Origin of the sequence: Haloprofundus sp. MHR1, assembly GCF_005155585.1 — an archaeon.
In the GTDB taxonomy this organism is placed as follows: Archaea; Halobacteriota; Halobacteria; order Halobacteriales; family Haloferacaceae; genus Haloprofundus; species Haloprofundus halophilus.
The window spans coordinates 1112985-1168322 of sequence record NZ_CP039833.1 but is presented as its reverse complement, the minus strand read 5'-3'; the positions used below and the strand labels follow the sequence as shown (position 1 = coordinate 1168322).

General features: G+C 67.1%; 56 protein-coding genes (2 of these 56 running past the window's edge). 21 read left to right on the top strand and 35 right to left on the bottom strand.

Translation table 11 applies throughout. From position 1 onward, the window contains the following. Together FCF25_RS05900 and thyX are read right to left on the bottom strand one after the other, a co-directional pair. Window positions 1-19, bottom strand: partial view of a dihydrofolate reductase gene (locus FCF25_RS05900; protein ID WP_137047666.1) — the start only. The gene continues 476 nt to the left of window position 1, outside the view; only the first 19 of its 495 coding nucleotides appear in the window; the start codon lies at window positions 17-19; its stop codon lies beyond the left edge, outside the window. Between the two features lie 4 nt (window positions 20-23). Beyond that, window positions 24-767, bottom strand: a complete 744-nt coding sequence (gene thyX / locus FCF25_RS05895; RefSeq protein WP_137047664.1) for an FAD-dependent thymidylate synthase — start codon at window positions 765-767, stop codon at window positions 24-26. Window positions 768-874: 107 nt separating this feature from the next. Between thyX and FCF25_RS05890 the strand changes: the two genes are divergently transcribed. Next, window positions 875-1459, top strand: a complete 585-nt coding sequence (locus FCF25_RS05890; RefSeq protein WP_137047662.1) for an MBL fold metallo-hydrolase — start codon at window positions 875-877, stop codon at window positions 1457-1459. 2 nt (window positions 1460-1461) lie between these two features. On the opposite strand, the gene FCF25_RS05885 is transcribed toward FCF25_RS05890, so the two are convergent. Together FCF25_RS05885 and FCF25_RS05880 are read right to left on the bottom strand one after the other, a co-directional pair. After that, on the bottom strand, window positions 1462-2301 hold the full coding sequence (locus FCF25_RS05885) for an ATPase (protein WP_137047660.1): 840 nt from the start codon (window positions 2299-2301) through the stop codon (window positions 1462-1464). Window positions 2302-2304: 3 nt separating this feature from the next. Then, the gene (locus tag FCF25_RS05880) at window positions 2305-2580 is read right to left on the bottom strand and encodes a DUF5827 family protein (RefSeq protein WP_117595224.1); all 276 of its coding nucleotides are present in this window, start codon (window positions 2578-2580) and stop codon (window positions 2305-2307) included. Between the two features lie 232 nt (window positions 2581-2812). Here FCF25_RS05880 and FCF25_RS05875 point away from each other — a divergent pair, with 232 nt between their 5' ends. Continuing rightward, on the top strand, window positions 2813-3229 hold the full coding sequence (locus FCF25_RS05875) for a hypothetical protein (protein ID WP_137047658.1): 417 nt from the start codon (window positions 2813-2815) through the stop codon (window positions 3227-3229). An 84-nt stretch (window positions 3230-3313) separates the two neighbouring features. On the opposite strand, the gene sod is transcribed toward FCF25_RS05875, so the two are convergent. The 6 genes from sod to FCF25_RS05845 all read right to left on the bottom strand — a co-directional run bounded on the left by sod (window position 3314) and on the right by FCF25_RS05845 (window position 10695). Then, window positions 3314-3913, bottom strand: a complete 600-nt coding sequence (gene sod, locus FCF25_RS05870; protein ID WP_117595222.1) for a superoxide dismutase — start codon at window positions 3911-3913, stop codon at window positions 3314-3316. Between the two features lie 290 nt (window positions 3914-4203). Beyond that, window positions 4204-4821: a superoxide dismutase gene (locus tag FCF25_RS05865; RefSeq protein ID WP_137047656.1), complete on the bottom strand. Its 618-nt coding sequence runs from the start codon at window positions 4819-4821 to the stop codon at window positions 4204-4206. Window positions 4822-5084: 263 nt separating this feature from the next. Beyond that, the gene (locus FCF25_RS05860; protein ID WP_137047654.1) at window positions 5085-6839 is read right to left on the bottom strand and encodes a histidine kinase N-terminal 7TM domain-containing protein; all 1755 of its coding nucleotides are present in this window, start codon (window positions 6837-6839) and stop codon (window positions 5085-5087) included. Between the two features lie 105 nt (window positions 6840-6944). Beyond that, window positions 6945-7883 carry a UbiA family prenyltransferase gene (locus FCF25_RS05855; RefSeq protein ID WP_117595219.1) on the bottom strand — a complete coding sequence of 313 codons (939 nt, stop codon included), beginning with the start codon at window positions 7881-7883 and terminating at the stop codon, window positions 6945-6947. Window positions 7884-8097: 214 nt separating this feature from the next. Beyond that, window positions 8098-9516 (bottom strand): deoxyribodipyrimidine photo-lyase, encoded by a 1419-nt coding sequence (locus FCF25_RS05850; protein WP_137047652.1) that lies wholly within the window; start codon window positions 9514-9516, stop codon window positions 8098-8100. Window positions 9517-9633: 117 nt separating this feature from the next. Beyond that, window positions 9634-10695, bottom strand: coding sequence for a zinc-dependent alcohol dehydrogenase family protein (locus tag FCF25_RS05845; protein WP_137047651.1), 1062 nt, complete (start codon window positions 10693-10695; stop codon window positions 9634-9636). A 249-nt stretch (window positions 10696-10944) separates the two neighbouring features. Here FCF25_RS05845 and FCF25_RS05840 point away from each other — a divergent pair, with 249 nt between their 5' ends. Together FCF25_RS05840 and FCF25_RS05835 are read left to right on the top strand one after the other, a co-directional pair. Continuing rightward, the gene (locus FCF25_RS05840) at window positions 10945-11925 is read left to right on the top strand and encodes an NADPH:quinone oxidoreductase family protein (protein WP_137047650.1); all 981 of its coding nucleotides are present in this window, start codon (window positions 10945-10947) and stop codon (window positions 11923-11925) included. Between the two features lie 113 nt (window positions 11926-12038). Continuing rightward, complete coding sequence (locus FCF25_RS05835; RefSeq protein ID WP_137047648.1) at window positions 12039-12896, top strand: hypothetical protein; 858 nt, start codon at window positions 12039-12041, stop codon at window positions 12894-12896. Between the two features lie 227 nt (window positions 12897-13123). Here the strand turns inward: FCF25_RS05835 and FCF25_RS05830 are convergent, their stop codons facing one another. After that, a complete protein-coding gene (locus FCF25_RS05830; protein WP_117595214.1) occupies window positions 13124-13648 on the bottom strand; it encodes a hypothetical protein in 525 nt (174 codons plus the stop codon). A gap of 404 nt (window positions 13649-14052) precedes the next feature. Here FCF25_RS05830 and FCF25_RS05825 point away from each other — a divergent pair, with 404 nt between their 5' ends. The 3 genes from FCF25_RS05825 to FCF25_RS05815 are packed head-to-tail and all read left to right on the top strand — an operon-like array spanning window position 14053 to window position 16837. Continuing rightward, window positions 14053-15159, top strand: coding sequence for a hypothetical protein (locus FCF25_RS05825; protein ID WP_137047646.1), 1107 nt, complete (start codon window positions 14053-14055; stop codon window positions 15157-15159). Next, on the top strand, window positions 15156-16451 hold the full coding sequence (locus FCF25_RS15790; RefSeq protein ID WP_217353095.1) for a signal peptidase I: 1296 nt from the start codon (window positions 15156-15158) through the stop codon (window positions 16449-16451). Before FCF25_RS05825 ends, FCF25_RS15790 begins: the two co-directional genes overlap by 4 nt. Then, window positions 16448-16837: a hypothetical protein gene (locus FCF25_RS05815; RefSeq protein ID WP_137047644.1), complete on the top strand. Its 390-nt coding sequence runs from the start codon at window positions 16448-16450 to the stop codon at window positions 16835-16837. Before FCF25_RS15790 ends, FCF25_RS05815 begins: the two co-directional genes overlap by 4 nt. A 116-nt stretch (window positions 16838-16953) precedes the next feature. On the opposite strand, the gene FCF25_RS05810 is transcribed toward FCF25_RS05815, so the two are convergent. Together FCF25_RS05810 and folP are read right to left on the bottom strand one after the other, a co-directional pair. Then, window positions 16954-17667 (bottom strand): 6-hydroxymethylpterin diphosphokinase MptE-like protein, encoded by a 714-nt coding sequence (locus FCF25_RS05810; protein WP_137047642.1) that lies wholly within the window; start codon window positions 17665-17667, stop codon window positions 16954-16956. A gap of 240 nt (window positions 17668-17907) precedes the next feature. Beyond that, a complete protein-coding gene (gene folP, locus FCF25_RS05805) occupies window positions 17908-19077 on the bottom strand; it encodes a dihydropteroate synthase (protein WP_137047640.1) in 1170 nt (389 codons plus the stop codon). A 93-nt stretch (window positions 19078-19170) separates the two neighbouring features. Between folP and FCF25_RS05800 the strand changes: the two genes are divergently transcribed. The 3 genes from FCF25_RS05800 to FCF25_RS05790 all read left to right on the top strand — a co-directional run bounded on the left by FCF25_RS05800 (window position 19171) and on the right by FCF25_RS05790 (window position 21630). Then, entirely contained in the window at window positions 19171-20190 is a 1020-nt protein-coding gene (locus tag FCF25_RS05800) for a M48 family metalloprotease (protein WP_217353094.1), read from the top strand. A 70-nt stretch (window positions 20191-20260) separates the two neighbouring features. Beyond that, window positions 20261-20863: a hypothetical protein gene (locus FCF25_RS05795; protein WP_137047638.1), complete on the top strand. Its 603-nt coding sequence runs from the start codon at window positions 20261-20263 to the stop codon at window positions 20861-20863. After that, window positions 20860-21630, top strand: coding sequence for an RNA methyltransferase (locus FCF25_RS05790; protein WP_117595208.1), 771 nt, complete (start codon window positions 20860-20862; stop codon window positions 21628-21630). The genes FCF25_RS05795 and FCF25_RS05790 overlap by 4 nt, the downstream gene beginning before the upstream one ends. Window positions 21631-21636: 6 nt before the next feature. On the opposite strand, the gene FCF25_RS05785 is transcribed toward FCF25_RS05790, so the two are convergent. Continuing rightward, a complete protein-coding gene (locus tag FCF25_RS05785) occupies window positions 21637-22077 on the bottom strand; it encodes a MaoC family dehydratase (protein WP_117595207.1) in 441 nt (146 codons plus the stop codon). Between the two features lie 266 nt (window positions 22078-22343). On the opposite strand from FCF25_RS05785, the gene FCF25_RS05780 reads away from it, so the two are divergent. Beyond that, on the top strand, window positions 22344-23579 hold the full coding sequence (locus tag FCF25_RS05780) for an MFS transporter (protein ID WP_137049364.1): 1236 nt from the start codon (window positions 22344-22346) through the stop codon (window positions 23577-23579). A gap of 21 nt (window positions 23580-23600) precedes the next feature. On the opposite strand, the gene FCF25_RS05775 is transcribed toward FCF25_RS05780, so the two are convergent. Beyond that, entirely contained in the window at window positions 23601-24557 is a 957-nt protein-coding gene (locus FCF25_RS05775) for a DMT family transporter (protein WP_137047636.1), read from the bottom strand. Window positions 24558-24749: 192 nt separating this feature from the next. Between FCF25_RS05775 and FCF25_RS05770 the strand changes: the two genes are divergently transcribed. Further along, the gene (locus FCF25_RS05770; protein ID WP_117595205.1) at window positions 24750-25235 is read left to right on the top strand and encodes an Lrp/AsnC family transcriptional regulator; all 486 of its coding nucleotides are present in this window, start codon (window positions 24750-24752) and stop codon (window positions 25233-25235) included. A gap of 138 nt (window positions 25236-25373) precedes the next feature. Then, window positions 25374-25679, top strand: a complete 306-nt coding sequence (locus tag FCF25_RS05765) for a HalOD1 output domain-containing protein (protein WP_117595204.1) — start codon at window positions 25374-25376, stop codon at window positions 25677-25679. 72 nt (window positions 25680-25751) lie between these two features. On the opposite strand, the gene gatE is transcribed toward FCF25_RS05765, so the two are convergent. The 3 genes from gatE to FCF25_RS05750 all read right to left on the bottom strand — a co-directional run bounded on the left by gatE (window position 25752) and on the right by FCF25_RS05750 (window position 29560). After that, the gene (gene gatE, locus FCF25_RS05760) at window positions 25752-27620 is read right to left on the bottom strand and encodes a Glu-tRNA(Gln) amidotransferase subunit GatE (protein ID WP_137047634.1); all 1869 of its coding nucleotides are present in this window, start codon (window positions 27618-27620) and stop codon (window positions 25752-25754) included. Between the two features lie 201 nt (window positions 27621-27821). Continuing rightward, the gene (locus FCF25_RS15960) at window positions 27822-27950 is read right to left on the bottom strand and encodes an HVO_2901 family zinc finger protein (RefSeq protein WP_305794154.1); all 129 of its coding nucleotides are present in this window, start codon (window positions 27948-27950) and stop codon (window positions 27822-27824) included. A gap of 203 nt (window positions 27951-28153) precedes the next feature. Further along, window positions 28154-29560: an aspartate ammonia-lyase gene (locus tag FCF25_RS05750; RefSeq protein ID WP_137047632.1), complete on the bottom strand. Its 1407-nt coding sequence runs from the start codon at window positions 29558-29560 to the stop codon at window positions 28154-28156. Window positions 29561-29822: 262 nt separating this feature from the next. Here FCF25_RS05750 and FCF25_RS05745 point away from each other — a divergent pair, with 262 nt between their 5' ends. Genes FCF25_RS05745 through FCF25_RS05730 form a run of 4 tightly spaced genes read left to right on the top strand, consistent with a single transcriptional unit; the run spans window position 29823 to window position 34253 of the window. Further along, the gene (locus FCF25_RS05745) at window positions 29823-31178 is read left to right on the top strand and encodes an ABC transporter substrate-binding protein (protein ID WP_117595201.1); all 1356 of its coding nucleotides are present in this window, start codon (window positions 29823-29825) and stop codon (window positions 31176-31178) included. A 12-nt stretch (window positions 31179-31190) separates the two neighbouring features. Beyond that, entirely contained in the window at window positions 31191-32231 is a 1041-nt protein-coding gene (locus FCF25_RS05740) for a carbohydrate ABC transporter permease (RefSeq protein WP_137047630.1), read from the top strand. Beyond that, window positions 32228-33112, top strand: a complete 885-nt coding sequence (locus tag FCF25_RS05735; protein WP_137047628.1) for a carbohydrate ABC transporter permease — start codon at window positions 32228-32230, stop codon at window positions 33110-33112. Before FCF25_RS05740 ends, FCF25_RS05735 begins: the two co-directional genes overlap by 4 nt. 1 nt (window position 33113) lies before the next feature. Then, window positions 33114-34253, top strand: a complete 1140-nt coding sequence (locus FCF25_RS05730; RefSeq protein ID WP_137047626.1) for an ABC transporter ATP-binding protein — start codon at window positions 33114-33116, stop codon at window positions 34251-34253. 3 nt (window positions 34254-34256) lie between these two features. Here the strand turns inward: FCF25_RS05730 and FCF25_RS05725 are convergent, their stop codons facing one another. The 3 genes from FCF25_RS05725 to FCF25_RS05715 form a co-directional block, all read right to left on the bottom strand. Continuing rightward, window positions 34257-35486, bottom strand: a complete 1230-nt coding sequence (locus FCF25_RS05725) for an AGE family epimerase/isomerase (protein ID WP_137047624.1) — start codon at window positions 35484-35486, stop codon at window positions 34257-34259. 79 nt (window positions 35487-35565) lie between these two features. Further along, entirely contained in the window at window positions 35566-35823 is a 258-nt protein-coding gene (locus FCF25_RS05720; protein WP_117595196.1) for a BolA family protein, read from the bottom strand. 106 nt (window positions 35824-35929) lie between these two features. After that, window positions 35930-36535 (bottom strand): HdeD family acid-resistance protein, encoded by a 606-nt coding sequence (locus FCF25_RS05715; protein ID WP_217353093.1) that lies wholly within the window; start codon window positions 36533-36535, stop codon window positions 35930-35932. A gap of 149 nt (window positions 36536-36684) precedes the next feature. Between FCF25_RS05715 and FCF25_RS05710 the strand changes: the two genes are divergently transcribed. Continuing rightward, complete coding sequence (locus FCF25_RS05710) at window positions 36685-37158, top strand: hypothetical protein (protein WP_137047623.1); 474 nt, start codon at window positions 36685-36687, stop codon at window positions 37156-37158. On the opposite strand, the gene fen is transcribed toward FCF25_RS05710, so the two are convergent. Together fen and FCF25_RS05700 are read right to left on the bottom strand one after the other, a co-directional pair. Then, window positions 37159-38139 carry a flap endonuclease-1 gene (gene fen / locus FCF25_RS05705; protein WP_137047621.1) on the bottom strand — a complete coding sequence of 327 codons (981 nt, stop codon included), beginning with the start codon at window positions 38137-38139 and terminating at the stop codon, window positions 37159-37161. It lies immediately after the preceding gene. A gap of 25 nt (window positions 38140-38164) precedes the next feature. Next, complete coding sequence (locus FCF25_RS05700) at window positions 38165-38785, bottom strand: N-acetyltransferase (protein ID WP_137047619.1); 621 nt, start codon at window positions 38783-38785, stop codon at window positions 38165-38167. A 246-nt stretch (window positions 38786-39031) separates the two neighbouring features. Here FCF25_RS05700 and FCF25_RS05695 point away from each other — a divergent pair, with 246 nt between their 5' ends. Next, entirely contained in the window at window positions 39032-39451 is a 420-nt protein-coding gene (locus FCF25_RS05695; protein WP_137047617.1) for a DUF3054 domain-containing protein, read from the top strand. A 33-nt stretch (window positions 39452-39484) separates the two neighbouring features. Here the strand turns inward: FCF25_RS05695 and FCF25_RS05690 are convergent, their stop codons facing one another. Then, window positions 39485-40861: an MFS transporter gene (locus FCF25_RS05690; RefSeq protein WP_137047615.1), complete on the bottom strand. Its 1377-nt coding sequence runs from the start codon at window positions 40859-40861 to the stop codon at window positions 39485-39487. A 347-nt stretch (window positions 40862-41208) separates the two neighbouring features. Between FCF25_RS05690 and FCF25_RS05685 the strand changes: the two genes are divergently transcribed. Then, complete coding sequence (locus FCF25_RS05685; RefSeq protein WP_117595190.1) at window positions 41209-41433, top strand: hypothetical protein; 225 nt, start codon at window positions 41209-41211, stop codon at window positions 41431-41433. 159 nt (window positions 41434-41592) lie between these two features. Further along, entirely contained in the window at window positions 41593-42591 is a 999-nt protein-coding gene (locus FCF25_RS05680) for an ornithine cyclodeaminase family protein (RefSeq protein WP_137047614.1), read from the top strand. A 33-nt stretch (window positions 42592-42624) separates the two neighbouring features. On the opposite strand, the gene FCF25_RS05675 is transcribed toward FCF25_RS05680, so the two are convergent. The 11 genes from FCF25_RS05675 to FCF25_RS05625 form a co-directional block, all read right to left on the bottom strand. Then, entirely contained in the window at window positions 42625-43068 is a 444-nt protein-coding gene (locus tag FCF25_RS05675; RefSeq protein ID WP_137047612.1) for a hypothetical protein, read from the bottom strand. A 104-nt stretch (window positions 43069-43172) separates the two neighbouring features. Beyond that, window positions 43173-44240, bottom strand: coding sequence for an mRNA surveillance protein pelota (locus FCF25_RS05670; protein WP_117595188.1), 1068 nt, complete (start codon window positions 44238-44240; stop codon window positions 43173-43175). Between the two features lie 265 nt (window positions 44241-44505). Then, the gene (locus FCF25_RS05665) at window positions 44506-45210 is read right to left on the bottom strand and encodes a DUF4013 domain-containing protein (protein WP_137047610.1); all 705 of its coding nucleotides are present in this window, start codon (window positions 45208-45210) and stop codon (window positions 44506-44508) included. A 94-nt stretch (window positions 45211-45304) separates the two neighbouring features. After that, a complete protein-coding gene (locus FCF25_RS05660) occupies window positions 45305-46258 on the bottom strand; it encodes a DUF4013 domain-containing protein (protein WP_137047608.1) in 954 nt (317 codons plus the stop codon). A gap of 84 nt (window positions 46259-46342) precedes the next feature. Further along, on the bottom strand, window positions 46343-47053 hold the full coding sequence (locus tag FCF25_RS05655) for a DUF4013 domain-containing protein (RefSeq protein WP_117595185.1): 711 nt from the start codon (window positions 47051-47053) through the stop codon (window positions 46343-46345). Between the two features lie 156 nt (window positions 47054-47209). Beyond that, window positions 47210-49333: a ribosome rescue protein RqcH gene (rqcH, locus tag FCF25_RS05650; protein WP_137047606.1), complete on the bottom strand. Its 2124-nt coding sequence runs from the start codon at window positions 49331-49333 to the stop codon at window positions 47210-47212. A 60-nt stretch (window positions 49334-49393) separates the two neighbouring features. Continuing rightward, complete coding sequence (locus tag FCF25_RS05645) at window positions 49394-50218, bottom strand: DUF4397 domain-containing protein (RefSeq protein ID WP_137047604.1); 825 nt, start codon at window positions 50216-50218, stop codon at window positions 49394-49396. A 450-nt stretch (window positions 50219-50668) separates the two neighbouring features. Then, window positions 50669-52378 (bottom strand): tRNA uridine(34) 5-carboxymethylaminomethyl modification radical SAM/GNAT enzyme Elp3, encoded by a 1710-nt coding sequence (locus FCF25_RS05640; RefSeq protein ID WP_117595182.1) that lies wholly within the window; start codon window positions 52376-52378, stop codon window positions 50669-50671. Window positions 52379-52517: 139 nt separating this feature from the next. After that, entirely contained in the window at window positions 52518-53015 is a 498-nt protein-coding gene (locus tag FCF25_RS05635; protein ID WP_157972754.1) for a PaaI family thioesterase, read from the bottom strand. 1 nt (window position 53016) lies between these two features. Next, window positions 53017-54300 carry an MFS transporter gene (locus FCF25_RS05630; RefSeq protein ID WP_137047602.1) on the bottom strand — a complete coding sequence of 428 codons (1284 nt, stop codon included), beginning with the start codon at window positions 54298-54300 and terminating at the stop codon, window positions 53017-53019. A 1-nt stretch (window position 54301) separates the two neighbouring features. Beyond that, on the bottom strand, window positions 54302-55338 hold the 3' portion of the coding sequence (locus FCF25_RS05625; protein WP_137047600.1) for a trans-aconitate 2-methyltransferase. The gene runs 73 nt beyond the window's last position; the window shows 1037 of its 1110 coding nt (coding positions 74-1110); its start codon lies off the right edge, out of view; its stop codon occupies window positions 54302-54304.

The window sequence follows — 55338 nt, the reverse complement described above, 5'->3', positions numbered from 1 at the left end:
CGATGAGAGCGAGTTCCATCCGACTACGGCGCGAGGCGGTTCTTGCGGTTGCGCATCTTCTCGTTGTAGTACTCGAACGTGATGGGACACCACTCCTCGGCGAGTTCCAGCACCGACTCGGTGAGTTCTCGAATCTCCCACTGGGCGTCGGCGGCGGCGCGCATGTCGGCGACGTGCATCAGCATCCGGACGTTCATCGACATCACGATGTTGACCTCCGTGCCGATTGGGAGGACGAACCGGGCGTCCTCCGGCGGCATGCCGAGGTCCAAGAGCTCCTGATAGTCGGCGACCGACCGACTGACCGACTCGCGGAACAGTTCCTTGCGCTTCTCGACGGTCTCCTCGTCGACCGCCCCGGTCTTCTGGTTCCGGCCGACCCAGTCGGGGTCCGACGCCGACGGCGGCGTGACGACCATCTCGCCCGCGGCGACGTCTGCGGGGTCGACGTCGTCGAAGGCGACGTACCGCATCGACTGCACGTCGAAGCTGACGTGTCGGTGTCGCGTGATCTGCGCCATGCAGGAGCGACTGACGCCCTCGATGGCGAACGTCGCCTGCGGGTGTTCGAACGGCCCGAAGTGGCCGTGGCTCAGCAGGTGGCCGATGAGCGTCTCCATCTTCTCTCTCCCGGTGTCGCCGTCGACGGTCGCCATCGTCTCCTCGAACGACTGGCTGCCGACGAATTCCGCGGAGTAGTCGTTTCTCGCGCCCTTGCAGACGAGCTTCTCGGGGTTCGGCGTGGCTTCGAGTAGGCGTACGTCCATATCCGAGGGGAGGTGACTCAGGGCGCAAAAAGGGCACTCATTGTCGTCAGCGTCGACCGCCCGTCGCGGACCGATGGAGTAGAGTCCACCCCGACCGAATCGGTCGTGTGATTCAGAACCTCGCCGGAGGCGTCTCCGCCTTCACCAGCAACGCGTTTCTCGTCGAGGGCGACCGAACCGTCCTCGTCGACACCGGCGCGAACTTCGACCTCGTCTCCGAACTCCGCGACCGAGTCGGCGACGACGGCATCGACGCCGTCGTCCTCACCCACACTCACCCCGACCACGTCGGCAACGTGGACGCCGTCCGAGAGGCCTTCGACGCGGAGACGTGGGGATTCGACCCCGAGCAACCCGCGGTCGACCGCGCCATCGAGGACGAGTCGACGGTGCGACTCGGCGACGGGGAGTACGTCGCGCTCCACACGCCCGGACACAAGAACGACCACCTCTGCTTCTACGGCGAGGACGCGGGGACGCTGTTCGCCGGCGACCTCGTCTTCCAGAACGGCGGGTTCGGACGCACCGACCTGCCGGAGGGCGACCGCGAACTACTGGTACGGAGCATCGACCGCGTACGGTCCGTCGTCGACGACTCGCTCGCGGCGATGCACGTCGGGCACGGCCCGAGCGTCCTCGAACGGCCGTACGACCACGTCGAGATGGCCGCCCGCGCGGCGAGGTTGGGGTGAGTTCAGCGCCTCACCGGGTCGACCAGCGCGTCGTACGCGTCGGCGTAGGCGTCGGCAATTCGCTCCGGGTTCCCACGCGCCTCGCTCCCGAGCGCCGGTAACCCGACCGTCGACAGCGGTTGTATCAGCTCGACCACGCTGTCGACGTACTCTTCGAGCCGTCCCTCGCGTGGTCCGCCGCTCGCCGCTTCGCGGGCCTTGAGATATCGGTCCGCGTCGTAGATTCGCGCTCGTCCCGGTTCGACGACGGCGACCGCGTCGAACGACACGCCCGAGAGCGGGACCGCGATGTCGCCGTACGATTCGACGACGCTCGTCTCCGTCGCGGTGACCCGCCGTGCGAGACGCTCCGCGGCCGGGACGTGTCGGTCGCGCATCACCTCGTTGAACTCGGGAACCGTCCCGACGCGAGTCGCGTCGGCGAGCGGAAGCGACCGAACGGCTTCGTCGGGCAGGAGTCCGTCCGCCTCGGCGTCGGCGTTGACGACGAACTCGGGGCCGTCGCCGCCGGTCACCCTGTCGACCAGAAACGTCCGGCCGCTCTCCCCGAGTAACCCGGTTTTGCCGGGAGTGGGCCGCCAGAGGCGGTGGACGGGGTTGACGGTCTCGGGTTCGACGTCGCCCGCGCTCGTCGCCGCGAGTTTCTGGGCGTCCTTCCCGTACAGTCGCCCGGCGTCGACCGAGTTGCGGAAGTCGTCGTGGTCGAACCAGTAGTCGTTGCCCGCGCGTGGCTTGAACCCCACCGGCGCGTATCCGTCGCGTCGGAGCGACGCGAGCAAGCCGACCGAGAACGTCGTCTTCCCGGCGTCGACGCGGTCGCCGCCGGCGACGAGCAGCCGCATCCCTCAGTCGTCTCCGTCTTTCAGCCCGTAGTAGCCGGGTTCCTCGTCGTTCGGCGGTTCGGCGACGACCATCTCCTCGGAGTTGCGCATGATCCACGGAATCGCCCAGTCGAGCAGGATATCCTCGATACCCTCGTCGATCTCCGCGTCGGCGTCGAGCCCCTGCAGTAGTCGGGCGATCTCGTAGACGGTGTACATCTGGTCGGCGTCGAGCAGTTCCTCGGGGGTGTAGAAGTCGCACGGGAACAACTCCCCGAACTCGGATTTCGGTCGCGGCATACGCCAGGGTACGCCGCCCCCGTCGTAAACTCCTGCGGTCCCGCGCTGCCCCCTCCGGTTCGGAGCGCCGTCTCGAATCTCACTCCGCCGCACGCAACTTTATTGTACACAAAAGTAGTATTATATAATACGGGATTGACCAGTTGGAGAACCGTAATGCGTCCGACAACCGTCTGACACCTGTCCAATCTATCACAAAAATGGTTATGACACACCCACGAATGGAGAGAGTATGAGCGACGCGACGGAGCGACTTCTCGTGTCGATCCGACGGTTCGGCGGTGAGTCGCTCCGCGACGTATGGCTGTTCGACCAGTGGACCCACGAACAGCTGTACGTCCGGTCGGATGTCGCGAGCGACCTCTCGGCGCTCGACGTAGACGCGCTCATCGACAACGAGCGCTACGGCTACGTCACCCGCGATACCTACGAATCGCTGCTCGACGACGAGTACGCCTACACGGTTCGCGGGTTCGAGGAGACCGAACAGTTTCGGACGTTTCTCGCCGACTGTGACCACCGTATCGGCGTTCTCGCGGGGTTCGACCGCTCGGGCGGCGGTCACGACTTCGCACGGCTGCACGAGGATATCGTCTCCGCCGTCGAGGAGACGCCCGTCGAGGAGTTCGTGCCGAGCACCTGCGACTGAGCCGCCGACAGAGCCCGATTCTCCGTTCGATTCGGCCGTCGCTCGACGGCCGGTAGCGTCGAAAAAACTGTCGGGGTCGTCGCGTTACTCGAACAGCTCGACGGCCTGGTCGTAGCGGGTGCTGGGTTCGTCCCAGTCGACGACCTCGAAGAACGCGTCGATGAAGTCGCCGCGCGCCGGGCCGTAGTCGTAGTAGTACGAGTGCTCCCAGACGTCGAGTGCGAGAATCGGGTGGCCGCCCCAGATAGCGCCCTGGTCGTGCTTGTCGACGACGACGTTGCGAAGCTGATTCGAGAACGTGTCGTAGACGAGAAGCGCCCAGCCCGAGGCGTCCTTCGCGGCGGCTTCGAACTCGCCCTTCCAGGCGTCGTAGGAGCCGAAGTCCTCCTCGATGCGGTCGGCGAGGTCGCCCGACGGCTCGTCGCCGCCCTCCGGCGACATGTTCTGCCAGAACAGGTCGTGCAGAATGTGGCCCGAGGAGTTGTGCGTGACGCTACGCATCGCACCGCCCGAGGAGCCGAACTCTCCGGCTTCGCGGTTCTCGGCGAGCGTCTCTTCGGCCGAGTTCCAGCCGTTCACGTAGCCCTGGTGGTGGGTGTCGTGATGCCAGGTGAGAACCTGCTCGGAGATGTGGGGTTCGAGTGCGTCGTAGTCGTACGGGAGTGGGTCGAGTTCGTAGCTCATACTGAATCCTCCAGTTCGAATGATACTCTGCTGCGATGTTAAAGATTGAGGAGTCATACGATAGCACGTCTCACGAAGCGGTGGGCTACGCGTACGACGCCGCTTCGAGAGGGCAGCGGTCACCCACGGGCGCGGACGGCCGTCGACGGTGTCGCGGACGTGGACGGTCGTCGACGGTGTCGCGGACGTGGACGACCGTCGACGGTGTCGCGGACGTGGACGGTGTCGCGTTCGCTCGGTCGTCTCCGAGCGAAGGCGGGCCGCCGGGAACGACGAGCGGAACCGGTCGCTCACCCGGTGATGAGGCTCGCCGACTGCGCCTGGTCGTAGCGTTCGGCGACGTCGTCCCAGTCGACGACGTCCCAGAAGTTGTCGACGTACTCGCCGCGTCCGTTCTCGTACTGGAGGTAGTAGGCGTGCTCCCACACGTCGAGCACCAGAAGCGGCGTCGCGCCCTGTGGGGTCTGGTTCTGGTGGTTCTCGGCCATCGTCACGATGGGTTTGTCGGCGACGTGGTCGTAGGCGAGGAAGCCCCATCCGGAGCCTTCGACGCCCTTCGCGGCCGCCGAGAAGTGGTCTTTGAACTGGTCGAAACCGCCGAAGTGCTCGTCGAGGGCGTCGGCGAGTTCGCCGCCCGGTTCGCCGCCGCCGTCGGGCGACATGTTCTCCCAGAAGACGGTGTGGTTGACGTGCCCCGAGAGGTTGAACGCGAGGTTGCGTTCGACGCCTTTGATGTCGCCGTAGTCGCCGTCGCTCCGCATCTGTTCCAGTTTGTCGAGCGCCGAGTTCGCACCGTCGACGTACCCCTGGTGGTGTTTGTCGTGGTGGAGTTCCATGATGCGCGCGTCGATGGACGGTTCGAGTGCGTCGTAGTCGTACGGGAGGTCCGGAAGTTCGTATGTTGCCATTCCGTAGGGGTACTCAACGAAGAAACGATTAAACGTACTGTCAGCGGTTAGCTGTGCTGACTTTCAACAGAAACTGTCTCTCTGTATCGGCAGTCTCTCGGCGTCGACAGACCTCCGCGCCGGCAGTCTCTCGGCGCCGACAGACGCTCTACGCCGTCGGCCTCGGGACGGCGTCTCGCGTCGCTCGTACTCCAGTTCGCCGTCGTCGTCGAACCAACTACGTGGGCCGTGTAACTGGTTTATCGCCAGCAGTGTTCGTCCGTTCACTCGCTTACAGTCGGAGATTCGCTCGTCTCTGCCCGACTCGGAGCGGTCTCTGGCTCTCCTCGATTCTCACTGTCCGCCGAGACGACCGGCACCTCGACGGTGACCACCGACCCCGTCGGGTCGTTCTCCTCGAACTCGACGGTACCGTCGGCGATGCCGACCGCCCACGCGACCAGCCAGAGACCGAGGCCGCTGCCGTGTTCGAGCGCGGTCTCCGTGCCGCGTTCGAGAACCGCCTGTTCGTAGACGTCGATGCCCGGCCCGTCGTCGGCGACGACGAGCCGAACGCGACCGTCGTCGACGGTGGCGCTCACCTCGACGGTCGGGGTCGAACCGGTGTTGTGTTCGACCGCGTTCTCGAGGAGGTTCGAGAGCGCCGGGCCGAGCACCGCGTTCACGTGCGCGTCCGCCGGCAGCGCCTCGACGCGAATCTCCGCGTTCGGATACCGGTCGGCGACGTCGGCGCTCCGTTCGGTCACGAGGTCCGAGACCGGGACCGCCCGCGAGTCCCGGCGGACCTGCTCGAAGATGTCGACGATCTGCCTGGCTTTCTCGCCCATGTCGGCGATGGCTATCGCCCGCTCCTTGATTATCTCCGCACGGTCGCTCTGGGGACCGCCCTCGTCGGCGACGAGGTCGGCGTAGCCGTAGATGACGTTCGTCTCGTTGCGGATGTTGTGTCGAAGCACCCGATTGAGCACTTCGAGACGTTGCTGGTGGCGCAGGTGCTCGTCGACGTTGTGATAGGCGATGACGCGGCCGACGTACCGGCCGTGGAAGTCGCTGATCTCCGTGACCGTCACGTCGTAGTGCCGCCGCCCGTTTCGGCCGTCGACGGTGACGTGCTCGGACGTCGTTCCGACGCTCGGAACGCGGTCGTACTTCGGGAGCACCTCCCCGGCCGGTCGGCCGAGCGCCGCGCGGGCCGTCGTCCCGAGCATCTCCGTTGCACTCTCGTTCATATCGACGATGTACTCGTGGCTGTCGACGACGACGGCGGCGTCCTGCATGCGCTCGAAGACGAGTCGCCGCGCCCGGCGGTTCGGAGCGGGACTGGTTCCGAGCAGTCGAAACTTGGTGAGCGCACCGAGGTACGCGACGCCGGAGATAGCGAACGCGACCGGCGTCGGGTCGAGTCCCGGAACCGGGACCGCGCCGTACAGAAAGAGGATGTTGCTCACCCACGGCGCGATAGTCCCGATCAGCAGTGCGACGCTCTGCCCGCGGAACTGTGAGGTCTCGCTTCGGACGTAACCGAGGAGCGGAACCGACCCGACCAGCCCGAGAACGTACGTGTAACTGGCGGTCACCCAGTACCACGGACCGCCTTCGCGGCGCAAGGTAGTGACGTCGTCCCGCACGACGAGTTCCGACCCGGTGTAGAGGAGGTCGTGGTAGTCGCCGGTCGCCGCCAGCGCCACCGTAACGACGGGAACGACGGACAGAAGCGCGATGTACTTGGACCGGACGTACTGGTCGCGACCGGTGTACTCCATCGCGAACAGCACCCACGCGACGGGGATGACGACGACGCCCACCCACTGGACGTCGGACCAGAACGCCTTGGCGGCGAGCGTCGTCGCTTGTAGTTCGAACGCGAAGAAGACCGACCACCAACTCTGCCCGGCCAGCATCGCAACCAGCGGCGTCGCTCCGGGTTCGGGCCGCTCGCGCCAGGCGAGCAGCGTCGCGGTCAGCCCGATGCCGACGGTGGCGAGTACGACCACGTACAGTTGGCTCAGTGCGCTCACAGGCGTACTCTCCGATGTGACTGCTCACGTATTAACTTCCCGACGAAAGTCAGTACCGCAGACGCGTCGCGTTCGGCGGCGTCTCCGGGGCCGTCCACCTCGCTTTCAGACGAGGACGACGGTTGCGAGCGTCGCACCGACGAGCAGGTACTCGCACTCGGACGCGAGCGTGAGGAGTTCGTAGTCCTCCGTCCGCCCGATTCGGGAGACGACCGACGACGAGTACGCGATTCCGACGCCGAGCGCCGTGGCGACACCCGACGGGAGGAGGCCCGTACCGGCCGCGTAGACGACTAACGCGAGCGAAACGAGGTCGAGCCCGTACAGCGCGTACCGCGTCCCCCGGACGCCGAGGACCAGTGGCAGCGTCGAGACGTCGGACGCTCGGTCGCTCTCGACGTCACCGACGTTCGGTAGCTCCGTGTCGACGAACGAGCGAAGGAAGAAGTAACAGAAAACGACGCCGGCGGCGGGCGTGAACGCCCGCCCGGCGAACGCAAGCGGCAGGAACGTCAAGGTGACCGCCCACGCGAACGCCACGACGGCCGTGTTGACGACGAGTATCTCTTTGAACCGGGCGAACCGAACGCCGACGTCGGGCATCCAGTCGGAGGCGTACAGGACGCCGAACATCCCCGGTAAGAGGGTGATACCCAGCGCGTACGGGCCGCCGAGCACCGACAGCGCGACGGCGAGCCCGTAACAGACCGACGCCATCAGGTACAGTACGTCGCGGTGACGTCTGACGAAGGCGGCCTGACGCGGGTTCGACACCTCGTCGCTCTCGACGTCGACGAGTCGGTCGTAGGCGTAGACGGCGAACGTCACGAACGCCACGACGACCGGCGCAGGGTTCGCTTCGATGCCCAGAAGCATCATCACGATGGCGAGTTCCACCGCCGCGATGACCGCGAGGTACGCCGAACTGTACATCAGGGCGTCGCCCGCCCGCTCGCCGTACTTCGTCGTTCGGTCGACGATTCGTTCCCACCACGCCGCCGTACTCTCCGCCTCTACCGTCTGATGTGAACTTCCGTGTGTCATTGGTTGCCCGCTTCGACGGGGAGGGCGTTCGGAGAGCCCGAATCCGTCGTCTCGTTCCGGGCGAACACCTACTACACTATAATTAAGAGCTGTCTAACTGTAATCTGACTTCGACAGAGGTAGAACAAACGCGCTCAGTCCGCTCCAGAACCGGCTCTGGCTGTACCAGATGGGAGCCGTACGGCGCTCTTTCTCGGCTCCGACCCGGTCGATGCTACTCGTCGGTCTCGCCGCGAGCGCGCTCGAACATCGCGACGGCTTCCTCGCGCCGTTCGTCGTGGTCGACGATGGGCGCCGGATAGTCGGGAGCGGCGTCCTCCCGGTCGTCCGCGGACAGTTCGTGCCACGAGTGAACCGCGGCGGCGTCAGCGTCCGCCAGTTCGGGGACGTACCGCTTGATGTACTCGGCGTCGGGGTCGTAGCGCTCACCCTGCGTCATCGGGTTGAACACCCGAAAGTACGGCTGGGCGTCGGTGCCCGTCGAGGCCGCCCACTGCCACCCCCCGTTGTCGTTGCCCGTGTCGTGGTCGGCGAGCAGTTCGCGGAAGTGGTCGTACCCCTCGCGCCAGTCGACGAGGAGGTCCTTCGTCAGGAACGAGGCGACGACCATCCGCAGGCGGTTGTGCATGTACGCCTCCTCCCGCAGTTGGCGCATCCCCGCGTCGACGATGGGGTAGCCCGTCTCGCCGTCCTTCCACGCCTGCAACCCCTCCTCGTCGTTTCGCCACTCGATTTCGTTCGTGTACTCCTTGTAGTTCTCCGAGACGACGCGCTGGTTGAAGTAGAGGACTTGGGCGTAGAACTCGCGCCACGCCAACTGCGACTGGAACTCCTCGACCGACTCGGTTTCGTCGCCCTCGGCCGCCGATTTCGCCGCCTCGGTCGCTTCGTACATCTCCCGAATCCCGATGGTCCCCCACTTGAGGTCCGCCGACAGGCGAGAGGTCGCCTCCCGCGTCGGATAGTCGCGGTCCTCGGCGTACCGGAAGATAGCGTCGTCGCAGAACGCCGCGAGTCGCTCGCGCGCGGCGTCGGTGCCGGCGGTCTGGACCTCGGCGGCGGGTTCTCCGAAGCCCAACTCGTCGACGGTCGGCAGTTCGTCGTCTTCGGCTATCGACGCCAGTTCGGACGCCTCGGGTTCGCGGTACGGCTCCGCCTTCTCGCGGTCGCGCCACTTCTTCCAGAAGTAGGTGAACACCGAGTAGGGGTCTCCCGCGTTCGTCCGAATCTCGCCGGGTTCGTGGTGCACCTGGTCGCAGAACGACTCGTGTTCGACTCCCGCCTCGGAGAGCGCGGCCCGAACCGCCCCGTCGCGCTCCTCGGCGAGTCCGGAGTAGTCGTCGTTCCAGACGACTCGCTCGGCTCCGAACTCCTCGGCGAGGTCCACGAGCAGCGTCGAGGGGTCGCCGCGGACGGCGACGAGGTCGCTGCCGCGGTCGCGGTATCGTTCCCGAAGCTCCGCGAGCGAGTCGAGCATGTACCGGACCCTCGGCGCGGCGGCGTGTTCGAGAATCAGGTCGTCGAAGGCGAACACGGGGACGACCTCGCCGCGACGCTCGGCTTCGTCGGCCGCCGCCGCGAGCGCGCGGTTGTCCGACACCCGCAGGTCGCGTCGGTGCCAGTGCAGTTGCATGCGGTCGAAAAGGACGCAGTTTCCGTTAACCTACCGACGGAATCGGAGGGGTCGACCGGCCTCGCGTTGACCGGCTGTTCGGCCTCGCATCGACCCGAGAGGGTCGCGTCGGCCCCTTCAGAACTCGTCGATGACGGGGATTCCGACCGTCTCGTAGTCGGTCATCGCGTCGAGCTTCTCGGGTACGTCGTCGAGACCGACCGTCTCGGAGACGACGGCGCTCGGGTCGAGCTTCCCGCTGGCGACGAGGCGGAAAATCTCGTCGTAGCGCGTCGGCGGCATGCCGAGCGAGCCGATGAACTCTATCTCCTGCATCACCATCGCGTCGGTCGGCAGCGACACCATCCCCTGTTCGTCCTGCGTCGTCAGCCCGATCTGGACGTGTTGCCCGCGGTTGCCGAGGCTCAGAACCGAGTTCTGACACGTCGTCTCGATGCCGAGCGCGTCGACCGACACCTGCGTCCCCCCGCCGGCGAGCGCCTTCACCGCGTCCGGAACGTCGTCGGTGTCGGAGGCGTCGACGGTCTCCACCGCGCCGAGCGACTTCGCTTTCTCCAGTTTCTCCTCCTGGAGGTCGACGGCGACGACGTTCGCACCGAGCGCGTCGGCGATGTGGACCGCCGAGAGACCCACGCCGCCGCAACCGTGGACGGCGACCCAGTCGCCGGCACCGACGTCGGCGCGGTGTGCGAGCGCGTGGAACGACGTCATGAACCGGCAGCCGAGGCCGGCCATGTCGGTCGACGAGACGCCGTCGGGGAGGTGCACCGCGTTGTGGTCGGCGACGGGGACGTGGAGCTCCTCGGCGAACGCGCCCGGAGCCTGTTCGACGAAGCCGAGCGGCATCACGTTCTCGCAGGTGTTCGAGTGCCCCCGGCGACACTCCGGACAGCTCCCGTCGCCGAGGTTGAACGGGACGGCGACGTGGTCGCCCTCGGCGACGTTCTCGACGTTCTCGCCGACTTCGACGACTCGTCCGGCGGGCTCGTGGCCGAGTACCTGCCCGGGCTGTGCCTCCAGCCCGAGCCACCCCCAGTCGCCCTGCCAGGCGTGCCAGTCGCTCCGACAGATACCGCACGCCTCCGTCTCGATGACGACGCCGTCGGGGTCGGCTGTCGGTCGGTCGATGTCGGTGATCTCCAGCGGTTCTCCGTGCGCTTCGAGTACTGCTGCTCGCATTACGTGTGACACTCGGAAACAATACGCATAAACGTCAGTACACTCTCGACTGAACGTCTCACGAACTGACCAAATTCGTCCGCGACGGACGGGAGACATCGCCGTCTCGTCCCGCGTGGGCGGACGCTGCCGTCTCGTCCCGCGTGGGCGGACGCCGCCGTTCGTCACCGGCCGTTCGGGTTCGACAACGGCGTACAACCGGCACCCCGTTCACCGAGGCTTATCGGCGGTCGCCCCGTAGTGGTCGTTATGCGCGCGATTCGTGTCACCGAGTTCGGAGGAACTGACGCGCTCGAACCCGTCGATGTCGAGGAGCCGAATCCCGGACCGGGCGAGGTCCGGATCGACGTGGAGGCCGCCGGCATCAACTTCGCCGACATCATGCAGCGGCGCGGCCACTACCGCGGCGGTCCGGAACCGCCGTACGTTCCGGGGATGGAAGCCGCCGGAACCGTCGACGCCGTCGGCGAGGGCGTCGACCGCGAGGTCGGCGACCGAGTCGTGGCCATGACCGGCGGCGGCGCGTACGCCGAGAAGGTCGTCACGCCCGCCGACGGCCTCTTCGACGTGCCGCCCGGGATGGAGTTCGCCGAGGCCGCCGGCTTCCCGGTGCAGTTTCTCACGGCGCACTGCTGTCTCCACGAGTGGGGCGGCCTCGACGGCGACGAGTCGGACGAGCGCGTCCTGATTCAGGCCGCCGCGGGCGGTGTCGGCACTGCGGCCGTCCAGTTGGCCGACGCCGCGGGCGCGGAGTCGTTCGGGACCGCGAGCAGCCGGGAGAAACTCGACCTCGCGGAGCGTCTCGGTCTCGACCACCCCATCGACTACACCGAAGACGCGTTCGAGGAGGTCGTCGAAGACGAGACCGACGGCGAGGGCGTCGACCTCGTCCTCGACGGCGTCGGCGGCGACGTGTTCGACGCCAGCCTCGACGCGCTGAACTACCGCGGCCGACTCGTCACCTACGGTGTCGCCAGCGGCGACCCCGCGCAGGCGGACACGACGCGTCTGCTGTTCGAGAACAAGTCAGTGGTCGGCTTCCACCTCGGTCGCGCGATGCAGCGCGACCCCCAGTCGGTGCTGAAGGCGGTGCCCGAACTGACCGAACTCCTGGCCGAAGGCGAACTCGAAGTCGTCGTGGGCGAGCGGTTTTCGCTCGCTGCGGCCGCCGACGCCCACGAGTACATCGAGAACCGGGAGTCGACCGGCAAGGTCGTGCTCGAACCGTAGGGCGACCGAATCTCGGCGACCGGATTCGCTCCGAGTGAAGACGACCCACACACCTATACTACCGGAGGCGAACGACCCAGTATCGTCCACGGGACGGACGGTGGGTCGATCCGATGATACCATCACTGCTCGAACGTGTCCGAAACCCCGAGTACGTCGGCGAGAACCGCTGTCTCCCTTGTACGGCGGTCAACCTCGCCATCGCGGGCGTCGTCACGCTGCCGGTGGTCGTTCTCTCGCCACCGGTCGGAGTCGCGGCTTTCGCCGCCTCGCTCGCGCTCATCTATCTCCGGGGGTATCTCGTCCCGGGAACGCCGTCGCTCACGAAGCGGTACTTCCCCGACTGGCTCCTGCGGCGGTTCGACAAGGCCGAACGCACGGGGTCGGTTCGACACGTCTTGGAACCCTCCGACCGGGAGTCCGGCGAACTCGACGCGGCGGCGTTCGACACCGAGACGTTCCTCGTCGAAGTCGGCGCACTCCGGGCCGACGACGCCGGTGCCGACGTCGTCCTCGACGCGTCGTTCGAGCGGGCGTGGTTCCACCGAATCGATGCTGTCCGCGGCGGCGACGGCGGCGTCGGTCAACTCGCTCGAACCGTCGGCGTCGACGCCGAACGGGTGTCGCTGAGCGACCACGGCAGCGCCGTCGCCGCGTGGCTCGACGACGACTGGTTGGGCCAGTGGGAGTCCCGAGAAGCGTTCGCCGCCGACATGGCCGCGAGCGCGGAACTCGACGACAGAACCGACGTCTGGTCGCGGCTCCCCGTCGACGTTCGCGGTCAGGTGCTCGGCGGTCTCCGCGCGTGTATGGCGCACTGCCCGGCCTGCGGCGGCACCGTCGACCTCGGAACGCACGCCGTTGAGTCGTGCTGTCGGAGTTACGACGTCATCGCGGCGTCCTGCGGACACTGCGAGGTGCGGTACTTCGAAGCCGAGTACGACGCCACCGACGGCGCGTTCGTCGACTGACCTCGAAGCGCGCCGCTGACGGCGAAGTGATCAGAGAGAAGAGATTGTCGATGCGCGTGAAACCTGGAGGGTTCCACCACCTTCACGTGTGCTGTATGGCTGCTCAGACCGTCAGCACCGACAATCGGTTTCCGATACAGAGTCGTCGCTGATAACTATTTTGATACGAGATTGGTCTCGAAACTTACTGACCGGCGCTCTTTCGCCGCGAGCGACGTCGTTCGGGGCTATCTCAACGCTCTGAACACCTGCCACCGTCTGGCCCACAGTTGGTACAGCGTCGAACAGGCGAAGAGGGCGAGAAACGCGCTCGCCCACAGAACCGGAGCGGCGAGCGAGAGTCCGGGGACGCCGATACTCGCCGCGACGACGGTCAGAAGCGAGAGGACGCCCAGTCCTCGATAGTACTCGCCCCACGTGATGCCGTGTTTCGTCACGACCTCCATGTACAGGTCGACGTCGCGCGCGCCTTCGAGCAGTCGAATCTCCTTCCGCTCGCGGTCGTAGTCGACGACCCCGAGGTCGTGAAGCTTCGGGAGGTGCGTCTGGTGGAGCGAGATGTACACCGACTCGCGGACGTTCCGCGGCGGCGGCGACTCGCCTGTTTCGGCGGTGGCGACCACCTCCGAGAGTTCGCGGACGGTCGTTCGCCCCGGCCCTGACCCGAGGTGTTCTAAGGCGACCCGACGGCGCTGGTTCGATAAGACGGTGTGAATCTCGTACTCCGGGACGGTTCGTTGTCGTAGTTGCATTACTCGTACTCCCCCGTCCGTCCCGGCCGGCGGGCGCGGACGTACGACGACTGGACGGACTACGGCATATGTATGGGGCTAATACGGGGTCGACCGGCGGTGCGTACCGGTCCGTCTCCGGTCGCCTGTGGATTCGGTTCGGTGTGCCTACCGTCCTCACGGTTCGTCTTCGACGGGCCAAACTATCGGTTAAAGCCGCCGAACCGACCGTTAGCCCGTATCCGGCGGCTCGTACCTATACCGGTTCGCCGCGACGCGATATCCGTGCTCCGTGCCACCGCTCGGAGACCAACCCCACAGCGGTAACGCGACGGTTCGACTCCGTCGGTGGGACTCCCCCGGGGGAACACTATGACGAAGGACGCACGACGACTCGGGAGCGCTTCCCGGACAGGAGCGACGAGATGACCGACGAGCCGGAGGTGAGTCGCCGCCGCCTGCTCGCGGCGCTGACGGCGGTCGGCGCAGCGGGCGGACTCGTCGGGGCGGGAACCGGCGCGGTGCTCGGCGACGGCGAATCCGCGCCGACGACGCTGCTTCGCGGCGGCGAACTCGCGCTGACGACAGGCACGGAGAGCGCCACTCGGCTCTCGTTCGAGAATCTCCGCGACGACGGCCGCGTCAGCGAGCGAACAGTCTGTCTGTCGGTCTCGTCGAACCCGGCGTGGCTCTGGCTTCGGGCGTGTCCGACCACCGACCCGCTGGCGTCGGCGCTCGACGCGACCCTGACGCTCGCAGACGACGAGTTCACGGGGACGCTCGCGGACGTCCTCGAAGCGATCGCCGACGGCGTCCTGGCGACTCGATCACCCGCCCGCCCCGACGAAGAGGTCTGTCTCACCCTCGCCGTCTCGCTGCCCCCTGACCGCAACGGTGTCTCTCCCGGACAAGTTCGCGGTCGGACGCTCGACCTGACGCTCCAGCTCTACGCCGAACAAGCGCGTCACGTCGACTCGACGACGAGTCCGTGGTCCGAACGCTGCGGCGAGACGTCGACTCCGACGCCCGAACCGCCGACCGACCAGAAGGCCATCAGCTTCGTCGCGTTCTGTAGCGACTCCGGCGAGGTCTCGGACGACGCGGTCACCCTCTCGAACTTCGTCGAGAAAGAGCCCGGCGAGGTCGTCGCGCTCACGTGGGAGTCGACCGACCCCGTGAGGTACGTCGTCCTCAAAGCCGGTCAGCGAATCGAGTACTTCGAGTACTCCCCGGCGACGACCGGTCCCGAGTACGTCGAAGTCGGCACCGGAACGCCGGATTCGTCGCTCACCGCCTCACGGCCCTGCCCCGCCGGCTCCAGCGGCGTCAAGTTCGAGTGGAGTGGCGACGAGTTCGTCGCCGAAGGCGGCAACAACGGGGGCGGTGGCAACGGAGGTGGTGGCGGTGGCAATGGTGGCGACGGAAACGGTGGTGGCGACGGAAACGGTGATGGCAGCGGCAACGACGGAGAAGGCAATGGGAGCAGCAGCGGCGACGGGAACAGAGGACGGGGCGACGGAGGCGGCGAATGAACCTCCTCGATGGCCGCTCCCGAAAAGTGCTCAACGTACTCGCGGCGCTCCTCCTCGTCGGCGCAGTCGCCCCGTTCGTCGTCTACGCGGTGCCGCAGGTCGTCGGCGCGGACCAGAGTTACGTCGTCCTCTCGGCCAGCATGTCGCCCGACATCCAACCCGGCGACGCCGTCGTCGTCGGGAGCGTCGCCCCCGAACGGATCGCGGAGGGCGACGTCATCACGTTCCATCGCTCCGAGACGAGCGACACGCCGGTCACCCACCGCGTCGTGGATGTCGAACGGAACGGGGCGGAGCGCCGGTTCGTCACGAAAGGCGACGCCAACGAGGACGTCGACCCGGCTCCGGTCGCTGCCGACGCCGTCATCGGCCGAGTCGTCCTGACGCTGCCGTACGTCGGCTACGTCTCCACGTTCGCCGACACCCCCGTCGGCTTCGTCGCGCTCGTGCTCGTCCCATTCGGATTCCTCGCGACAACCGAACTCCGGGGCTTTCTCCACGCTCGCCGCGGCGACCACGCGGAGACTCGCGCGCCCGAGGACAAAGTGACGAGCGAACGCACTGGCGTCGACGCTGCTTCCGCCGCGTCGTCCGACGACGACTCACCGACCGACGCAACCGAACCCACACCCATGAACGTATCCGATACAGAGACGACTCCGGCCGACCGACCCGACCCGTCCGACCGACTCGACTCGTCCGACCGACCCGACTCGTCCGACTCCGGTATCACGCTGACGCGAGCAGACCTCACCCTCTCTCCGGTGCTGTTAGCCGTTCTCGGCGTGTACGCCGGCTACGTCGGCGTGACCGGCGAGGACCCGCTCTCGGTCACCGTCGCCGCCGGCGCACTCACCGCAGCGCTGCTGTTGCTCCTGGCCCGTCGGTTCGGTCTCGGTGACGCGTCCTCGTCGAGCGAGGGTGGCGGCAACTCGGGCGATTCGGGCGATTCGGGCGACTCGACCGGCGCTGGCGAACTGTCCCTCGCCGGGAGTTCGGAACGCCCCACGGGTACCGATTCCACCGTCGCCCTCGCCAGGGTCCGGCTCTCGTCCGGGGTCGCCGACCTGCCGCGAATCGAGGTCAGCGAGCGCCACGAGCTCTCCGCTATCGCCGCCACCGTCGGCCGACCGCTCGTCGCCGACGAGCACGACGGCACGCTCCTCGTCGTCGACGGCGACGTGCTGTACGCCCACGCGGTGGCCGACGCAGAGCCCGATTCGAGCCTCCATGCGGTCTACGCCGGTGTAGACGCTCCGACCGACGACGCTGCTGCGGAGGTGACGCGGTGAACCGCCCCGGTGGTCGTGTCGTCGCATTCGCCGTGCTGTGTTGCGTGTTCCTCTCGGCGTTCGGTGGCGGAGTCACCTACGCGCTCTACACCGACCGTGCCGACATCGACGTCGCCATCAGCGTCGCCGAGGACGCCGGAACCGACACGCCCGGGCAACAGAGCGGAGCGAGCCTCCCGCCGTCGACTTCGGACGCGACCACTCCCGACGAGGCGAACGCGACGGCCTCCACCGACGAAACAGACGCGGCAACGCCCGACGAGACGAACGCGACGGCACCTAACGGAACCTCCGGAAACGGGGATACCGAGTCGTTCACCGTCGCGGACGCCGATTCGGTCCGGTCGACACCGCTCGCCCGAGGACCGGTCAGCGATTCGCCGTGAAACTCGCCCCGCGAGCGGCCGGCGGACGCCGGACGAACCCGCCCAAACGGTCACCTCGCGGTTCGACTCCGTGCCGACGCTCCGAAGCGCGACGCCTGCTCGTGCTCCGGTATCTGTTACTGCTGGCTCTCGTCGTCGACTTCGCTCTCTGAGGTGAGCGGGTCGAGCGACGGCCGGCGGCCGTCGAGAACCGAAAACCGCTCGCCGCGGCGTCGCTCCAACCAGCCGAGCAGCCGCTCGGCCCACGCGAGCTTCCTCGCTTTCGCCTCGTCGACCGTCGGGTCGTCGAACTGCCAGCCGACGAACGTCAACTCCTCGGCTCCGAACTCGTCGGCCAGAAACGCCGCCCGGTCGCCGTCGGTGAACCCGCCGTAGTCGACGACCGGTCCGACGGGGGCCGCCTGCGTCGTCGCCAGCACGTGCTCCGAGTCGAACCGGGGCACCCACTCGCGTATCGCCGGCCGGTTGTCGCCGTGGGCGTGCGCGGTCACAGCGACGCCTTCTCGGGTCAACTCGCGGGCCGTCTCGGGGTTCTTGTCGAGGTCGGTCACCATTAGGTCGACGGCGACACCGCGGTCGCGAAGAACGTCGGCGGCCGTCGAGGCGGCGAAGACGTAGTCGGCGTCGGCTGCGCGGTCGACCTCGCCGGGAAGCGACGGCGCGGCACCGACGACGGCGACGGTCGCCCCGTCGACGACGCGGAGACGCGACTCGTCGAACGGTTCGGCGAACCTCGCCAGGTCGTCTCGGGCGCGTTCGTCGGCGCTGCGGTCGAAGCCGAAGTCGGCGAGAATCCGCTCGTAGACGGGTTCCCACGTCTCGAAGTTCACGGCTCGCTCCGTCGCGCTCGGGGGCGCCGCTCGTCGGCCGTCGCTGTCGGCGGCGTCACGACTGCGCGGTTTCGGCGGGAGCGGTCGCGGCGTAGGTGGTCGCGGCGTAGGTGGTCGCGGCGTGGGTGGTCGCGGCGTGGGCGCTCACGGCGCGAGCGCTCGGCAATAATAATACGGTATGGGCCGGAGTGGCACCAAGTACCCCTACCCGCGTGCCGTTCCGGCGTCCACTTCTCCGGTTCAGGCGCGTTCGGCATAAGTTTTCTCGTACGTGAATGTCTCCGCTATCTCGGCCAACACCGCGTCGAGCGCCTCCGAGACGCCCGATGCGGCGACCGACGTCCGGACGAGAGCCCCCGGCGTCCCCACGAGCAGCGTCCGACCGCTTTCGCCGCCGACGAGCATCGCCCCCGACTCCTTCGTCGCCGCGACGAGCGCGCCGCGCTGCTCCGGCGACAACGACGCGAACTCGAACACGTTCGAGACGGCATCGGGTGCGGCCCGGGGGTCGCCGCCGACGCGCTCGATGTGGCGGGCGGCCTCCCGCGGCGTCGTCACGTCGAGTTCTTCGACCTCGACTGCGCCCGCCTCGCGGACGCGTTCGCGTTTGAACGCCGCGCCGACGAGCGCCGCGTCGCGCGTCTCCGCGACGTCGTGGGTCCGAATCACGTGTGCGCCGCGTTCGACGGCCATCGACGTGGCCGCGAGGCTGACCGGCAGCGCCTCCTCGGTGGACCGACCGGCGAGTTCGCGCAGGAAGTTCTTGCGGTTGATGGAGACTAAGATGGGTTGACCGAGGCCGCGGAACTCCCGGAGGCGGCGGAACGTCTCGCGGTCGTCCTCTAGTGTTTTCGCCTCGGACCACCCGCCGAACGCCGGGTCGACGATGGTCTTGTCCGTCAGGCCGTTCTGCTTCAGCGCCTCGTAGATGTCGTCGACCTCCTCGACCGCGCCGGGGCGTTCGAGGTCCGGCGGACTCGCCATCTTCGCGACGGCGACATCGTGGGCTTCGCACACCTCGGGCATCTTCGGGTCCGCGAAGCCGCAGATGTCGTTCACCATGTCGAACCCGCGCGAGAGCGCCTCGTCGGCGACTTCGTGGTACCGCGTCTCGATGGAGAACACCGCGTCGCCGGAGACGTGGTCGAGCACCTCGACGGCGGTGTCGAGGCGGTCAAGTTCCTGTTCGGCGGAGAGCACCTCGAAGCGCTTGTTCGCGGATTCGAGGCCGACGTCGACGATGTCCGCGCCCTCGTCGATGAGCGCGGTGTCGACGTAGTCGGCGGCTTCGGCGGCGTCGTCGAAGACGCTCGGCTCGTACGGCGACTCCTCGGAGACGTTGAGCACGCCCATGATTCGTGGCGGATAGTCGTCGCCGATGCCGAGACCGGCGGCGTCCACGTTTCGCATGTCTCCCCCGTAGAACGCCTCCGTGATAGGCAGTCCGGTGTCGGTAGTCGTGGTCGACGACGGAGTTATGATACCGGAATGACCAGTAGACGTATGGACCGGTCCCTCCTCGTTCGCATGGCGCTCGCCACCGTCCTCCTCGGCGTCGTCTCCCTCGCGTTCGCCGCCGCCCTCGTCGCCGGGTTCGCCGGACTTGCGGCGTTCTTCGGTTGGCCGATGGTCGTCGCGCCCGTCGGCGCTGCAGTCGTCCTCCTCGGGTTCGGCGCGCTCGAACTCACGCAGGGCGCACGCGTCGTCCGCGAGGCCGACGCCTACGAAGTCGACGCCGAAACCGCGCCGCGCCTCCACCGCGTCGTCCGCAGCGTCGCCCAGCAGGCCGACCTCCCGATGCCCGCCATCGCCGTCTCCGACGACGATGCACCCGAAGCGTTCGTCACGGGCTACACGGCCGGTGGCGCGACACTCGTCGTCTCGCCCGGGATGCTCCGCGCACTCGACGACGCGGAGCTCCGGGCAGTCGTCGCCCACGAACTCGCGCACGTGAAAAATCGCGACGTTGCGCTGATGACCGCGATTTCGGTGCCGACGGCCGTCGCCAGCCGGTTGCACGAACTGTCGAGCGCGACCAGCGAGCGACTCACCAGCGGTAGCGGCGGTGCAGTCAGAGGTCGCGGCCTCGTCTTCGTCGTCGCGTTTCTCTCGGCCATCGTCGCGCTCGTCGCCGGCCTGTTCTCCTTCGTGGGCCGGTCGCTCATCGCGTCGTTCTCCCGCGTGCGCGAACTCGCCGCCGACCGCGGGGCCGTCGCCATCACCGGCGACCCGGCGTCGCTTGCGAGCGCGCTCGCGTCCATCGAAACGGAACTCGGGAAACACCCGGTCGAAGACCTCCGCAGCGCCCAGAGCGTCGCCGCGTTCACCGTCGTCTCCCCCGAACAGGTCGAACCGGACGACCCCATCATGCTCGGCGCGGAGGGCGACCAACCGGCGACACTGACGTACTACTCGGACCGATACGAGGCGTTCGTCTACCGGACGTTCCTGCGGACCCACCCGTCCGTAAGCGACCGGGTGTCGCGGCTTCAGCAGGCCGAGCGCGAGGTTCAGTCGCAATAGCTCGTGCTCTCGCTCCCCCGAACCGCCGAAGTCACGTGCTTTTTATCCGGCGACCGGCTACCACCGCGTAATGGCGAAAGTCAGCGTCGGACTCCGCGGCTGGCGGTTCGAGGAGTCCGAAATCTTCACCGAGGAGGGAGAGTTCAAACCGCTCGACGAGATTCCGGAGGACCCCCGACAGCGACTCCTCCGCCTGAGTCTGCTCGTCGAGAAACCGTGCCAGGCCTGCTACCTGGTCCACGGAGAGGAGAACGTCGAGCGCTGCCGACAGGCGACGATCGTCTACGGCGAACCGCTGAACGAAGTCGTCCTCTGCGACGAGCACGAGGCGGACCTCCTCTACTGGTTCCGCGAGGCCGGCGGCCGCGAGTTCGTCGGCGACGAGCTGTTCCGCGACGAGTTCCAGGAGTGGTTCGCCGACGGCGGCCGCGCGCCCGACGGCTACGGCGGGATGGAACACGTCGACACCGACCCCGACGACCTGCCGAGTCCCCCCGACGCGAACGAACTCCACCAACGAATCAACGAGGAGTTCGAGGGCGAGCGAATCGACCTGCGCGAGTACGGTCCCGACGCGGACGAAGGCGACGACAACGACGAGGAAGGCGACGACGAACCCGAGGAGATGGACTTCGACGGCGTGGACCTCGGCCAGCAGTACCCGAAGAAATGAGCGGGCGGAAACCGGTCGTCGTCGTCGTCGACCCGAAGACGCCCGGCAACGTCGGCACCATCGCGCGGGCGATGAAGAACTTCGGGCTCTCGGAACTGAAGCTCGTCGACCCCCCGGAACTGCACCGCGACGGCGACGCCTACGGGTTCGCCGGCCACGCCCGCGAGGACATCCTGCCGAACGCCGAGACGGTCGAGTTCGACGATATCGTCGAAAATTACCACACCGTCGCCACGACGGCCATCACGAACGAGGACAGCCGCCGCCACGTCCGCTACCCGTTCAAGACGCCGGTCGAACTCCGCGAGAGCCTGAAAGAGGTCGAGACGCGCACCGCGCTCGTCTTCGGTCGCGAGGGGACCGGCCTCGACAACGGGGAACTGGAGCGGATGGACGAGATCTGTTCGATTCCCGCGAGCGAGGAGTACCCCGTGCTCAACCTCGGACAGGCCGCCACCGTGCTCATGTACGAACTTCGGGAACTGACCGTCGAGGAGACGCAGTTGCCTGACGTGGAGCTGTCGCGCGCGCCCGAGGAGGACATCGAACGCTTCTACGACCTCTTCGGCGACCTGCTCGACGCGACGGGCTACGACGAGCACAAACGCGACAAGACGACGCGGCTGATGCGCCGATTGGTCGGCCGAGCGCACCCGACCGACCGCGAGATTTCGACACTTCTGGGCCTCTTTCGGCGGACGAACCGCCAACTCCGACACCGACGCCAGTTGCTCGAAAAGCACGACGAACCCGACCGCTGGCGATAGCTCGACCTACTCCGGTTTTCGACCGAACATCACCAGTCCGACCATCGAGAACACCTCCTCGCCGTCGCCGTTCAGCGTCGTCGTCCGCACGTGCGCGAGGCCGCGCTCGTCGCTCTCGACGGTCTTCTCCAGCACTTCGTTTCGCAGCGTCAGCACGTCGCCCGGCCGCACCGGGCGGTACCACCGGAGTTCGTCGACGCCCTTCGCGCCCATCGAGGCGGCGTTCGAGAGGAAGCCGTCGACGAGCATCCGCATCGTCATCGACGCCGTGTGCCACCCCGAGGCGATGAGGCCGCCGTACATCGTCTCCGCGGCGCGCTCGGGGTCGACGTGGAAGAACTGCGGGTCGTAGCGCTCGGCGAACTCGATTATCTCGTCTTCGGTCACTTCGTACTCGCCGAACTCGGTCGTCGCTCCGACCTCCAAATCCTCGAAGTAGATGGGCATGTCCGTCCAGACACGCGAGCGGTCCAAATAGTTTTGCGGCGTCCCGTCCCCGACGACGCGGCGTAACCGCCCGGACGGTCGCTTTCGGAGCCGCTGTGGTCGCCGGCGCTCGCTCAGATAGGTGCACTCGCCGACCGCCGCTTCCACAACCGTATTGGGCTGATGCCTCTAACCGTGTGTATGAGTGTGACAGCCTCGGTGAGGTCCGAGTGACCTCGAACCGGTTGGGAGTCGACCCGCAGGTGCTGGCGCTGGCGCTGGCGCGGATGACCGAGTCGGTCGGCAACTCGTTTCTCATCGTCGTGCTCCCGCTTTTCATCGGGAGCGAGTTCGTCACCGGCAACACGTTCGGGCTGACCGAAGTCGCCATCACCGGTATCGTCCTCTCGCTGTTCGGCCTCGTCAACAGCCCGCTGCAGCCCTTTACCGGGCGGCTCTCCGACCGCACCGGCAGGCGCAAAATATTCGTCCTCGTCGGTTTGCTGCTCATCGGCGTCGCCAGTTTCTCGTACTCGCTGGCGTCGTCGTACTGGCATCTCGTCGGCTTGCGCGTGCTCCAGGGAGTCGCCGGCGCGCTCATCATCCCGACCACCGTCGCGCTCGTCAACGACCTGGCCTCGGAGACGAACCGCGGCGGCAACATGGGGACGTACAACACGTTCAGACTCGTCGGCTTCGGCGTCGGCCCCATCGCGGCCGGTGCCGTCGTCTCCGCAGGTCCGTACGCGGTCGGCGCGGGCGGGACGCAGCTTCAGTTCAGCGGCTTCGACGCCGCGTTCTACTTCGCGACGCTGACCGCGAGCCTCAGTTTCTTCCTGATTCTCTGGTTGATCCGCGACCCCGAGAACGTCACCGCGGACGCGTCGCCCGGCGAGGACGGGGGCGCGCTGGACAGCTTCTCCGTGTTCGACCGTAGCGGCCGAGGCGTGCTCGACCCGGTGTTCACGCTCGGCGTCGTCTCCTTCTTCATGGCGGTCGGTATCGCGCTGTTCGCCACGCTGGGCGACATCATCAACACGCGGCTCGACCAGGGGCCGACGCTGTTCGGGCTCCAGTTCGCGGCGTTCGTGTTGGCCCAGATATTCCTCCAGGTGCCGATCGGCCGGGCGACCGACTTCTACGGTCGGCGGATATTCATCCTGGTCGGGATGGTGCTGTTGATTCCGACGACGCTCGTCCAGGGCGTGCTGTACGATCCGTGGCTGATGTTCGCCGCCCGCTTCGGGCAGGGTGTCGCCGGTGCGATGGTGTTCGCGCCGGCGCTCGCACTCGCGGGCGACCTCGCGCCTGACGGCAAGTCGGGGACGACGCTCTCGGTGTTGACGATGGCGTTCGGTTTCGGCGTCGCGTTCGGCCCGCTGTCGGCGGGCTTTCTCGTCTCGTTCGGGTTCGCCGTTCCGTTCGCTTTCGGGGCGGCGCTGGCGGCCGTCGGCGCGGTGTTGGTCTGGACGCAGGTCGAAGAGACCGTGACGACCCGACGGTCGCCGTTTTCGGCCGATTGAGCGGAGCCCCACCGGAGACGGCTAGTCCGCGTCCGGGTACACGTCGCTGGTTGCCGGCACGTCCCGCGTGACGAACTCCCGAAGCGCGTCGCGTTTCAACACGGCGAAGCCGGCGAAGATAGCGACGAAACCGACGACTGCGCTCGTCTCGACGACGTGCCCGACGAGCGCCGCGCTCGCCAGCGTCGCGACGACCGGTTCGGCGTAGCCGACGAGATTTATCTCGGTCGGGCCGGTCCGGTCGAGCAGTTCGAAGTAGAGCAGGAAACCGACGACGCCGGAGACGAACGTCAGGTAGAGAAAGGACGCAACGGCGACCGGGGTGACGTGAACCGCCGACAGCGATTCGCCGCGGAGCGCACCGCCGACGAAAAGCGACCCAGCGCCGAGTAGCATCGCCCACGCCTCCATCGAGACGAGCGGGAGGTCGGAGTCGAACGGCCGGGTCAGAACCGCGCCGAGCGCGAACGAGACGGCGCTGAGGAACACGAGCGCGACGCCGAGCGCCGACCCGAGTTCGAACGCCGTCGGGTCGGGGGCGACGAGCACGACGACGCCGACGAGACCGAGCCCGAGACCGGCGAGTTCGGCGGTGCCGAGGTCGTTCGAGGGGAGGAGCGCGCTCGCGCAGACGGCCGTGAGGATGGGCGTGAGGCTGATGACGACGGCGGCGACGGGACCGGAGATGCGGAGCTCACCGAGGTACAGCAGCCCGTGGTACGCGCCGATGAGGAACAGTCCGGCGATGCTCACGACGAGCCACTCGTCGCGTCCCGAGGGGAGCCACCGGTCGGCCTTCGCGTACGCGTACGCGAAGACGACCGCGCCCGCGACGGCGTACCGCGCGCCCGCGAAGTACAGCGGCGGGACGTAGTGGAGACCGACTTCGATGGCGACGAAGGAGGTGCCCCAGAACGCGGCGAGGAAGGCGAACAACACTGCGGTCGAATGTTGGCGATAGAGCCGGCGAAGAGACATGGATTCGTATCACGTTCGTAATTTACGCTCCTTATTAAATCTGACTACAACAAAATCCCATCCGATAGAACGTGAGGGTTACTGCCGTCGCGGTCGCTGTAGATACCTGCCCCGTGGACCACAATCGTTGGAGAATCGTCCAACTCGCCCCCGTCGGTGGCTACATAGGGTCGACGGTCGAATCGGTTCGCAATGGACGAACGCGACATCACGCTTCTGAAGGCCATCTCCGACCTCGGGACCGGTAGCCCCGAGCGCCTCCACGAAGCGACGGGTATCCCGGTGTCGACGATTCACTACCGGCTGAACAACCTGAAGGAAGACGGCATCATCGAGAACGACCTCTACGACGTCGACCTGGAGAAGTTCGGACTCGGCGTCACCGTCATCGTCGAGGTCCTGGCCGACTACAGCGGGTCGTACGAGGACGTCGGCGAGAAGCTGATGGCGGTCGAAGGAGTCACGCAGACGTACTTCACGATGGGCGAGACGGACTTCATCGTCATCGCTCGGCTGACCGGCAGCGAGATGGTCGAGCGACTCATCTCGGAGTTCGAGTCGATCGAGGAAGTCGACCGGACGAACTCGACGTACGTCATCTCGACGCTGCGCGACAGCCAACGGGTGTTACAGAGTTACAGCGTCGAAACGCTCGTCGAGGAACTCGGCGAGGAGTGACCGCTCCGTTTCCTCGTTTCGCCGTCTCGGCGTTCGGTCGACGTATCGGTTCGCCGAGACGACTCTCTCGAACGAGTGGAAGCAGCCAAATTTGGGGGGATACGCCGGGTTATTTGCCTCGGTTCCGTAACCCGTCTGATGTCGGCACAGAACTACGTGAGCGGTGCTTCGATTCCGAGCGACTACTGTACGCTGTTCAACCCGTGCGTCGACTCCGTCGTCGAAGAGCTCGTCCGGACGGTTTCGGCGCTACGCAACAGCTCTCCCACCGAAATCACCCCGCTGTACACGGCCGTCGACCCCGATGCGCTCGAAACGCTGTTCGGCGAGTCGGCCACGGGAGCGCGACCGAACGGACGAGTCGTCACGTTCGACTACGAGGGGTTCGAGGTAACGGTTCGGAGCCCCGGCTGTATAACCCTCTCCCCCGTCGAGACGGCGTAGCGGACGCGAGCCGACGGACCGGTGAATCGCGGTCGGAACCAAAACAACCGACAGAATCGGGGCGCTCGCGACTCAGGCGCGCTTTTGAATCTCTTCGCGGAGTACGCTGCTCACCACTTCGCCGTCGGCGCGGCCGCGGAGCGCGCCCATCGCTTCGCCCATCAGTCCCGAGAAGGCGGCCATTCCCTCCTCCTCGACCTGTGCTTCGTTACGCTCGACGACGCCGACGACAGCGTCCCGCACCTCGTCCTCGCTCACGCCCGAGAGGCCCGCCTCCTCGACGGCCTCCTCGGCGGACAGTTGCGGGTTCTCCGCCAAGAGGGTCAGCACTTCGTTGACGCCCTCTTTGGCGAGGTCGCCGTCGGTGACGAGTTCGACGACCGCCAGGAGGTGGCCGTCGTCGAGGTTCTCGACGGCTACGTCGTCGCGTCGCAGTTCGGTCACGGTGCTCTCGACCAACCCGGCGACGAACGTCGGGTCCGCGCCGTCGTCGACGGCTCGCTCGAACAGCGGCATCCGGCGGCCGTACGCCACCTGTTCGGCGAGTCCCGCGTCGAGACCGAACTCCGACTGGTAGCGGTCGACCTTCTCGGTGAGCAGTTCGGGCGTCTCGACCTCCGAGGGGTCCGGTTCGACCGGCGGCACGTCCGTCTCGGGGTACATCCGCGCCGCGCCCGGCAGCGGCCGGAGGTAGCGCGTCGTGCCGTCGTCGTTCGCGCCGCGCGTCTCCTCGGGGACACCCTCGATGGCGGCCTCCGCACGCGCCGCGGCGGCGTCGATGGCGAGGTCCGCGGTCTGAGCGTCGGCGGCGACGATGGCCACCGCGTCGTCGGGCTCGGCTCCCACGGCTTCGCGGAGCGCTTCGACCTCCTCCTCGGTGACGCCGTAGGCGGGCAGTTCGTCGGTGTGGAAGATGCCGCCCGCGCCGTGGCGCTTGGCGTGGTCCGACAGTTCGGTGCCGAGGCGGCGGTCCGGCTGGAGTTCGCGCCCGACGAGGCCGTCGAAGCCGGCGAGTCGAACCCCTGTGACCTTTCCTCCAGAATCGAGCGCGCCGCGAATGACCCCGGAATCGCTGTCGGCGAACACGTCGGTCACGTCCTGCGGGTCGCCGACGCGGGCGTCTCGCTCCTGTAACTCGTCGCGAATGGCGAGCAGTTCGACCTGTCGGCCGACCTCGTTTCGGACGATGTCGTCGATGTCGTCGAGGCTCTGGACGCCCTTCATCTCCACGCGCGCGCCGTCGGCGATGGAGACGTTGACGTCCTGTCGAATCGTGCCGAGCCCGCGCTTGACTTTGCCCGTCGACCGGAGCAGCATCCCGATGGTCTCGGCGGCTTCCCGCGCCTGCTCGGGCGAGGCGATGTCCGGTTTGGTGCCGATTTCGACCAGCGGGATGCCGAGGCGGTCGAGGCCGTAGAGCACGCCGTCGTCGCGCTCTTCGATGCGCTGGGCGGACTCCTCTTCGAGCATCAGGTCCTCGATGCCCACCGCGTCCTCGCTCGTCTCGATTTCGCCGTCCTGGGCGACGAGCGACGAGCGCTGAAACCCCGAGGTGTTCGACCCGTCGACGACGATTTTGCGCATCACGTGAACCTGGTCGACGACCGACATCTCCATCAGTTCCGCGATCTGCATCACCACGTCGAGCGCTTCGCCGTCGAGTTCCGCCGGCGGTTCGTCGTCCTCCTCGACGAGACAGGTGGTGTCGTAGGCGAGATACTCGAACTCGCGGTCGACGCGGCTCTCCTCCAGCGCCGCCTCGTCCATCTCGCCGAGTTCGCTCCGCGTGGGGTGGAGATAGCGCGTGAACGTTCGCGTCGCCTCCTCGGGTTCGCGGCGCACCGTCGGCGAGTCGCAGAACAGCTTCGTCGCGGTGTCGAGCTGCTGGTGAATCTCCAGCCCCGCGACGAGGCCGAGCTCCTCGTAGTCGTACTCCGTCATTGTCTCTCCCTGTGCGCGGGGGGCGTAAAAATGGTTCAGTCTCCCGTCCGCGGAGCGTCGTCGGAGGCGCCCTCTCGGTGGTGAGGAGACGGGGAGAACGTGAGTGATGAGAGCGTCCGGCACGGGCGGGGTCGCCCGCTGCCGACGTTTCGAAGGGCCGCAGTGGGGCGTTCTCGTGGCGATGCGGTTTGCGAGGCGCGCTCAGGCGCGCCGAAGTCCCTCGCCGAGTCCTTCGGCGTCGCAGTCGTCCTCCGGGCATCGATAGTGCCAACCGTCTCGGGTGGCCTGACCCTCCGGGAACTCGGCTCCGCACTTTCGGCACAGCAACATGTCGCGGCCCTTCGACTCGCGTAGGACGTTCATCCCGACCATGACGGGAAAATCACGCGCACACCCCATCAAGATGTCGCTTTTCGCCGGTTTCGTGACCCGTCGGCGCGTCGTGTCGCCGTCTGCTGATTTCGCCTCGGCGACACTGTGTCACGCGCAGTCAGCTGTCGTTCACTAACGAGAACCGAGCCCGTTTCGCTCGTTCAGTCGTCGCCGAGGATGCCTCGGTGGGTCATCCTCTCGGGGTCGAGCACCTCGTCGGCCTCCTCCTCGGTGAGGTACCCCTCGTCGACGGCGACTTCGCGGACCGTCTTGTTCTCCGCGAGCGCTTTCTTGGCGACTTTCGACGCCTTGTCGTAGCCGATGGCGGGGTTGAGCGCCGTCGCCAGCGCCATGCTCCGCTCGACCTGTTCGGCGGCGTACTCCTCGTTGGCTTCGAGTTTGCGGACGAACCGGTCGGCGAACACGGTCGCCGAGTTCGACAGCAGCGACGCCGATTCGAGGAAGTTGTGGGCCAGTACGGGTTTGTAGAGGTTGAGGTCTATCTGGCCCTCCGCCGCACCCGCGGCGACGGCGGCGTCGTTGCCGACGACCTGCTTGTGGACCTGGTTGACGGCCTCGGCGACGACCGGGTTGATTTTACCGGGCATGATGGAACTGCCGGGCTGGTTCTCGGGCTGCTCTATCTCGCCGAGGCCGTTTCGCGGACCCGACGCGAGCAGGCGGAGGTCGTTCGCTATCTTGTTCATCGAGCCGGCGACCGTCCGAAGCGCGCCGTGGGCCTCGCCCATCGCGTCGTGGGCGGCCTGCGCCTCGAAGTGGTCGTCGGCCTCGCGGAACTCGACGCCCGTCTCCTCGGCGATGTACGCCGCGGCTTTCTCCGGGAACTCGGGGTGCGTGTTGAGACCCGTCCCGACGGCCGTACCGCCGAGCGCCAGCTCCGAGAGGTGTTCGCGGGTGTGTTCGACGCGGCGGATTCCCTTCTCTATCTGGGTACGGTAGCCGCCGAACTCCTGGCCGAGGCGGACCGGCGTCGCGTCCTGCAGGTGCGTTCGACCGGTCTTGACGACGCCGTCGAACTCCTCCTCTTTCTCGCCGAGCGCCGTGGCGAGCTCCTCTAGCGCCGGAAGCAGGTCCTTCTCGACGGCTTCGAGCGCCGAGACGTGCATCGCCGTCGGGATGACGTCGTTGGAGGACTGTCCGTAGTTGACGTGGTCATTCGGGTGGACCTCCCGAGAGCCGATCTCCGCGCCGACGAGTTCGGCGGCGCGGTTGGCGATGACCTCGTTGGCGTTCATGTTCGACGACGTGCCGGAGCCGGTCTGGAACACGTCGACGGGGAACTGGTCGTCGTGGTCGCCGGCGATGACCTCGTCGGCGGCCTCGACGATGGCGTCGGCTTTCTCCTCGGGAATCAGTCCGAGGTCGCGGTTCGCCTGCGCGGCCGCCTTCTTCACGACCCCGAGCGCGCGGACGAATCGTCGCCCGAAGGTGATGCCCGAGATGGGGAAGTTCTCCACGGCGCGCTGGGTCTGTGCGCCCCAGTAGGCGTCGGCCGGTACCTGCATCTCGCCGAGGCTGTCCCGCTCCGTGCGGTAGTCGTCGCTCATGGTCGCCCCCACGTAGACTGAGGCGTAAAAGCCACCGGTACCGGACGACACGCGCGCGAACCGATAGAGCCGTTCTCCGACCATCTCGCGGGTCTCGACGCCCGACGCCTGCCGGTCTGCGAGACGCTCGGACACCGTTACAGGTTCGCTAGACGGTCAGTTATCACACGTGATAACAATTCACTCGTTACTGAAGAAACCTAGGACAATACTTAACTATCGATAGGGGACATATATCCGCGTAACTCGTTGAGGATACACCATGACCGATAACGACACACCCGTCTCTCGACGCTCGTATCTGAAGTTGACCGGCCTCGCAGGCACCGCGGGCGTCACCGCCCTCGCCGGTTGTTCGCAGGGAAGCGACGGCGACGACGGCGGCAACCAGAGCGGTAACGACAGCGGCAATCAGAGCGGCGGCGGTGACGGCGACGGCGGTAGCGGCAACCAGGAACTCGAAATCGTCCACTGGTGGACCGCCGGCGGCGAGCAGGACGCGCTGAACGCGTTGCTCGAAGGGTTCCAGGAGGAGTATCCGGACGCGAGCGTGAACAACAACCCCGCCCCCGGCGGCGCGGGGAGCGCGCTCGACACCGTCATCCGGAACCGCGTGCTCAACGAGAATCCGCCGAGTACGTTCCAAATCTGGCCGGGACAGGCGCTGACGCCGTACACCGAGAGCGACATGCTCGAAGACATCAGCGACATCTGGTCCGGCGACATGGAGGACGCGTACCTCCAGGGCGTCCGCGACGCCGCGCAGTCCGACGGAAGCTACGTCGCCGTCCCCATCAACATCCACCGGCTGAACAACCTGTTCTACAACGTCTCGGTGGTCGAGGAGGCCGGCGTCGACATGCAGAGCGTCGACAGCCCACAGGCGCTGCTCGACGCGATGGAGACCATCTCGAACAACACCGACGCCGTGCCGATGGCCCACCAGACGCAGTCGCCGTGGTCGTCGCTCCAGCTCTGGGAGGCCATCTTCCAGGCCGAACAGGGCATCGACGCCTACCTGGACTTCACGCAGGGTAACGTCTCGAACCACGAGCAGGGCGTCAAGGACGCGCTCTCGCGGCTGAGTTCCTACAGCGACCACTTCAACGAGGACGCGGGCTCCATCACGTGGGACCAGGGTAACAGCAAAGTCATCAACGGCGACGCCGCCATGATTCACCAGGGCGACTGGGCGGCCGGCCAGTACGACGGCGCCGACGACTTCAACTACGGCGAGCAGTGGGAGCACGTCCCGTTCCCGGGGACGAGCGGCCTCTACGCCGTCGTCACGGACTCGTTCGTCATGCCGACGAACAACCCGTCGCCGGAGACGACCCGCCAGTTCCTCACCTACTGCGGCTCCGTCGACGCACAGGAGCGGTTCAACCCCATCAAGGGGTCGATTCCGCCGCGGACCGACGTGCCGAACGAACCGTTCGGGCCGTTCCTCCAGCAGCAGCGCCAGGACTTCGAGAACTCCGACGCGCAGCCGCCGACCATCGCGCACGGCACCGCCGTCTCGCCGGACGTCAAGAGTAGCCTCGAGGAAGCGTTCGCGGCGTTCAACGAGAACTGGGACGTCGACGGCGCGTACGACCGCATCGCGAACTCGTTCTAACCGGAGCGAGTGATGCGAGAGTTTATTTTTCGACTGTTCGGACGTGGCCGCCGCCCTCCCGACAGCGACGGCGACGCGCGGACCGAGGGTGGAGTCGGGACCGACGGCCAAGCACGGACGGACGGCGGAACGGTGACGAAAGAACAGACCGCCGGTCGCTCGCGCGTACAAGAGGCCCTCGACAGCGACCTGGTCGGGTCGTTGCCGTTCTGGCTCCCGCCGGCGCTGCTCATCGGTCTGTTCGTCTACGGCGCTATCGGCTGGAACGTCCTCATCTCGTTGACCGATTGGAGCGGCCTCGGCCAACCCGACTACGACTCTCTGAGCTTCGCGATGTACGAGGAGATGCTGTCGGACCCGACGTTCTGGACGGCGACGCAGAACACGTTCGTCCTGCTCATCGTCTTCACCGCGGTCACCCTGCTGTTGGGGCTGTTGCTGGCGATTCTCGTCGACCAGAAGATACGGTTCGAGAACACGTTCCGGACCATCTACCTGCTGCCGATGAGCCTCTCGTTCGTCGTGACGGCTATCTTCTGGTCGTGGATGTACAACCCCGAGATCGGGCTGATAAACGTCGGCCTCCGGTCGCTCGGTCTCGACTTCCTCGCGTACGCGTGGCTGTCGGACCCGCGCTTCTCGCTCGGGGCGGTCATCTTCGCGCTGATGTGGCAGTTCTCCGGCTACTGCATGGTCGTCTACCTCGCCGGACTGCGGGCGATACCGACAGAACAGTACGAGGCGGCCCGTACCGACGGCGCGAGCACGCTCCGCATGTACCGCCGCGTCATCATCCCGCAACTGCGCGCCTCGACGACGAGCGCCGCGGTCGTGCTGATGGTGTTCGCGCTGAAAGCGTTCGACTTCCTGTTCGTCCTGTTCGGGCCGACGCCCGGCCCCTCGACGGACATCCTCTCGGTGATGATGTTCCGCGAGGCGTTCCGCGCGACGAACTGGGCGTACGGGTCGGCTATCGCCACCGTCCTCTTCGTGATGGCGCTCGGCGTTATCGGGCCGTACCTCTACCTCCAGTACAGCCGAGGTGACCTATGAGTTCACAGACAGCGAACGATTCGACGAGCGGTATCGACTTCCAGCGAATCGGACTGTACGCGGTGCTCGCCGCGATGGCCGCGTTCTATCTCTCGCCGCTCGAAAGCGGTCTGATGACGGCGTTCAAATCCCAGGAGGCGTTCATCGGGTCGACGCCGTTCGTCCCGCCGCCGCCGTCTGGCTTTACGGTCGAACCGTGGTTCGAGGCGTGGAGTCGCCTCCAGTTGGGCGTGTTCAACAGCCTCCTGTTGGCGATTCCCGCCACCGCGCTGTCGGCGGTTTTCGGCTCGCTCGCGGCGTACGGCCTGACGAACGTGAACTGGCGCGGACAGGTCGCGGTCATCGTGCTGTTCGTCGCCGGCATCTTCGTCCCCTACCAGTCGGTACTCGTCCCCTTGACGCAGTTCTGGACGATGGTCGGACTCGACGAGATTCTGGCGGCCGTCCCGATGCTCGCGGAGCGTTCGGGTCTCATCGAACTCATCATCACCCACACCGCCTACGGCATCCCCATCTGCACCATCCTCTTTCGGTCGTACTACGCGACCATCGACCCGGAGATGCTGGAGGCGGCTCGGCTCGACGGCGCGACGGTGGCACGCATCTACTGGAAGATCATCCTGCCGCTGTCGGTGCCCATCTTCGCGGTGACGCTCATCTACCAGTTCACCCAGATTTGGAACGACCTCCTGTTCGCGCTGGTGCTTCTCACCAGCCCGGGCAACCAGGTCGTCACCCTCTCTCTGAACCAGTTACAGGGCTCGATGGTCCAACAGTACAACCTACAGATGGCGGGCGCGTTCGTCGCGGCGCTTCCGACGCTCGTCGTCTACGTGCTGTTCGGCGAACAGTTCGCGGAAGGCGTCGCGGGAGAAACCTAACATGGCACAACTCACACTGGACCACGTCACGAAAGTGTTCGACGACAACGGAACCGACATCGTCGCCGTCGACGACGTGAACATCGACCTCGCCGACGGCGAGTTCCTCGTTCTCGTCGGACCCTCCGGCTGCGGCAAGTCGACGACGCTGCGGATGGTCGCCGGCCTGGAGTCGGTGACCAGCGGCGACATCCGCCTCGGCGACCGCGTCATCAACGACGCGTCGCCGCGCGACCGGGACATCGCGATGGTGTTTCAGTCGTACGCGCTGTACCCGCACATGACCGTCCGCGAGAACATGTCGTTCGGGCTCGAGGAGTCGACCGACCTCTCGAACGACGAGATATCGCGGAAAGTGACCGAGACCGCGGAGATGCTCGACATCGGCGAGTTGCTCGACCGCAAACCCCGAGAGCTCTCCGGCGGCCAGCGCCAGCGAGTCGCGCTCGGCCGCGCCATCGTCCGCGACCCGGAGGTGTTCCTGATGGACGAACCGCTGTCGAATCTGGACGCCAAACTCCGGTCGGGGATGCGGACGGAGCTCCAGCGCCTCCAGGAGAACCTCGGCGTGACGACGATGTACGTCACGCACGACCAGACGGAGGCGATGACGATGGGCGACCGCATCGCCATCCTCGACGACGGCAAGCTCCAGCAGGTGGCGACGCCGCTGGAGGCGTACCACCAGCCCGCAAACCAGTTCGTCGCCGGCTTCATCGGCGACCCGTCGATGAACTTCTTTCGGATGGAGGTGCGGGACGACAGACTCGTCGGCGACGAGTTCGCCTACCCCATCTCGCAACGAACCCGCGAGAGCATCGGAGGGACCGAACACGTCACCCTCGGCATCCGTCCGGAGGACATCGAACTCGTCTCCGACGCCGACGGCGACCACGACTACGAGACGGTCGTCGACGTGGTCGAACCGATGGGCAACGAGAACAACGTCTACCTGAACTTCTCCGCCGACAGCGCGACGACGTTCGTCGCGACCATCGGCGGGATGCGTTCGGTCGAGGCGGGGCAACCGGTCGTCGCGCGGATTCCCGAGTCCGCGATTCACCTCTTCGACGCCGAGAGCGGCGAGGCGCTGCAGAACCGGACGCTCGACGAACTCGAAGACACCGAACCGCAGCTCTGAGGCTCAGTCCAGACTCCGCAGCGCCTCCCAGCAGGCTCCAACCGGGTGATAGCCCGGTTCGACCGCCGGCCCCTCGTCGGTGTCGACGTACTCGTTTTCGCGCGTGAGTTTCGTGTACCAGTTTCCGCCGGGGGCGACGAGATTCGACTCGGCGTACGACCAGAGTCGGTCGTACCACTCCAGATAGCGCTCCCGGTCGCCCTCGTCGACGACATCCGACAGCGCCGCCGCCGCGCCGATGGCCTCCGCGACCGGCCAGCCGTACTTGTCGTCGACGACCGGGTCGCCCTCGCGGTCGAGCGTGTAGTAGAACCCGCCGTACTTGTCGTCCCAGCCGTCGAGCGCCGCCCCGAACAGTTCGGTCGCCCGCGCTCGGAGCCGCGGTTCGTCGCCGTGTCGAGAGAGCGCGGCCGTGAGCTTCGCCCACTCGGCGTGGTGGCCCGGTTGATACCCCCACGGCCGGAACTGGTCGTCGGGTTTCTCTCGGTTGTACTCGAAGTCGTGCTCCCACTCCTCGGTGTAGTGCTCCCAGATACGCCCACCCGTCTCTTCGGCGAGGTCGACGGTCATCCGTCGCGCGATGGTCAGCGCCCGGTCGAGGTATCGGCGCTCGTCGGTCGCCTCGTACGCGCCGAGCATCGCCTCGCACATGTGCATGTTCGCGTTCTGGCCGCGGTACGGTTCGACGGGGTTCCAGTCGGCGTCGAGTTCGCTCCGGCAGAGACCGTGTTCGTCCTCCCAGAAGCGGTCGTCGATAACGTCGACCGTCTCTTCGAGGCGTTCGCGTGCGCCGGAGACGCCCGCCGCCGTCGCCTCGGCGTACGCGAGCAGGACGAACGCGTGGCCGTAGCAGGAGCGGCGCCCGTCTACGGGGGTGCTCCCAGAGAGGAGCCAGTGATAGCCGCCGGTGTCGGCGTCGCGGTGGGCGTCGGCGAGGAAGTCGACGCCGCGAGTCGCCGCGGAGCGGCACCAACTCAGCGCGTCGGCGTCGGCGGCGGCGGCGTCGGCGCCCGTCGCCGCTTCGTCGAGACGCGCGCCGCGGGCGAAGTTGACGACGAACCGCGCAGAGGAGACGAGATGTCGGGAGTCGGCGTCGTAGATGCGGCCCGTCTGCTCGTCGAGTTGAGCGACGAAGCCGCCGCGGGTCTCGTCGATGCAGGTCGGATAGTAAAACGTCAGCACGTCTGCGACGTGGCCGCGAAGCCACGCTGGGTCCCGAAACCGGTCGGTCATTGCTGTGCGACCCGACGCGAGCGCGGTGCAAAAGCGTGGGGGCGTGGGCAGTCGAAGCGGCGGGACGCCGAGCGGTCGGCTACTGCCCGTCGTACTCGTCGGGCGTGTACGTCTTGATCTCCATCGCGTGGATGTCCGTCGTCATGCGTTCACCGAGGGCGTCGTACACCATCTGGTGTTGCTGGACGAGCGACTTCCCCTCGAACGCCGGGGAGACGACGACGGCCGCGAAGTGGGCGTCTTCGTGATTCTCGTCGGGGCTTCGCGGTCTCGACACGGTCGCGTCCGCGCCCTCGATACTGGCTTCGATGAGCCGTTCTATCTCGCTGAGATCCATATCGGATGCGGGGCGCGCAACGACTAAAAACGACGCGAATGTTCTAGGGATAGTTACGGCGGCCCGCCGGGCGGACCGCCGTCGGCTCCGTCGGTCGAATCTCCGCTCAGGCGCTCCGGGCCGCCGCCGCCGTTCTCTCCTCGCGGGCGTGGCTGCGGCCGTCCATAGCGACCATCACCATCGAGACGCCCGAGGCGAGGAGGTTCACGCCGAACAGGAGGCCGACGGCCCAGAGGGCGGTGCTCGGGAAGCCGACGAACAGCAGCGCCGCGACGATGAGGCCGAGGACGCCGCTGGCGACGACCCAGCCCCAGTTGGCCTCGGGACGGAGGCGCAGGCCCATCGCGACCTCCAGCAGCCCGTCGACGAGGAAGTACGCGATGAGCAGTATCGTCAGCGAGACGAGACCGTACACCGGGTTCGCGATGAGCGCCACACCGGCGACGGTGTAGAGAATCGCGAGCGCGCCCTGCAGGAGCGCACCAGCCCAACTCTCAGCGCCGAACGCGTGGATACCGCGAAGCGCCGCTCCGACGACGAGCAGCGCGCCGAGCAGCATCGAGAGGGCGACGCCCGTGACGAACGGTGCGAGGATGGCGACAACGCCCATCACCGCGACGATTCCCCCGACGACCGCGAGCGTGCGCCACGTCGCGGAGACGTCGGCGACGGGACCGTTCATCTGCATCGAGGATGTTTCTTCAGTACTCATAGTAATCGACAGTGACGTAATAGCCACGCGAGAGCATAAGCTAGCGTTTATAAATGCTGCGACAATCGTTCGCCGGAACCGGTCGGGTTACGGGATGGTACGTCATCTCCGGTGGTCACCGTTTAGTGTCCGTGGCGTGAGCACCCGCCGTGTCGTCTGTCACCGAGCGCGTTCGAGCGCACCTCCTCTCGGAGGAGTCCGACCTTCTCGCCGACATCGTAAACTGCGCGGACGCCGTCGCCGCCGGGTGGCCCGAGCGGACGACGACCGACCGCTTGAACGTCGTTCCCCCGTTCGAAACCGTCCTCGCCCGCGCGGGTATCACCGACCGGTTACCGGGATTGCTCGCCCGCTGCGTCGACGCCGCCGGGTACGACCTCGCGGCCCCGCCGGTCGCCGCTCCGCCGTACGTCGTCGTCGCCGCGACGGGGCCGATGCTCCGAGCGACGCTCGAACCCGGTCGCCTGGTGGTCTCGCTCCGCGTCTTCGAGGTCGAACGCGGCGAAGACGCCGGCTGCGGTGGCTTCGGCGACGGCAGCGGCGACGATGCGAGTGAGGGCGACCCCCGATACCGTCGACGAGGCGAGACGCCCGCAGAGATCGTCTCGGTCGAACTCCGGTAGTCAGGTCCAGCGGTCGAGCCCCGTCTGGCTGAGCGCGTCGTCGATGCGGTCGAAGCCGCGTTCGACCTCGTCGGCGTCGACTTCCCACTCCTCGGTGACGTAGGCGCGCGCCGCCGAGAAGTCGGGGTCGAGGTCGGTGTCGAACTCGTACTCGTCGGTGACCGGCGGGTCCAAGAACAGGTCGCGGATGCGGTCGGCGAACTCGACGTGCTCGCCGCGCGCCTCCAGAACCGAGAAGAGGTCGCCGTGCTCTCTCACCAACTTGAGCGCCGTCTTCGGGCCGATGCCGTCGACGCCGGGGTTGAAGTCCGTCCCGCAGAGGATGCCCACGTCGACGAGTTGCTCGTAGGTGAGGTCGTGTTCTTCGAGCGTCGCGTCCAGGTCCATCAGTTCGGGATTGCCGGAACTCGTCAACTGGCGGAGCGTCAGCGGCGCACCGAACAGCAGCGTGTCGTAGTCCTCGCTGCCGACGTAGTCGGCGTCGCCGCGGCGGGCCATGTACGACGCCTGCGCCTCACCTTCGGCGGGCGCTTCGACGTAGGGGACGTCGAGCAGGTCGAGCAACTCTCGGCTGGTCCGCTGGATGAGGCTCGTCAGCCGCTGCGTGCGCGCTTCGAGGCGGGCGACCTCGATGTGGTCGCCGCGCTCGCGGGCGTCTTCGAGCAGTTCTTCGGCCTTTTCGCGCTGTTCGCGTCGCTCAGCCACCTCGTCGTCTTTCAGCTCCGTGACGCCGCCGTCGAAGACGAAGACGGGGACGAGGTCGTGCTCGAAGAATTTGGGCAACCCTTGAACGATGCCGACGAGGTTGGCGACTTCCTCGCCGTCGCTCGTGGTGTACACCTCGTCGCGGGTCCACTTGACGGTCGTCGTCAGATACCGGTAGAGCCAGTTGTGCGCGTCGACGGCGACGATTCTCCCGTCGAGGTCGTCGAACGACACCTCGGAGAGCGCCGCCAACTGGCGCAACGCTGCGTTTCCCATCGGCCGTCGTTAGGCGGTCTCGGAGTTAAACGTCCGCCCTTTCGGGCGCGTCGATTCGTTCCGGCGGGTCGGCGTCGACTCTCGATCCGAGAAACGCTCGCTCGTCGTCGCCGAGGTCGCGCGCTCGATAGACGTCCAGTCCGGACTGGTAGCGGCCGCGCTCGCGGTAGTCCGTCTCCTCGCCGCACTCGTCGCCCAACTGGCGCTCCAGCACCAACTCCGCCAACCCGGTCTGCCGACCCGTGTACGCGAACCCGGCTTTGTACAGCGCCTCGTAGGCGAACGGGTTGTTGACCGCGATTCGGAGACGGCGGTACCCTCGACCCGTCGCTCGCTCCGCGAGAAACGCGACGAGTCCCGGTCCGAGTCCGTCGCCGCGGAAATCCTGGCGCACGGTGACGTAACGAATCCAGAGCGTACCGGAGTCCGTTCGGTCCTCGTTGAACGCGACGGCGGCGAGCACGTCGCGGTCGAACTCGTCACCGTCGTCCGCCCCTCGCGCTTCCTCGGCCGATGTCTCGTCGTCGACGCGGACGACCGCTTTCCCCGTGTTCGACATGACAAACTTCCCGGCGTAGCTGAACTGCCGGTAGTCGAGGCGCAGCGTCGGCCCGTCCGCCGGCCAGCCGAGCACGCGGTACTCCATACCGTCCGATTCGCACGCCGCGACAAAGGCCGTGCGGTCCGAGTCGAACTGTGTGGTCCGCAGCCGAACTGTGTGGTCCGAGTCGAACAGTGTGGTTCGCAGTCGAACTGCGCGGTCCGCGGTCGACCCGTCCGCTTCGTCGGAAGCGACCGCGAGCGGGACGCCGCACTGCGACCAGCGTGTCACGCTCTCACGTGCGAAGACGACAAACCGGACAATCATTAGGCCCCATGCGAATCTCCCGATATGGCCACCCAATCGGAATCGTTCTGGGACCAACGAATCGACAGGGGAACGCTGCCCTTGGCCGTCGGCGACCTGCTCGTCATCGGCCTCGTGCTCACGTTCGGCGTCGTCACGCACAACGGCGTCTCTTACCTCACGACCGACACCGTCGGTTGGCTCTCGACGCTCGTACCGTTCTACGTCGGCTGGCTCGTCTGCGCGCCGCTGGTCGGCGCGTACTCCGCCGGCGCGGGCGAGTCCGCGAAGGCGTCGATTCCGCTCGCCGTTCGGTCGTGGGTTCCGGCGGACATCATCGGGCTCGGCCTCCGCGCCTCACCGTTCTTCGAGGGCGGTGCCGACCCCATCTTCATCGTCATCTCGCTCGTCACCGTCGGCGTCGGCCTCGGCGTCTACCGGTGGCTCGTGTTCAAAGTGCGCTGAAAACAGACTCCCGCTCCGGCGGTCGAGACCGACTCAGGCCGTCGACGCGTTCCGCGAGAGATACACGCCGACCAGCGACGCGAGTGCGGCGAAGCCGGCGAGCGTGACGAACAGCACGTCCGGCGACGCGTACTCGAGAATCGCGCCCGCGATAGCGCCGCCGAGCGCGCCGACGCCGAAGACGCCGAGGTAGGTGTAGCCGTACGAGAGTCCGCGCGTCCCGGCGGGCGTGTACTCCGCGACGGTCGCCTGGTACAGCGGTTGCACGACGAACAGCGCGAAGCCGAGAACCGCGGCGACGACGAGCAGCGGGACGACACCCAGATTCGCCACCGGGAGGAAGACGAGCGCGAGAATCGCCAGTCCGGCGAACGCGCCGGCGATACCCTTCTCGGGAGCGACGCTGTCGGTCAGTTTCCCGCCCGCGTACTGGCCGAGGACGCCGATCATGAGCAGCCCCGAGTAGATGTAGCGCTCGGGGTTGAGTTGGCGATCTCCGGAGGCTTCCAGGCCGACCGACGCGAGCAAGTCGCCGGGGACCAACGACGAAATCGACACGGGGTCGACGCCCGGCAGTCCCGACAGCAACTGCGGCAGGAACGTGAGAACGCCGCGGTAGTACAGCCCCGAGCACATCACCACGACGAAGACGAAGACGAAACTGCCGGCGAACAGCCGTCTCGACTCGGTGACGAACTCGCCCCACGACTCGACGCCGGCGTCGGCCTTGGAGCCGCCGCCGGACGACTCCGCCGACTGGCGAGCCTCCGGGTCGTCGGACCCGGAGGTTCCCCCGTCGGTCTCGGCCGTCGCACCCCTCACGGCCGCGGTCTCGTCGAACTCGGCGCGGTTGGCGAACAGCGCCGCCAGAAGCGCCGGGACGGCGAGGATGATCGCGACGATGCGCCAGTCGACGAACAAGAGGAGAACGGCGGCGACGAGCGGGCCGAGGCCGATGCCGATGTTTCCGGCCATCCCGTGGTACGCGAAACCGGTGCCGCGTTCCTCGACGCCCTTGCTGATGAGCGCCAGTCCCGCCGGGTGGTAGACGCTCGCGGCCGCGCCCCAACAGAGGAAGGCGGCGGCGATGGCGAGAACGCTCGGCGAGACGCCGAGCACGAAGAACGACACGGACATCCCGAGTAGACAGAGCGTGATGAGGCGGCGCGAGCCGAGTCGGTCGACGAGTACGCCGCCGGGAAGCGCGCCGAGGCCGAAGAGCCCGTAACCGGCGGTGACGACCAAGCCGAGCGTCGCCGAGTTCACCGGAAACTGGGCGAGACCGAGATTGATGGTCTCGAACTCGCTCAACCAGATAGTGACGAAGATGGGAACGGACAACTCGTAGGTGTGGACCATCCCGTGTGCGAGCATCACGAGCGCCACGATCGAACGGTCGTTGCGGTTCACGGTGGTGATTCTGACGACGGAACGGTTTAACTCACCGATGGGGGCAAACCGGACGAAACCCCCGGCCGACGCGCGGTACCGAAGGAGAATAGCGGAGTCGTCACACGAACGCTGCAAGCTACCTTTGAGATACCTACACACGCTAGGATTTCACGACAGCCGCCGATATCGGCCGTCTCGAAGCTCGAAACGCGACTCTCTTCAGAGCAGTTCTCTCGCTCGACGAAACCGCGGAGCGAGCTCGTATTCTCATAAGTTATAGAAATCTCACCCACTGATTTTCTGGTGGTTGCCGTTTAGTCACAGGAAAGAATTATATATCCCCCGTGCATACTTTGTAATACATTATGACGGGATACTACGACTACGTTCTCGGGCTCATTCCTCTGGTGTTGTTCGGAGTCACTGCAATACTCACCATCACCGGCGTCGGTCTCACGACCGCCGTCCCTATCGCGGCGATGGGCTCCGTCGGCATCATGGGCCACGCGCTGTTCGTCAACGGTCCGGTGGAGAGTCAGCCCGGTGCAGTTTCGCAGAACGCCCAGAGCCAGCAACTCAACGCCGACTGAGTCTGCTCCCGACCCTTCTCTCTCCTCTCTCTTCTCCATCCTCTCTCTCCTCTCTTCTCGGGGTCGCGTTCTCCCGTCGTTTCTTCGCCTCCTCGGCGAGCTCTCGTCTTTCTGTCCGACGCCCTCACGGTTTTAGGTCCCGCGTCCGTCTCGTCGGGTATGACAGACGCGTTGTTTCTCACGAGCGAGGACGTCGCCGGACTCGCAACGCCCGCAGAGTACGTCGACGCAGTGCGAGAGGGGTATCGGCAACGCGGCGAGGGCGCGCCGGCCGAGCCCCGGACCAAACTCGTCAACGGCGACCCGCCGGGGATGTTCACCACCTACGCCGCCGTCCTCCCCGAGACGGGCGCGATGGGCGGCTACATGTACGCGGCGGGCTTCGGCGAGCGCGACGCCTGGTTCATGACACCGCTTTTCGACGCCGAGTCGGGGGAACCGCTCGCGTTGCTCGACGGCGCGAGCATGAACCCCTTCAAGACGGGTGCGGCGGGCGGCGTCGCCGTCGACGCCCTCGCCCGCGAGGACGCCGAGTCGGTCGCCATCATCGGCAGCGGTGCCCAGGCCCGCGGCCAGTTGCGCGCGACGGCCGCGGTCCGCGACCTCGACACCGTCTGGGTGTACTCGCCGACGAAGGAGAACCGCGAGTCGTTCGCCGGGGAGATGGACCGACTGCTGGACGCGAGCGTCGCCGCCGTCGCCTCCAGCGCCGCCGCCGTCGAGGGCGCGGACGTCGTCGTCACCGCGACGAACGCCTCTGAACCGGTGTTCGACGGCGACCTGCTCGAACCGGGGACTCACGTCACGGCGATGGGCCAGTACAACGCCGACAAACGAGAGGTCGACACGACGACGATAGAGCGCGCGAAGTACGTCCCCGACCTCCGAGCGCGCGCGACCAGAGACGCCGGGGCGTTCCTCCACGCGATGGAGGAGGGCGTCGTCACCGAGGAGGACATCTACGCCGAACTCGGCGACGTGGTCGCCGGCGGGGTGCCGGGACGCGAGAACGACGAGGAGATCACGCTGTTCGACAGCGGCGGTACCGGTATCGAGACGGTCGCCGCGGCGTACATGCTGTACGAGAAGGCGCGCGACGACGGGCTCGGAACGTCCATCGGCCTCGCGCCCGCCAGCGAGGCGCTCACCGGCGAGTGAGCGGGCTCCGTTTCGGCCCGCCGCCGGTTAGAGTTAGATGGTCGCTCGGGAGATGCGGAACAGCCCATCGAGCGCACGGGGAAACGCCGCTAACGCGAGCAAGACGAAGACGACCGGGGCGAAGACGCCCAACCAGCCGACGCCGGTACGGAGGTAGAGTTCGGTACCGAGCAGCGTCCCGGCGGCGACGGCGCCGCCGTAGTACGCCGACCGAATCGGCATCGTCCGAACCTGACCGACGCGCGGCCACGCGCCGACGTCGAGATACCGCCCCCGGAAACTGCCGACGGCGACGACGGCGATCGAAAGCGAGGCCAGCGCTGCTGCCGACACCGGCCCCGCGGGCCGAACGCCCAGCAAGAGCACGAGCACCGGTAGCGTGAGGAACGACACCTCCATCGCCGCGAAGAAGACGAAGCCGAGCCACCGCTCGAACCGGTCGGTCGCCGTCCGTCCGTCCCGTCTGCGGCGCGCCACGGACGGAGGTAGGATTCGACGGGCAAAAGCGTCATCCCCGAGACGTGACGGTCTCTCACGGGTGAATGCGTCGACCGCAGGCGGAGAAACGACGACCCGGAGCGCTATTCGAGCCGGTAGCGGAGCAGCGCCGCGACGCCGCCGAGGTTCTTCAACTGCTGGCCGGGTTGGAACTCCGCCGAGAACACCGTGACCTCGCCGCCCTTCTGCTCGACGGTCTCGATTATCTCGTTGACGTCCCGCTCCCAGTCGCCGCGGCCCTGCCGCTCGTCGCGCAGGCGGGAGTCCAATATCAACAGCTCCTCTATCGCGCCGAACTCCGCGGCCTGTGCCACCTGCTCGACGCCGTAGGCGGCCTTCGCGCCCTCTGCGATGCGCTCCATCAGGTCGTCGATGCGCTCGGCCTCGCGGGCGATGCGCGTCTCCTTCTGCACGTCGTCGACCGCCCCGCGTTTCAGCACCTCGTGGACGCCGCGGTCGCCGACGCTCGCGGTGTCGACGGTCGTCAGCTTCTCGGCCACCTCGGGGTAGTTGTCGGCGATGTGGTCGCGGGCGTCCTGCTTCGTGAAGCCCGGGCCGGCCAGAATCACGGTGTCGGCGTCGACGTGCGACAGCGCGGAGCCCAGTTCGTCGAACAGCTCGCTCCGCGGGCGGGCGTACTCGCCCTTCCCCGTCGGCGCGGTGAACGACGCGTACTCCTCGGTGCCGTACTGCGCGACGGTGTGGATGTACGCCTCGCCCTCCTCGACGGTGGCGATGACCACGTCGGGGTTCTCGGTGGCTCGTTCGGCCTCCTCGATGCGGTCTATCTGGTCGGGCTTGAAGTGTTTCTCGACGGTTATCTCGCCGCGCTCCTCGACGTTGAGCGTGTGGTGGTGGCCGAGTTGGTCCTCGCGGGAACAGCCGACGATGACGCCGCCGACCCGAAGACGGTTGGCGAAGCGGGCGAACTCCACGTCGTCGACTTCGATGGTGACGTTGAGGTGCTCGCGCTCGCCGCCGGTGTCGCGCATCTGGTCGTCGGCCCGCTGGATGCGCCGGGTCGTGTCGCCCGAGACGCGGTCGCCGGGCTCGAGTACGTACGAGAGGTGCCAGAGGTCGTCGACGTTCTCGGGGACGAGCGTGATGCGCTCGCGCCCCTCCTCGCCGCGACCACGGCCTGCGATTCGCATGTTCGAATCTCGCCCTCGGGGGTTAAGGTGGCTTTGCATCGTCGCAGTCGCGGCCGCGTGCGACCGTGACAGCCGACGACGTGCAGAAGGAGACGCGCAACGAACCCTTATGAGGGATAACGGGGCCACTCCGTCCCGTGCGTCGAAACCTGACTGCGGGTCGCTCCGAGCAACCGTCGGAGCGGGGTCGAAGCCGTCGCGTGGTCGCCGCCCGCAGACCGAGACGACGACCACCAGTTCGCCAGTCAGTCGCGGTAGCCGTGCGTCAACCCGCCTCTGTTCGCCCCGCCGGGACGTTCTCTCCCGCCGGGACGCTCTCGCCGAGAACGCGGCCGACCAGCGCCGCCGCCGCGACTTCCGCGTAGAACAACAGGAAGAAGCCGACGAATCGGGGAACCGACCGAGGTGCGCCCAACGACGACAGCACCGCAGCGACGCTCAGGAGGCCGGCGGCGGCGACGACGGCGACGAAGTAGCGCGCGTCGGTCGCCGTCGTCCGAAGCAGAGACCGGTCGAACGCGGCTCGCAGCCGACGCTCGCGCGCGTACCCCGCGAGCGCCGCCGGGAGGAGGTACGCGACACCGAGCGCCGCGAGCAGCGCCGCCGTCGACCCGGCGAGGACGGCGATACTGGCCGTTCCGGCCAACGTCTCCGGCGACAGTTCGCTCGCTCCACCGAGGGTTACGAGCAGCACGACGAGCGGACCCGCGACGTAGCAGAGAATCACCAGCGTCGCCTTCACCCCGTCGACGACGAGTGCGCGCCAGTCCCCGAATCCCGGCGGCGTCCCGTCTCTGAACGCCGCGGGACCGTCGCCGACGTGGTCGAGCACCCGAACGAGGTAGCCGAACACCAGAATCAGCGGCACGAGCGGGACGAACGCGGTGACGACGTGGAGACCGCCGCCGACGATTATCCGCTCTGCTGCGCCGTCGCCGCCGAGCGGATACCGAAGCGACTCCCGTAGCATCGGTGGGTCGTTTTCGAGCGAGTCGCTTCACGGTATCGCTCCGCGTCGCTGGAGTGCGACACCCCCGGACTCGTCGTCGCCGAACGGCCTCCGTCTACTCGGTCGTCTCGTCGGTCGTCAGCGCGTCGTCAGCCGTCAGCGCGTCGTCGGTCGTCAGCGCGTCGTCGGTCGGTTCCCGTGGAGACGTTCTCTCGGCGTCGTCCGGGTTGTCGACCGGAACGGTGACTTCGAGACGACCCCCGGTGGACGCGACGCTTCGCCCGACCTGGACCGCCGCCGCCGCTTCGGGTTCGCGTCGGGGCGTCTCGGGTTTCGGCCTCCCGTCGTCGAGTTCGGTCGCCAGGGCCGTCCGCGCGGCCCGACCGTACACCGAATACACGACGGTCTGGAGGTAGAAAACGGCGACCACGCCGACGAGAAACAGCGACAGCGGGAGGCCGACGAAGACGACGACCGACAGCAGTCCGCTCGCCAGCAGCCACCCGGTTGCGTACTCCCGGTCGACGAGGACGCGGCCGACGGTCCGCGGCGAGAACGCCGCGCCGAGCCGCCCCGTCGCTGCGTAGCTCACGAGCGCAGCCGGGTACAGGTACGCGAAGAGTGGCAGGTAGAGCACGCTGACGACCGCCGAGAGCGCCGCCGAGATGGCGATCAAACTTCCGCCAGCGTCTCCCGCGACGCCACGTAGCTGAACTGGTATCGCCGTCGCTGCGACGAGGAGCCACAGCGTGACGACCGGCAGCAAGTAGACGAATGCGACGACGTACGACCGGACTCCGTCCCGAACGAGTCCGCTCCACTGCACGAACGACGGCGCGGCGTCTCGTCTCTCGAATCCCGCTTGCATCGTCCGGACGTAGTAGCCCCGAAGCAACAGCGACGGTAGAACTGCGAGCGGGAGCGCGAGGACGGAAAGCGGCACGGTAGCGACCGCCGCCAGCCAGCCGAGCGGAAAGGCGAGAGCCAGAAGCGAGAGAAACCCACCGAAGAACAGCGTCTGAATCGCGTCGGCGGTTCGGGCCGGTGCGTTCAGCGCGTCGCGGAACATCTACTCGCACAGTCGAACCGTCGACACATAACCGTACCTCCGACGCAGTCCGTCAGAAAAAATCGAGTCGGTCGCCGGCGGCGCTCAGATGGCGGCGCGCTCGTCGGATATCTCGCCGTCGGACAGTTCACCGTCGGACAGCTCCACGGGGTGCATCTCACCCCAGGCGCGACCGATGATGTAGTAGCCGGCGACGGCGGCGTAGAACGTGACGAACACGCCGACGACGGTGCCGAGCACCGGAACGAAGTTCAACGCGCCCGCGACGAGGCCGGCGGCGAGGAAGACGACAACCGCCGTCACCCACGCCGTCGCGTAGGTTCCGGAGGTGAGCGTCGAGCGGAGCGTTCCGGTGTCGAACGCGGCACCCATCCGGCCGGTCTCGGCGTAGTTCGCCAGTCCGGCGGGCAGCGCGTAGGCGACGGCCAACCCCGTCACGAAGACGAGGAGCGCGCCGACGAGACCGAAGAGACCGCTGACGACGCCGACGTTCCCGCCGTTGGCCGTCAGGCCGGCGAGCACCGCGAACACGACGGCCAGGACCACGGGGACGAGGCCGTACGCGAGGGCGATAGCGAACCCTTTCAGCCCGTCGACGCCCATCTCACCCCACTCGTCGAACGCGGGCGGTTCCTCGTCGCCGCGCATAGAACTGCGGACGACGCGGAGCAGATAGCCGATGACGAGGAACGTCGGGACGACGAGGAAGCCGAGCAGACTGAGGATTCCGCCGATGAGGACGTTCTTCGCCCAGTCGTCGCTGTTTCGCACGTACGAGAGTGATTCGGTAAGCATGATGTTCTCCGAGAACCCCCGCGAGTCGCTCGGGCGTTCGTGACGAACGCGACGCTCCTCGTGTAGTTCTCAGCCTCTTGATACTCCTCGTGAGGATATATCTCTTTCTCCGTGGAAAACGGATTGTCCGGGGTTCGGGACGGTTTTCTTCCCCCTTTACTCGACCATCTCGCTGCCGCCCGGCGGGAGGAACTCCTGAATCTTATCCGCGCTCGCAACTTTACGGACGAACGACTGGTCGGCGAACCGCTTGCGGAGTTCGCGGTAGCACATCTGCGCCATGTCGTTCTGCGCGTAGCGACCCGGTCGGACCCGAATCGACGTTTCGGCCTGCGGTTCGATGGCCGACGGCGGTCCGCCGACGACGCGCGTCTCGGGTTCGCAGGCGATGCCGACGGCGACTTCGGCTTTCACGTCGCGGTAGTACGTCCGGTCGCCGCGAATCACGAACGACCCCTTCTCGACGTACTCGCCGCTCTCGGGCGTCTTCGACACCTGATCGTGAGTCACCATGTACGCGTCCTCGGCGAAGCGCCCCTCCTTCCAGACGGAGGCGTAGGAGACGGCGAACTGCGCCGCTTCCTCCCTGCTCCGCTCGGGTATCTCCACGTCGCGGGCGGGCTCGCTCGGGCCGGTCGCTTTCAGAATCGTCACCGGGCCGCCGCGGGCCTGCGTGTGGAAGAAGAGGTCCCCTTTGCCGAGATACTTCTTCACCAGCTCCTCGTTCTGGTCGGCGTTGCGCCCGCCGATGACGAGGAAGCCGTCGCTGGTGCGGAACCAGCGGAACCGCTCGAACCAGTGGTCCTGCTGGCGAATCGGCACCGACTCCCGCGAGAGCCAATCTATCTCCTCGCGTTCGTCGTCCTCGTCGTCGTCGGCCGCTTCGCCCTCGTCGTCGGCCTCCCACTCCTCGCGGCGTTTTTCGAGCGCCTCCAGCTGTTCGCGGGTGTTCTCGATGGCTTCGAGCGCGCCCTCCTTCTTCTCCTCGACGCGCTTTGCCTCCTTGTACAGCCGGTCGGCGTTCTTCTCGACGCCCATCGACACGTCGAGCGTCACCGTCGTGTCGTCGAGTGCGACGGTGACGGTGCCGTTCGCTCCGTCGACGCCGCGGACGGCCTCGGCCGCGTCGATTCCCTGTTCCTTCCCCTCCTCGAACTTCTCGCCGATCTCGTCCCACGGAACGCCCTGCTCGCGCGCGCCGCGTATCGTCGTCAGAATCTCGTTCACGAGGTCGTAGCGCGCGTACACCTGTTCGGCGCGCTCGCGTTCCTCCTGCGCCTGCTCGTCGAAGCCGCTGATAGCGCCCTCCTGCTGTTCGACGATGCGCTTTTTCTTCTCTATCTCCTCTTCGAAGTCGGGTCTGCCGGTGTCACCAGCGGCCCCGCTCCCGCCGCTCCCGTCGTCGTTGCTGCGGTCGAGGCGGTAGAAGTACTCGTCGAGCGCCTCGTTGAACGAGTCGTACGCCTCGGCGTCCAACCCTTCGGATTCGTGCTCTTCGAGCGGGAACGGGGTCACGTCGACGACGGCGTCGTCTTCGAGGTAGACGCGCGGGTCGAACTCCCCCTGGGTGAGTTGGTCTCGAAGTCGGCCGAGCGCGTCGTACAGTTTCTCGTACTGCTCGTCGCCCGCGTCGGCGATGTCGAGCGTCTTCTCGACGCCCGCGCGACTGCACACCTCCTCGGCGTAGAGACCGCCGAGGTTGAGCTGCGTCGCGAGCGTCCGCACGACGTCGGTGTCGGAGTCGTCCATCTTGTGCGCGAACGCTTCGTAGCGCACGTCGAGGGGGTTCACCCGCGAGTTCGGGAACTCGTACTGACTCCCCGGCGCGACGGTCCGCGATTTGAGCCGCACCGTCGAGAGGCTGCTCACCACTTCGCGGTTCTCGTCCAGGACGGCGACGTTTCCTTGACCGAACAGTTCCGCGACGATCTCGGTGTCGGCGTCCGGTCGCTCGAAGCGGAAGACGAGAATCCGGTCGAACTCGAACTGCTCGACGCCGGCGAAGTCCGCGCCCGACAGGCGGTTGCGGAGCATCTTCGCGAAGTTCGGTGGGCGGCCGGGGGCGTCCGGCACGTGCTCTGCGGCGGCGACGTGCGCGCGCTTGACGTCGCCGACTTCCACGAGCAGCTCGACGCGGCCGCGGTCGAAATCCCGCATCTTGAGGCGCAGGAGGTCGTCGCCGTACAGATAGGCCTTGTCGACCTTCGCGCCCTCGTATCGGCGCAGCTCGGTGACGAGCGCGGCGAGGTCGATGCTCGAAAGCTCCCGCTTTGGGTCCATGTCGTTCGGTTCCCGCGGCGGCAAAAAAGGCGTGTCGTTCCCGCGACCGCTCGTCGGCGTCTATTCGGTCGTCCCGAAGAACAGCTCGAAGTCGCGGTTACCGAGCTCGTCGACGATCTCCTGCGGCGGTTCGAGGTAGCCGGAGGCGAAGGCGGTGTAGCTGACGCCACCGTCGAGTGCGACGGGAACGCTCGCTACCACGTCGCCGTCGTTGCTCGGCGTCGCGGCGCGAATCTGCAGGGTGTACTCGGTCGCCGGCACCGGCAGCGGGTCGCTCGCGTTACCGAAACTGAGCCCGTCGATGAGCGTCAGTTCGGCCTGGTCCTCGTCGGTGAACCGGAGTTGGCTCTCCGGAATACCCATCACCAGCTCCGGCGGGAGCATCCGTAGCTGCCGGTTGAGCTGTTCGTCCTCGACGACGGCCGTCACGTCGACCGGTGGCGCGTCGGGCGCCGCGTGCACTGCTTGCGCGACCGCTAACGCCTGTTCCGCCTGACCGTGGATGACCGGCGTCCGCGTAACGAGCGGCTGGATGCTTCCGTCGCTCACCTGCCCGATGGCAGCCAGCGAGTAGTTACCCTTCTCGAGTGAGACCTCCTGGTCTATCACCGCTTGGTCTTCGCCGGCACCCGCGGGGGCGATGGCGACCTGGTACGTCCCGGCCGGGACCGACAGGTACGGACTGACGTCCTGGAACTCCAGACCTTCGACCGCGGCGTCGCCGTCTATGTAGACGTCGACGGCTGGCGCGTCTGGCGACGCGTGGACCGCCCTCGCCCGGACGGTTTGCTGCTGCTGTGCGGCGACGGTTTGGGACCCCGCTCCCAACGCTAGTGCGCTCCCCCCGAGAACTTTCAGTGCTGTTCGACGTGACGTGTCTATCATTTCGAGTTTCCTCCATGCAGTATCTGGTGTTCTACCATCAAAAGTCTCTACTACTTCAAAAATTTTGGAAATTGTGGCGAACAAATTGGTCTATTTGGCAGTTCTTCCGCAGTGACGTACAATAATCGACAACGGTATCTCAGAGAAGTGGCACGGTCCGTCTCCGCTCCTCCTCGGCCCGTTCGCTCGTTTCACTCGCTCACGGAACGGTGACGAGGACAGCTACAGCCGCTTGCTGACGTACGGTCCGTCCTGGTGGTAGCCCATCTTCTCGCGGTAGTACTGCCGGACGCCGATGCCACGACGACCTTTTGCGCTGCGGGCCGCAAGCGGCCCTCGGCAAAAGCTCGGCCAAAAGCGCTCGTCGGTCACTCCGACGCCGATGGCGTCTCCGCTCCTCCTCGGCCCGTTCGCTCGTTTCACTCGCTCACGGAGCGGCGTCGAGGGCAGCTACAGCCGCTTGCTGACGTACGGTCCGTCCTGGTGGTAGCCCATCTTCTCGCGGTAGTACTGCCGGACGCCGATGCCGGAGATGACCGAAATCTTCTCGAATCCGGCGTCTGTGGCGATATCCTCGGCCTCTCTCAACAGCTTCTTCCCGTAGCCCTTGTGCTGCCATTCGCCCTCCGCACCGATGCCCGCCTCGCTCCCGTAGACGTGGAGTTCGCGGACGAGCGCCGCGTCTTCGAGTTCGCGACGCACCGGGTCGCGCGCGGAGAGTTCCGCGCCGCCGTCGGGGGCGGCGTGCGAGTACGACGGGAAGCGGAGCCGACAGAAGCCGACGAGTAAGTCCTGTTCGGTGTCCTCGAAACTGATGAACTTCTCGACGCCGCCGCCGGCTTCGTACGTCATCACGTCGAGTTCCACGTCCTCCGGGTTGGGGTTCGCCTCGTTCATCCCCACCTCGCGGGCGCGGATGTCGCGGAGTTCGATTCCTCGCTCTTCGGCGCGCTGTTCGGCCAACTGACGCAGATTCGACTTCCAGACCCCGGCGTCGATGAAGTCCGCGGGGATGTCGCGCTGGACGCGCTGGAGGCGCGTGTACTTCGGAATCTTCCCCATCGCCTCGGCGACGATGTCGGCGGCCTCCTCGTTCGTCAGCGGGTCGAAGTCGTCGCGCCGCCACCAGTCGTAGATGCGCGTCCCGCGGACCACGAGCGTCGGGTAGATTTTGAGGTAGTCGGGTCGCCACTGCGGGTTCTCGAACAGCTGGCGGAAGTCCTCGATGCACATCTCGCGGGTCATCCCCGGCTGACCGGGCATCATGTGGAAGCCGACCTTGAACGCCGCGTCGCGGAGGCGGCGATTGGCGTCGATGGAGGCCTGATTGCCGTGGCCGCGGTGCATCTCGCGGTTGATGCGCTCGTACGTCGTCTGGACGCCGACTTCCACCTTCGTCGCGCCCAAGTCGAGCATTCTGTCTATCTGCTCGGGGTCGCACCAGTCGGGTTTGGTCTCGAACGTCGTCCCGATGTTCCGGATGTCTCCGGTTTCGTTCTCGGCGATGACGTCCTCCAGGTAGCGGAACTCGACCTCGTCGGGGTCGGGCTTGAACGACTGGTCCTCGGCGGGCGCCGGCTCTTCGTCGAGGTCGTAGTCGTTCATCGCCTCCAGCGCGCGCTTGACGAACCACTCCTGGTAGTCGTGGCTCCGCGCAGTCATCGTCCCGCCCATCAGGATGAGTTCGACCTTGTCGACGGGGTGGCCGATGTGCCGGAGCTGTTCGAGCCGGAGCGTCACCTGCCCGTACGGGTCGTAGTCGTTCTGCACCCCGCGGGCGGCGGCGGGTTCGTGGCCCGTGTAGCTCTGCGAGGAGGAGAACTCCGACGCCGGCCCGCCGGGGCAGTACAGACACTTCCCGTGCGGGCACATCTCGGGAGACGTCATGATGGCGACAGGCGAGACGCCCGACGCCGTCCGGACGGGTTTCCGGCGGACGACCTCCTTCACGTCGTCGCGGTGCTCGTCGGGCGCGTGTTCGAGAATCTCGGCGTTCTTCGGCACCTTCGGCGAGGAGAACTCCGAGCAGACGCTCAGCTTCTCGGATTCGAGGTCGTCGCGGTCGATCTCGCCGTCGACGATGCGTCGGGCGAGTTCGGCACACGCCTCGCGGAACGCTTCGGGTTCCTCTTCGGAGGCGTCGGGGCTGTCGGTACTCATCGCGTCGGTGGGACCTCCGCGTGGGCGACGAGTCGATTCATTACCTCCGTGTCGTCGGTTTTCGGGGTTAAGGGTGTCGCTCCCGGGGGCGACGGTCGAGCGTCGAGCGCAGAGTGCCGAGCGTCGACGGCCGCGGGCGTCAGGCGACCCGCACCGCGACGACGGTCCCCGTCGCCGTCACCTCGCCCTCGGGGCCGAGTTCGCTCCGGATACGCATCCGCCGACCCACGTCGCCGTCGACCCACGCGCGGAGACGAATCGGTCGGTCCAGCGGCGTCGGTCGCCGATACTCGACGCGCAACTCGGCGGTGACGTAGGCGACGTGCGGGTCGCTGTCGAGCGGTATCCCCTCGGCCTGTGCCGCGAACGTCATCGCGGTCCATATCGAGTGGCAGTCGAGCAGCGAGGCGACGTAGCCGCCGTACATCACGTTCGGCGCACCCGCGTTGTACCGAGCGTCGGGGTCGACCGTTGCCACCAGCGACTCGCCGTCGTCGCTCAGATAGCTGTGCAGGTGGTGGCCGTGCGGGTTCGCCGGGCCGCAGCCGTAGCAGGTCAACTCCGGCCACGACGACTGGACGGGGATGTCGGCGGCGGTGAACGGCGGAGAACCGTCCTCGCGTCGTTTGGCGGCCATTTCAGCGCGCCTCCGACGCGGTGACGGCCTCGTCGACGACCGCCTCGTCGGCCGCATCGTCGACGACGCGGCCGGTCAGCACCGCGAGCGCAACGGCGCAAACGAGCGACGCGACGCCCGCAGCCAGAAGCAACGTCGCGTAGCCGGCCGCGACGGCGACGCCAGCGAAGACGATGGGTCCGGCGGCGCGCCCGAGGAACGTGGCGCTGTTGCGCAGACTGAGCGCACCGGCGCGGAAGTGCGTCGGGACGAGCCGACTCACCTCGGCGTCGACGGAGGGGAGGACGAGCCCCGCACTCGCGCCGACGAACAGCACGCCGACGCCGACGACGAGCACGCCCGAAACCGCCGACGCGGGGCCGAGGCCGGTAGCGCCCCACGCGATGACGAGGCCGACGGCCGCGCAGGCGAAGCCGGCGGCCACGAGCGTCCCGTTGGAGGCGTGCGCCGCGAACCGGCCGTTGGCCGCCGAGACGCCGACGGCGACCACCTCCGCCGCGGTCAGCGTCAGCCCGACGAGAAGCGGCGTGAGCGCGAACGTTCCCGTCAGGAGAAACGGCAGCGTCGTCAGCACCGCGCCGAAGAAGAGAAACTCCGCGGCGAACGTCGCGACGTAGTACACGACGGTTCCGGAGGCGACGAGCGACGCCGCGACGCCGCGAAGGTACCGGACTGGTCCCTCGTCCTCGGGTTCGGTGTCGTGTTCGAGGTCGGCGAGGGCGAACCACGCGACGACCGCAAGCGGCACGGCCAGCAGGTAGGCGAGAAACGGGACGTTCCAGCCGTAGGCGACGAGCGCGCCGCCGACGATGGGAAACGCCGCCGCGCCCGCCGACAGCAACGCCGTGTTCGCGCCGAGGACGGCGTTGCGCTGGACGCCGTCGAACGCGTCGCCGATGATGGTGACGGTCGTGATGAACACCCCCGCCGCCGCGGTCCCGCCGACGAGGCGGAGCGCGAGCACCGTCGCGAAGTCGGCGGCGACGTACACCGCGCCGCCGGAGAGACCGAAGACCAGGAGGCTCACGACGAGCACGCGCCGCCGGCCGATTCGGTCGGCGAGCATCCCGATGAACGGCGAGAGGACGATGCCCGTCAGGAAGTACGCGGTGATGAGCAGGCTCGCCGCGGCGTCCGTCACGCCGAAGACGTCTCTGATGACCGGCAGCGCCGGACTGACCAAGGGGACGCCCAGCGGCGCGAGCAGCGTGCTCGCGAGGACGACCTGGACGACCGGCGAGCGCCACGGGACCGACGCTTTCTCCGTGGAAGCCGTCGCGCTCATCTCAGGCCTCCAGGCGGTAGAACCGCCAGAACTCGTTCTCGATCGGCAGCACCTCGAACGTCCCGAAGCCCGCCTCCTCGGCGTAGCCGCGGAGCGTCTCGGTTCGCATCACGGTCCCCGTCGCGGCCGAGTGCTCGCCGACGCGCCCGACGGGCAGGCAGTGGAAGACGCTGCAGCCGTAGAGGAACTGCTCCATCTCGCCCGCGTGGGCGCTGAACTCGTCGCCGACGCGTTCGTCCATCACGACGACGACGCCGTCGCCGTTGGCGAGGCGGCGCATCGTCGCCAGCGCGCCGACCGGGTCGGCCATGTCGTGGACGCACTCGAAGGCGGTGACGAGGTCGTACGTGCCTTCCAACTCCGGGTCGCTGGCGTCGCGCACCTCGAACGTGACGCGGTCCGCGACGCCGTACGCCTCGGCGTTCCGTCTCGCCGCGTCGATAGACGCCTCGTCGAGGTCGTAGCCGTCGACTCTGACGTTCGGGTACGCCTGCGCGATACCGACGCTCGACCAACCGTGGCCGCAGCCGATGTCGGCGACGCGGGCGGGCGTCTCCGAGGAGAGTCGCTCGTGAACGTCGGGGATGCTCGGTAGCCACTCTTCGCCGAGCAGGTAGAGGAACGCCGGGCGGTTCATCGCCGCCTGCCCCTCGTGGAGGTCAGCCCCGTAGTCGGCGAAGGCGACGCCCTCGCCGGTGCGGTAGGCGTCGACGACATCCTCTAAGGGACCGACGAGGCCGGCGGCCGCCTGCGCCAGCGGCGCGAGGTAGTAGAGGCTGTCGGCGTCGACGAGGACGGGTTCGTGCGCTTCGGGGAGCGAGTAGCGTCGCTCGTCCGCCGGGGCGCGCTCGTCGTCGACGGCGAGGACGTTCGAGACGGTCTGGTGTTCGAGCCACTCGCGGACGTACCGCTCGTCGGTTCCGGTGCGCGCGGCGAGTTCGGCGGACGTCTGCGCTCCCGCCGCCGCGAGCGCGTCGTACAGTTCGAGTCGCGTTCCGAGGTAGACGCTGAACAGCGTGAGGGCCGCGTTCGTGCCGG

Excerpts from the sequence above, each read along its gene's own strand:
- thyX (WP_137047664.1), bottom strand. The coding sequence starts at position 767 with ATGGACGTACGCCTACTCGAAGCCACGCCGAACCCCGAGAAGCTCGTC.
- FCF25_RS05885 (WP_137047660.1), bottom strand. The coding sequence starts at position 2,301 with ATGCGGCTGCTCGTCGCCGGCGGCGACCGCGTCGACGCCGGGAAGACG.
- FCF25_RS05880 (WP_117595224.1), bottom strand. The coding sequence starts at position 2,580 with ATGCCGCGACCGAAATCCGAGTTCGGGGAGTTGTTCCCGTGCGACTTC.
- FCF25_RS05875 (WP_137047658.1), top strand. The coding sequence starts at position 2,813 with ATGAGCGACGCGACGGAGCGACTTCTCGTGTCGATCCGACGGTTCGGC.
- sod (WP_117595222.1), bottom strand. The coding sequence starts at position 3,913 with ATGAGCTACGAACTCGACCCACTCCCGTACGACTACGACGCACTCGAA.
- FCF25_RS05865 (WP_137047656.1), bottom strand. The coding sequence starts at position 4,821 with ATGGCAACATACGAACTTCCGGACCTCCCGTACGACTACGACGCACTC.
- FCF25_RS05855 (WP_117595219.1), bottom strand. The coding sequence starts at position 7,883 with ATGACACACGGAAGTTCACATCAGACGGTAGAGGCGGAGAGTACGGCG.
- FCF25_RS05850 (WP_137047652.1), bottom strand. The coding sequence starts at position 9,516 with ATGCAACTGCACTGGCACCGACGCGACCTGCGGGTGTCGGACAACCGC.
- FCF25_RS05845 (WP_137047651.1), bottom strand. The coding sequence starts at position 10,695 with ATGCGAGCAGCAGTACTCGAAGCGCACGGAGAACCGCTGGAGATCACC.
- FCF25_RS05840 (WP_137047650.1), top strand. The coding sequence starts at position 10,945 with ATGCGCGCGATTCGTGTCACCGAGTTCGGAGGAACTGACGCGCTCGAA.
- FCF25_RS05835 (WP_137047648.1), top strand. The coding sequence starts at position 12,039 with ATGATACCATCACTGCTCGAACGTGTCCGAAACCCCGAGTACGTCGGC.
- FCF25_RS05830 (WP_117595214.1), bottom strand. The coding sequence starts at position 13,648 with ATGCAACTACGACAACGAACCGTCCCGGAGTACGAGATTCACACCGTC.
- FCF25_RS05825 (WP_137047646.1), top strand. The coding sequence starts at position 14,053 with ATGACCGACGAGCCGGAGGTGAGTCGCCGCCGCCTGCTCGCGGCGCTG.
- FCF25_RS15790 (WP_217353095.1), top strand. The coding sequence starts at position 15,156 with ATGAACCTCCTCGATGGCCGCTCCCGAAAAGTGCTCAACGTACTCGCG.
- folP (WP_137047640.1), bottom strand. The coding sequence starts at position 19,077 with ATGCGAAACGTGGACGCCGCCGGTCTCGGCATCGGCGACGACTATCCG.
- FCF25_RS05800 (WP_217353094.1), top strand. The coding sequence starts at position 19,171 with ATGGACCGGTCCCTCCTCGTTCGCATGGCGCTCGCCACCGTCCTCCTC.
- FCF25_RS05795 (WP_137047638.1), top strand. The coding sequence starts at position 20,261 with ATGGCGAAAGTCAGCGTCGGACTCCGCGGCTGGCGGTTCGAGGAGTCC.
- FCF25_RS05790 (WP_117595208.1), top strand. The coding sequence starts at position 20,860 with ATGAGCGGGCGGAAACCGGTCGTCGTCGTCGTCGACCCGAAGACGCCC.
- FCF25_RS05785 (WP_117595207.1), bottom strand. The coding sequence starts at position 22,077 with ATGCCCATCTACTTCGAGGATTTGGAGGTCGGAGCGACGACCGAGTTC.
- FCF25_RS05780 (WP_137049364.1), top strand. The coding sequence starts at position 22,344 with ATGACCGAGTCGGTCGGCAACTCGTTTCTCATCGTCGTGCTCCCGCTT.
- FCF25_RS05775 (WP_137047636.1), bottom strand. The coding sequence starts at position 24,557 with ATGTCTCTTCGCCGGCTCTATCGCCAACATTCGACCGCAGTGTTGTTC.
- FCF25_RS05770 (WP_117595205.1), top strand. The coding sequence starts at position 24,750 with ATGGACGAACGCGACATCACGCTTCTGAAGGCCATCTCCGACCTCGGG.
- FCF25_RS05765 (WP_117595204.1), top strand. The coding sequence starts at position 25,374 with ATGTCGGCACAGAACTACGTGAGCGGTGCTTCGATTCCGAGCGACTAC.
- gatE (WP_137047634.1), bottom strand. The coding sequence starts at position 27,620 with ATGACGGAGTACGACTACGAGGAGCTCGGCCTCGTCGCGGGGCTGGAG.
- FCF25_RS15960 (WP_305794154.1), bottom strand. The coding sequence starts at position 27,950 with ATGTTGCTGTGCCGAAAGTGCGGAGCCGAGTTCCCGGAGGGTCAGGCC.
- FCF25_RS05750 (WP_137047632.1), bottom strand. The coding sequence starts at position 29,560 with ATGAGCGACGACTACCGCACGGAGCGGGACAGCCTCGGCGAGATGCAG.
- FCF25_RS05745 (WP_117595201.1), top strand. The coding sequence starts at position 29,823 with ATGACCGATAACGACACACCCGTCTCTCGACGCTCGTATCTGAAGTTG.
- FCF25_RS05740 (WP_137047630.1), top strand. The coding sequence starts at position 31,191 with ATGCGAGAGTTTATTTTTCGACTGTTCGGACGTGGCCGCCGCCCTCCC.
- FCF25_RS05735 (WP_137047628.1), top strand. The coding sequence starts at position 32,228 with ATGAGTTCACAGACAGCGAACGATTCGACGAGCGGTATCGACTTCCAG.
- FCF25_RS05730 (WP_137047626.1), top strand. The coding sequence starts at position 33,114 with ATGGCACAACTCACACTGGACCACGTCACGAAAGTGTTCGACGACAAC.
- FCF25_RS05725 (WP_137047624.1), bottom strand. The coding sequence starts at position 35,486 with ATGACCGACCGGTTTCGGGACCCAGCGTGGCTTCGCGGCCACGTCGCA.
- FCF25_RS05720 (WP_117595196.1), bottom strand. The coding sequence starts at position 35,823 with ATGGATCTCAGCGAGATAGAACGGCTCATCGAAGCCAGTATCGAGGGC.
- FCF25_RS05715 (WP_217353093.1), bottom strand. The coding sequence starts at position 36,535 with ATGAGTACTGAAGAAACATCCTCGATGCAGATGAACGGTCCCGTCGCC.
- fen (WP_137047621.1), bottom strand. The coding sequence starts at position 38,139 with ATGGGAAACGCAGCGTTGCGCCAGTTGGCGGCGCTCTCCGAGGTGTCG.
- FCF25_RS05700 (WP_137047619.1), bottom strand. The coding sequence starts at position 38,785 with ATGGAGTACCGCGTGCTCGGCTGGCCGGCGGACGGGCCGACGCTGCGC.
- FCF25_RS05695 (WP_137047617.1), top strand. The coding sequence starts at position 39,032 with ATGGCCACCCAATCGGAATCGTTCTGGGACCAACGAATCGACAGGGGA.
- FCF25_RS05685 (WP_117595190.1), top strand. The coding sequence starts at position 41,209 with ATGACGGGATACTACGACTACGTTCTCGGGCTCATTCCTCTGGTGTTG.
- FCF25_RS05680 (WP_137047614.1), top strand. The coding sequence starts at position 41,593 with ATGACAGACGCGTTGTTTCTCACGAGCGAGGACGTCGCCGGACTCGCA.
- FCF25_RS05670 (WP_117595188.1), bottom strand. The coding sequence starts at position 44,240 with ATGCGAATCGCAGGCCGTGGTCGCGGCGAGGAGGGGCGCGAGCGCATC.
- FCF25_RS05665 (WP_137047610.1), bottom strand. The coding sequence starts at position 45,210 with ATGCTACGGGAGTCGCTTCGGTATCCGCTCGGCGGCGACGGCGCAGCA.
- FCF25_RS05660 (WP_137047608.1), bottom strand. The coding sequence starts at position 46,258 with ATGTTCCGCGACGCGCTGAACGCACCGGCCCGAACCGCCGACGCGATT.
- FCF25_RS05655 (WP_117595185.1), bottom strand. The coding sequence starts at position 47,053 with ATGCTTACCGAATCACTCTCGTACGTGCGAAACAGCGACGACTGGGCG.
- rqcH (WP_137047606.1), bottom strand. The coding sequence starts at position 49,333 with ATGGACCCAAAGCGGGAGCTTTCGAGCATCGACCTCGCCGCGCTCGTC.
- FCF25_RS05645 (WP_137047604.1), bottom strand. The coding sequence starts at position 50,218 with ATGATAGACACGTCACGTCGAACAGCACTGAAAGTTCTCGGGGGGAGC.
- FCF25_RS05640 (WP_117595182.1), bottom strand. The coding sequence starts at position 52,378 with ATGAGTACCGACAGCCCCGACGCCTCCGAAGAGGAACCCGAAGCGTTC.
- FCF25_RS05635 (WP_157972754.1), bottom strand. The coding sequence starts at position 53,015 with ATGGCCGCCAAACGACGCGAGGACGGTTCTCCGCCGTTCACCGCCGCC.
- FCF25_RS05630 (WP_137047602.1), bottom strand. The coding sequence starts at position 54,300 with ATGAGCGCGACGGCTTCCACGGAGAAAGCGTCGGTCCCGTGGCGCTCG.